The 57671-nt window shown below is 63.6% G+C and carries 47 protein-coding genes and 1 pseudogene (1 of these 48 running past the window's edge); 23 read left to right on the top strand and 25 right to left on the bottom strand.

The features are described 5' to 3' along the window. Window positions 1–2832, bottom strand: partial view of an aminotransferase gene (locus tag CQW31_RS06585; RefSeq protein WP_099814131.1) — the 5' portion only. It extends 99 nt beyond the left edge of the window; 2832 of the gene's 2931 nt are visible here — the first part of the coding sequence; the start codon lies at window positions 2830–2832; its stop codon lies off the left edge, out of view. 192 nt (window positions 2833–3024) lie between these two features. Between CQW31_RS06585 and CQW31_RS06580 the strand changes: the two are divergent. After that, a pseudogene (locus CQW31_RS06580) lies at window positions 3025–5201 on the top strand (TonB-dependent receptor). Window positions 5202–5407: 206 nt separating this feature from the next. Here CQW31_RS06580 and CQW31_RS06570 read toward each other — a convergent pair. From CQW31_RS06570 to gloB, 7 genes are all read right to left on the bottom strand, one after another. After that, complete coding sequence (locus CQW31_RS06570; RefSeq protein ID WP_099814130.1) at window positions 5408–7009, bottom strand: ABC transporter ATP-binding protein; 1602 nt, start codon at window positions 7007–7009, stop codon at window positions 5408–5410. Between the two features lies 1 nt (window position 7010). Beyond that, window positions 7011–8030 (bottom strand): ABC transporter permease, encoded by a 1020-nt coding sequence (locus CQW31_RS06565; RefSeq protein ID WP_054884024.1) that lies wholly within the window; start codon window positions 8028–8030, stop codon window positions 7011–7013. 1 nt (window position 8031) lies between these two features. Then, window positions 8032–9105, bottom strand: coding sequence for a microcin C ABC transporter permease YejB (locus CQW31_RS06560; RefSeq protein WP_099814129.1), 1074 nt, complete (start codon window positions 9103–9105; stop codon window positions 8032–8034). 1 nt (window position 9106) lies between these two features. Then, on the bottom strand, window positions 9107–10933 hold the full coding sequence (locus CQW31_RS06555) for an extracellular solute-binding protein (protein WP_054884023.1): 1827 nt from the start codon (window positions 10931–10933) through the stop codon (window positions 9107–9109). Beyond that, a complete protein-coding gene (locus CQW31_RS06550; protein ID WP_099814128.1) occupies window positions 10930–12702 on the bottom strand; it encodes an extracellular solute-binding protein in 1773 nt (590 codons plus the stop codon). The genes CQW31_RS06555 and CQW31_RS06550 overlap by 4 nt, the downstream gene beginning before the upstream one ends. Before the next feature lie 279 nt (window positions 12703–12981). Continuing rightward, a complete protein-coding gene (locus tag CQW31_RS06545; protein WP_054884021.1) occupies window positions 12982–14406 on the bottom strand; it encodes a lytic transglycosylase domain-containing protein in 1425 nt (474 codons plus the stop codon). A gap of 100 nt (window positions 14407–14506) precedes the next feature. Further along, complete coding sequence (gloB, locus tag CQW31_RS06540) at window positions 14507–15286, bottom strand: hydroxyacylglutathione hydrolase (protein WP_099814127.1); 780 nt, start codon at window positions 15284–15286, stop codon at window positions 14507–14509. A gap of 85 nt (window positions 15287–15371) precedes the next feature. Between gloB and CQW31_RS06535 the strand changes: the two genes are divergently transcribed. From CQW31_RS06535 to CQW31_RS06520, 4 genes are all read left to right on the top strand, one after another. Beyond that, window positions 15372–16145 carry a class I SAM-dependent methyltransferase gene (locus CQW31_RS06535; RefSeq protein WP_054884019.1) on the top strand — a complete coding sequence of 258 codons (774 nt, stop codon included), beginning with the start codon at window positions 15372–15374 and terminating at the stop codon, window positions 16143–16145. Between the two features lie 13 nt (window positions 16146–16158). Then, window positions 16159–16605 carry a ribonuclease HI gene (rnhA, locus tag CQW31_RS06530; RefSeq protein WP_054884018.1) on the top strand — a complete coding sequence of 149 codons (447 nt, stop codon included), beginning with the start codon at window positions 16159–16161 and terminating at the stop codon, window positions 16603–16605. A gap of 51 nt (window positions 16606–16656) precedes the next feature. Continuing rightward, window positions 16657–17415, top strand: coding sequence for a DNA polymerase III subunit epsilon (gene dnaQ / locus CQW31_RS06525; protein WP_054884017.1), 759 nt, complete (start codon window positions 16657–16659; stop codon window positions 17413–17415). A gap of 71 nt (window positions 17416–17486) precedes the next feature. After that, window positions 17487–19736, top strand: a complete 2250-nt coding sequence (locus CQW31_RS06520) for an Orn/Lys/Arg decarboxylase N-terminal domain-containing protein (protein ID WP_099814126.1) — start codon at window positions 17487–17489, stop codon at window positions 19734–19736. Here the strand turns inward: CQW31_RS06520 and CQW31_RS06515 are convergent. After that, the gene (locus CQW31_RS06515) at window positions 19720–19938 is read right to left on the bottom strand and encodes a hypothetical protein (protein ID WP_027919089.1); all 219 of its coding nucleotides are present in this window, start codon (window positions 19936–19938) and stop codon (window positions 19720–19722) included. The two genes, CQW31_RS06520 and CQW31_RS06515, sit on opposite strands and share 17 nt — an antisense overlap. Before the next feature lie 158 nt (window positions 19939–20096). Here CQW31_RS06515 and CQW31_RS06510 point away from each other — a divergent pair, with 158 nt between their 5' ends. Further along, window positions 20097–20657 (top strand): NADPH-dependent FMN reductase, encoded by a 561-nt coding sequence (locus tag CQW31_RS06510; protein ID WP_054884015.1) that lies wholly within the window; start codon window positions 20097–20099, stop codon window positions 20655–20657. 107 nt (window positions 20658–20764) lie between these two features. Here CQW31_RS06510 and phnX read toward each other — a convergent pair whose 3' ends face one another. Further along, window positions 20765–21592: a phosphonoacetaldehyde hydrolase gene (gene phnX, locus CQW31_RS06505; protein WP_099814125.1), complete on the bottom strand. Its 828-nt coding sequence runs from the start codon at window positions 21590–21592 to the stop codon at window positions 20765–20767. A gap of 34 nt (window positions 21593–21626) precedes the next feature. Continuing rightward, window positions 21627–22733, bottom strand: coding sequence for a 2-aminoethylphosphonate--pyruvate transaminase (locus tag CQW31_RS06500; RefSeq protein WP_054884013.1), 1107 nt, complete (start codon window positions 22731–22733; stop codon window positions 21627–21629). A gap of 112 nt (window positions 22734–22845) precedes the next feature. On the opposite strand from CQW31_RS06500, the gene CQW31_RS06495 reads away from it, so the two are divergent. The 11 genes from CQW31_RS06495 to CQW31_RS06445 all read left to right on the top strand — a co-directional run bounded on the left by CQW31_RS06495 (window position 22846) and on the right by CQW31_RS06445 (window position 40608). Beyond that, window positions 22846–23709 carry a LysR substrate-binding domain-containing protein gene (locus tag CQW31_RS06495; RefSeq protein WP_099814124.1) on the top strand — a complete coding sequence of 288 codons (864 nt, stop codon included), beginning with the start codon at window positions 22846–22848 and terminating at the stop codon, window positions 23707–23709. A gap of 63 nt (window positions 23710–23772) precedes the next feature. After that, window positions 23773–24822, top strand: coding sequence for an AraC family transcriptional regulator (locus tag CQW31_RS06490; protein WP_054884011.1), 1050 nt, complete (start codon window positions 23773–23775; stop codon window positions 24820–24822). Between the two features lie 47 nt (window positions 24823–24869). After that, a complete protein-coding gene (locus tag CQW31_RS06485) occupies window positions 24870–29369 on the top strand; it encodes an NEL-type E3 ubiquitin ligase domain-containing protein (RefSeq protein ID WP_099814123.1) in 4500 nt (1499 codons plus the stop codon). After that, window positions 29366–33853, top strand: coding sequence for an NEL-type E3 ubiquitin ligase domain-containing protein (locus tag CQW31_RS06480; protein ID WP_099814122.1), 4488 nt, complete (start codon window positions 29366–29368; stop codon window positions 33851–33853). The genes CQW31_RS06485 and CQW31_RS06480 overlap by 4 nt, the downstream gene beginning before the upstream one ends. Before the next feature lie 124 nt (window positions 33854–33977). Further along, a complete protein-coding gene (locus tag CQW31_RS06475; protein ID WP_099814121.1) occupies window positions 33978–35627 on the top strand; it encodes an acyl-CoA synthetase in 1650 nt (549 codons plus the stop codon). Window positions 35628–35638: 11 nt separating this feature from the next. Beyond that, complete coding sequence (locus CQW31_RS06470) at window positions 35639–36406, top strand: SDR family NAD(P)-dependent oxidoreductase (protein WP_099814120.1); 768 nt, start codon at window positions 35639–35641, stop codon at window positions 36404–36406. An 11-nt stretch (window positions 36407–36417) separates the two neighbouring features. Further along, window positions 36418–37611, top strand: coding sequence for an acetyl-CoA C-acyltransferase (locus CQW31_RS06465; protein ID WP_099814119.1), 1194 nt, complete (start codon window positions 36418–36420; stop codon window positions 37609–37611). 8 nt (window positions 37612–37619) lie between these two features. Then, window positions 37620–38747 (top strand): acyl-CoA dehydrogenase, encoded by a 1128-nt coding sequence (locus CQW31_RS06460; RefSeq protein WP_099814118.1) that lies wholly within the window; start codon window positions 37620–37622, stop codon window positions 38745–38747. Between the two features lie 13 nt (window positions 38748–38760). After that, window positions 38761–39534, top strand: coding sequence for an enoyl-CoA hydratase (locus tag CQW31_RS06455; RefSeq protein WP_099814117.1), 774 nt, complete (start codon window positions 38761–38763; stop codon window positions 39532–39534). Between the two features lie 288 nt (window positions 39535–39822). Then, the gene (locus CQW31_RS06450; protein ID WP_003259022.1) at window positions 39823–40227 is read left to right on the top strand and encodes a TraR/DksA C4-type zinc finger protein; all 405 of its coding nucleotides are present in this window, start codon (window positions 39823–39825) and stop codon (window positions 40225–40227) included. A gap of 186 nt (window positions 40228–40413) precedes the next feature. Beyond that, window positions 40414–40608, top strand: a complete 195-nt coding sequence (locus CQW31_RS06445; RefSeq protein ID WP_054884003.1) for a hypothetical protein — start codon at window positions 40414–40416, stop codon at window positions 40606–40608. 6 nt (window positions 40609–40614) lie between these two features. Here CQW31_RS06445 and CQW31_RS06440 read toward each other — a convergent pair whose 3' ends face one another. Then, entirely contained in the window at window positions 40615–40812 is a 198-nt protein-coding gene (locus CQW31_RS06440) for a hypothetical protein (protein WP_082433444.1), read from the bottom strand. 308 nt (window positions 40813–41120) lie between these two features. Here CQW31_RS06440 and CQW31_RS06435 point away from each other — a divergent pair, with 308 nt between their 5' ends. Both CQW31_RS06435 and CQW31_RS06430 read left to right on the top strand, forming a co-directional pair. Then, a complete protein-coding gene (locus tag CQW31_RS06435) occupies window positions 41121–41591 on the top strand; it encodes a hypothetical protein (protein WP_054884001.1) in 471 nt (156 codons plus the stop codon). Then, window positions 41588–41800, top strand: coding sequence for a hypothetical protein (locus tag CQW31_RS06430; protein ID WP_054884000.1), 213 nt, complete (start codon window positions 41588–41590; stop codon window positions 41798–41800). The genes CQW31_RS06435 and CQW31_RS06430 overlap by 4 nt, the downstream gene beginning before the upstream one ends. An 11-nt stretch (window positions 41801–41811) precedes the next feature. Here the strand turns inward: CQW31_RS06430 and CQW31_RS06425 are convergent, their stop codons facing one another. From CQW31_RS06425 to CQW31_RS06395, 7 genes are all read right to left on the bottom strand, one after another. Then, window positions 41812–42177: a Na+/H+ antiporter subunit G gene (locus tag CQW31_RS06425; protein ID WP_054883999.1), complete on the bottom strand. Its 366-nt coding sequence runs from the start codon at window positions 42175–42177 to the stop codon at window positions 41812–41814. Further along, window positions 42174–42452: a K+/H+ antiporter subunit F gene (locus CQW31_RS06420; RefSeq protein WP_054883998.1), complete on the bottom strand. Its 279-nt coding sequence runs from the start codon at window positions 42450–42452 to the stop codon at window positions 42174–42176. The genes CQW31_RS06425 and CQW31_RS06420 overlap by 4 nt, the downstream gene beginning before the upstream one ends. Further along, on the bottom strand, window positions 42449–42937 hold the full coding sequence (locus tag CQW31_RS06415) for a Na+/H+ antiporter subunit E (protein WP_099814116.1): 489 nt from the start codon (window positions 42935–42937) through the stop codon (window positions 42449–42451). The genes CQW31_RS06420 and CQW31_RS06415 overlap by 4 nt, the downstream gene beginning before the upstream one ends. Next, window positions 42934–44613 carry a monovalent cation/H+ antiporter subunit D gene (locus tag CQW31_RS06410; protein ID WP_099814115.1) on the bottom strand — a complete coding sequence of 560 codons (1680 nt, stop codon included), beginning with the start codon at window positions 44611–44613 and terminating at the stop codon, window positions 42934–42936. The genes CQW31_RS06415 and CQW31_RS06410 overlap by 4 nt, the downstream gene beginning before the upstream one ends. After that, entirely contained in the window at window positions 44610–44954 is a 345-nt protein-coding gene (locus CQW31_RS06405) for a Na+/H+ antiporter subunit C (RefSeq protein WP_012315281.1), read from the bottom strand. Before CQW31_RS06405 ends, CQW31_RS06410 begins: the two co-directional genes overlap by 4 nt. Continuing rightward, the gene (locus CQW31_RS06400) at window positions 44954–47869 is read right to left on the bottom strand and encodes a monovalent cation/H+ antiporter subunit A (protein WP_054883995.1); all 2916 of its coding nucleotides are present in this window, start codon (window positions 47867–47869) and stop codon (window positions 44954–44956) included. Before CQW31_RS06400 ends, CQW31_RS06405 begins: the two co-directional genes overlap by 1 nt. A gap of 149 nt (window positions 47870–48018) precedes the next feature. Then, entirely contained in the window at window positions 48019–48969 is a 951-nt protein-coding gene (locus tag CQW31_RS06395) for a DMT family transporter (protein WP_054883994.1), read from the bottom strand. An 84-nt stretch (window positions 48970–49053) separates the two neighbouring features. On the opposite strand from CQW31_RS06395, the gene CQW31_RS06390 reads away from it, so the two are divergent. Continuing rightward, window positions 49054–49617, top strand: coding sequence for a helix-turn-helix domain-containing protein (locus CQW31_RS06390; RefSeq protein ID WP_054883993.1), 564 nt, complete (start codon window positions 49054–49056; stop codon window positions 49615–49617). A gap of 12 nt (window positions 49618–49629) precedes the next feature. Here CQW31_RS06390 and CQW31_RS06385 read toward each other — a convergent pair whose 3' ends face one another. Beyond that, window positions 49630–50178 (bottom strand): cysteine hydrolase family protein, encoded by a 549-nt coding sequence (locus CQW31_RS06385; RefSeq protein WP_054883992.1) that lies wholly within the window; start codon window positions 50176–50178, stop codon window positions 49630–49632. A gap of 82 nt (window positions 50179–50260) precedes the next feature. Between CQW31_RS06385 and CQW31_RS06380 the strand changes: the two genes are divergently transcribed. Then, window positions 50261–51250, top strand: coding sequence for a GlxA family transcriptional regulator (locus CQW31_RS06380; protein WP_099814114.1), 990 nt, complete (start codon window positions 50261–50263; stop codon window positions 51248–51250). On the opposite strand, the gene soxR is transcribed toward CQW31_RS06380, so the two are convergent. Then, window positions 51242–51694 (bottom strand): redox-sensitive transcriptional activator SoxR, encoded by a 453-nt coding sequence (gene soxR, locus CQW31_RS06375; protein WP_054883990.1) that lies wholly within the window; start codon window positions 51692–51694, stop codon window positions 51242–51244. The two genes, CQW31_RS06380 and soxR, sit on opposite strands and share 9 nt — an antisense overlap. Before the next feature lie 86 nt (window positions 51695–51780). Between soxR and CQW31_RS06370 the strand changes: the two genes are divergently transcribed. Next, complete coding sequence (locus tag CQW31_RS06370; protein WP_099814113.1) at window positions 51781–52161, top strand: antibiotic biosynthesis monooxygenase; 381 nt, start codon at window positions 51781–51783, stop codon at window positions 52159–52161. Here CQW31_RS06370 and CQW31_RS06365 read toward each other — a convergent pair. Further along, entirely contained in the window at window positions 52140–52910 is a 771-nt protein-coding gene (locus CQW31_RS06365; RefSeq protein ID WP_054883988.1) for a S9 family peptidase, read from the bottom strand. The genes CQW31_RS06370 and CQW31_RS06365 overlap by 22 nt on opposite strands. Then, window positions 52894–54012: a DUF3182 family protein gene (locus CQW31_RS06360; RefSeq protein WP_099814112.1), complete on the bottom strand. Its 1119-nt coding sequence runs from the start codon at window positions 54010–54012 to the stop codon at window positions 52894–52896. Before CQW31_RS06360 ends, CQW31_RS06365 begins: the two co-directional genes overlap by 17 nt. A gap of 202 nt (window positions 54013–54214) precedes the next feature. On the opposite strand from CQW31_RS06360, the gene CQW31_RS06355 reads away from it, so the two are divergent. Next, window positions 54215–56023: an aminopeptidase P family protein gene (locus tag CQW31_RS06355; RefSeq protein ID WP_099814111.1), complete on the top strand. Its 1809-nt coding sequence runs from the start codon at window positions 54215–54217 to the stop codon at window positions 56021–56023. Between the two features lie 54 nt (window positions 56024–56077). Here CQW31_RS06355 and CQW31_RS06350 read toward each other — a convergent pair whose 3' ends face one another. Both CQW31_RS06350 and rhtA read right to left on the bottom strand, forming a co-directional pair. After that, window positions 56078–56359, bottom strand: coding sequence for a hypothetical protein (locus CQW31_RS06350; protein WP_054883985.1), 282 nt, complete (start codon window positions 56357–56359; stop codon window positions 56078–56080). Between the two features lie 191 nt (window positions 56360–56550). Continuing rightward, window positions 56551–57438, bottom strand: coding sequence for a threonine/homoserine exporter RhtA (gene rhtA / locus CQW31_RS06345; protein ID WP_099814110.1), 888 nt, complete (start codon window positions 57436–57438; stop codon window positions 56551–56553). Window positions 57439–57671 lie beyond the last annotated feature (233 nt).

Below are 57671 nucleotides of genomic sequence, written 5' to 3'. Positions count from 1 at the left end.
GTAGTCGCCGGTCGGCTGCATGAAAATTCCCAGTTCGCGCAGGCGGTCGCACAGCAGCATGGTTTCCTCGGTGGCCGGCTCCAGGGTCGCGCGGTCGCGCACCAGCTCCAGCCCCAGGTAGAAGCCCGAGCCATGTGCCGCGCCAGCCAGCGGGTGTTTGTCGACCAGTGCCTGCAGGCGCGCCTTGAAATAGCGCCCGGTGTCGCGAGCGTTGTCCCACAGGCCTTCCTCCTGCATCACGTCCAGCACCGCCATGCCGATGCGGCAGCTGACCGGGCTGCCACCGGCCGAGGAGAAGAAGTAACCCTCGGCCTCCAGGGCCTCGGCGATCTCGCGGCGGGTGATCACTACCCCCAGCGGCTGGCCGTTGCCCATGCCCTTGGCCATGGTGATGATGTCAGGCACCACGCCCTGTTCCTCGAAGCCCCAGAAGTACTCGCCCAGGCGGCCGTAACCGACCTGCACCTCGTCGGCGATGCACACGCCGCCGCGGGCACGGACCTTGGCATACGCCTCGCGCAGGTAACCGGCCGGCAGCGAAATCCCCCCGGCGTTGCCGTACACCGGCTCGCAGATGATGCCGGCCAGCTGGCGCCCGCGGGCATCGAGGTCGGCCAGCTTGGTGTCGACGTCGCGCAGGTAATCGGCGGCCGTGTCGGCACCGCGGAAGCGGCCGCGGAAGGTGTTCGGTGCCTCCACCGGGTGCACCCAGTCCGGGCGGGTTTCCAGGGCCTGCGGGTTGTCGGCGATGGAGGTGGAAATGGCATCGGTGGCCACCGACCAGCCGTGGTAGGCCTCCAGCACGCTGAGCAGGTCACGGCCACCGCTGTAGGCCCAGGCCAGGCGGATCGCCAGGTCGTTGGCCTCGGTGCCGCTGTTGACCATGAACACCCGGTCGAAGCCTTCGGGCGCGAGGGCGAGCAGGCGCTCGGAGAACTCGGTGATGGCGGCATAATGGAAGCGTGAGTTGGTGTTGAGCAGTGACCACTGGCGCGCCGATTCGGCGACCATGCGCGGGTGGCCGTGGCCCAGCACGGCGACGTTGTTGAGCATGTCCAGGTATGACCGGCCCTGCAGGTCGATCAGGTAGTTGCGCCAGCCGCGTTCGATCTGCGGCGGCTGTGTGTAGTAGTGCTTCTGCGAGCGGGCGAAGCTGGCGTCGCGACGGGCCAGCAGGGCCTGCGGGTCGGGCAACGGTTCGGCATCGCAGTCAAAGCCCAGCAGCGCGGCAGGCGACGGGCACAGGGCCAGCCAGGCGGCAGCCTGGGACGGTGTGGCGAAGAATGGCGGCTGGGTGCGGGTGTCCAGGCACAGCTGGACACTGAGGTAGCCGCAGCTGCTGCCCAGGGATTGCCCTTTTGCCAACGCCTGGCCATCGGCCGGGGCATCTTCCAGGCCTTGCAACCACAAGGCCCAGTGGGGCGTGCGCAGGCAGCCGCGACCGTCGCCGTCACCGTGCCAGATGCCCGCGTCGGGCGCCTGGACCGCACTGCCATTGGGCACATGCAGCTCTACGCCCAGCGCGCAGGTTGCCGGTTCTTCGGGGCGATCGATATGGGTCTGTGACAGCCGGTACTGGCCATGCAGGCTGCAGGCTGGCGCCGGTTGTGCGCTCAGCAGGTGCTGGTCGAAGCCCGGCTGTTCCCAGTTGCCGGCTTCGCAATGCGCGCTGAGCACACCCAGGTCGACGCGCTTGACCGCCAGCCCGGCCAACTCCGGTAGCAGTGGCGCACAGCCAGTCAGCGCGGCTGCGTCGACTGGCAGGCCGGCCGCCTGGAGAATGGCCGCCTCCATCAAGGCGAATGGCACGGCCGTAGCGGTATCGAAGATTTCCCATTCATGGGCGACGTTGTCACGGGTGTAGTGATTGTCCGGGTCCACCGCCAGTTGCTGCGCGCTACTCAGCACCAGCACCGCCGCACGGTTCAGCACCAGCGGCCACAGGGCGCGCAGTTCTGCTTCGGTCAGCGGGTTGAGGGCCTGGTAGGCGCTGACTGCCGGCAGGATGCGCAGCGGGTCGCCTTCGGCATGGTGCAGCAGTGCAGCGCAGGTCACCGAGAGGTCGGCGATGCGCCAGGTGCGCGACAGGTCGCCGAAGTCGATGACACCTTGCAGTTGCCATTGGCGCTGGTCGTCGCGGGCCCACACGGTGTTGTCGTCGGTGATGTCCAGGTGCACGGCCTGGGTTGGCAGCCGCTCTGCCAAGGGCGCGAGGCGCTCGCTGGCCAGGCGCGTGGCCTGTTCGATGCGGGCGCGTTGCGTGGGGTCGTGCAGTACCGGCAGCAGGTGCGTGATCAGCGCCTGGGCATGCTGCGGGTCCCATTGCAGGGTACGCTCCAGGCCCGGATGGTCGAAGTCGATCAAGGCCTTGTCGAGCCGTGCGCACAGCCTGCCCAGTTCAGCCATCAGGCGCGCCGGCATGTGCTTGAGGCGCGTCACTGGCTGGCCGTCAATGTAGTCGAGCAAGCGTACCCGCAGGGGTTGCCCGTCGATGGCCACTGCCAGCAAGGTGTCACCATTTTGTGCCGCTTGCACGGCGGGCACCGGCACGCCCTGCTCGCGCAGGTAGGCGAGGGCGGCGTGCTGCGCCTGCAGTTCGACCTCGGCGTAGCTGCCGTGACAGGCCTTGAGCACGAAGCGGCCTTGCGCGGCGTCCACGCGCAAGTTCAGGTCCTGCTGGCTGCCCAGCGCCGTCAAGTCGCCATCCAGGCCGTAATGCGTCCGCAGCAGCGCATGCGCCTGAGCTTCGCTAAGCGCAGGGCTGGGCAGGGCGGAGCGCTGGATCAGCGTGTCGAGGGCAGGGGAGGCGGGTTTTTTTTGTGGGCTGGACATGAGCTCTACCGTTGTTGCCGGGGTTGACGGAAGCGAATCTATTCCCGATATGGCTGATGATGAAAGATGATCGTGATCAGAATTTTTGATAGATGATGGCGCTTTGCCTTGTAGCTAGGGTTGATGTTTGAATTTGGGAAGCATTACCATTTGCTCTTGTCTTCTCAATCCAATGCCATCAGGACTTACACCATGTCGTCCCGTTTTCCGTCACGCCCAACATTGTTGGCGATTTGCTGTTCCTTAACCCTGATGGCGCAAGCTGCCGAGCCGATCCAGCTGGAAGCGACGGACGTCAATGCCGATGCCTTGAAAGCCCAACCCGGCGCGTTGCCCGAGGCGTTCGCTGGCGGCCAGGTCGCCCGCGGTGGCCAGATGGGTGTGTTGGGCAACCAGGACTACATGGATGTGCCGTTCACCATGACCAGCTATACCTCCAAGCTGATCGAAGACCAGCAGGCTGAGGACATCGGCGACGTATTGGCCAACGACCCTTCGGTGCGCGAGTCGTTCGGCTTCGGCAACCAGTCCAAGGTCTTCATCATCCGCGGCCTGCCGCTGGCGGGGGACGACATTTCCTTCAACGGCCTGTACGGCATCCTGCCGCGTCAGATCATGTCAACTGACGGTGTCGAGCGGGTCGAAGTGTTCAAGGGGCCCAATGCCTTTCTCAACGGCGTGAGCCCGACCGGCACCGGCCTTGGCGGCAACGTCAACCTGCAGCCCAAGCGTGCGGGCGATGAGCCGACCCGGCGCTACACCCAGGACATCAGTGCTGATGGCCGTATCGGCGAGCACCTGGATATTGGCCAGCGTTTTGGTGAAGACAACCGCTTCGGCGCCCGGCTGAACCTCAGCCAGCGCGAAGGTGAAACCGCCATCGACGACCAGGACCAGCGCACCAAACTGTTCACCGCAGGCCTGGACTACCGCGGTGACAACTTCCGCGTATCGACCGACATCGGATACCAGAAGCAGCGCATCAACCACTTGCGCAACTCGGTGCGCCTGGGCGGTACCACGACCAAGGCCCCGACCGCGCCAGATGCCGACCACAACTACGGGCAGAGCTGGAGCTACAGCGAATCGGAGGACACCTTCGGCATGGCCCGTGGCGAATGGGACCGAACGACAGCTGGACCGCCTACCTTGCCGGCGGTGCCCGCCACAGCCGCGAGCACGGCACCTATGGCACCCCGGTGCTGGTCGGCAACAGTGGCGCGGCCACCATGACCCCCTCCGATATCGTTCATGTTGAGGACAACACCAGCTTCAGTACTGGCCTGAATGGTCGCGTGCAGACCGGCCCGATCAGCCACCAGATCGCCGTGGGCGCCAACACGATGTGGACCCAGGCCGCAAACGCCTACACCTTCTACTTGCCGATCAGCACCAACATCTACGACACGGTGCAGCGGCCAAAACCTGGCAACGTCACCAGCTGGGGCGGTGACATGGGCGACCCGGGTGTGACCGGCAAGACGCGTGCGCGCAGCATTGCGATTTCCGACACGGTCGGCCTGTTCGACGACCGCCTGCTGCTGACCTACGGCTTGCGTCGCCAGCAATTGCGCGTGGAAAACTACTTCTATGACGGCACCTCCAGGCTCCCGAGCGCGGATGGCAGCCGTAACGGCGACCCTTACGACAAGTCGATCACCACACCGGTGTACGGCATCGTGTTCAAAGCCACTGACAGTATCTCGTTGTACGCCAACCGCATCGAAGGCCTGGCCCAGGGCGCGACAGCGCCGAGCAATGTATCGAACGCCAACGAGATGTTCCCGCCTGGCCGCACCAAGCAGCTCGAGGCCGGCATCAAGTTCGACCGCCTGACCTATGGCGCGAACCTGGCCGTGTTCCGTATCGAGAAACCGTCAGACGGCTACACCTTGAACGACGTCTTCATCCGCGATGGCGAACAGGTGAACAAGGGCCTGGAACTGAGCCTGTTCGGCGAGCCCGTCGAAGGCCTGCGCCTGATGGCCGGTGGCACGCGTATGACTTCGGAGCAGAAGAACACCGCCAATGGCACCAACGATGGCAACCACGCCATCGGCGTGCCGACCTTCCAGCTCAATGCCAGCGTCGACTGGGATGTGCCGGGCGTGCCGGGGTTGGCGCTCAATGCGCGGATGCTGCGCACCGGTGGCCAGTTCGTCGATGCGGCGAACAACGTCAGCCTGCCGACCTGGAACCGCTTCGATGCCGGCGCACGCTACAAGCTGAAAGTGGCGGAGAAGGACCTGACCCTGCGGGTCAACGTCGAGAACCTGACCGACAAGAACTACTGGGCTTCGGCCAACGGTGGCTACCTGACCCAGGGTGATCCGCGTCTGGTCAAGTTCTCTGGCACCATCGATTTCTGATAATCCGGGCCTACGCGGTTCCGTGTGGGAGCGGGCAAGCCCGCGAAGAAGGCGATGCGGTGGATGGCACCGGCTTTGCCGGTGTTCGCGGGTTAACCCGCTCCCACAGGTACTGCGCAAGCCTTCAGGCTAATGGATATCCCTGCGGGAGCGGGCATGCCCGCGAAGAGGCCCGTCCGCAGCAATGCCATCCCGGATCTACGCCTTCAGACATCCCCTAAAAACGCTGCCTCCAACAATTGTTTCGTATAAACATGTTGCGGCGCGTGGAAGATCTCCCGCGCTTCCCCTTGCTCCACCACATGCCCATGCTTGATCACCATCAACTGGTGGCTCAGCGCTTTCACCACTGCAAGGTCATGGCTGATGAACAGGTACGTCAGGTTGTACTTTGCCTGCAGATTGCGCAGCAACTCCACCACCTGCCGCTGCACCGTGCGGTCGAGCGCCGAGGTCGGTTCATCCAGCAGAATCAGTGCCGGCTTCAGCACCAACGCCCGGGCAATGGCGATGCGCTGGCGCTGGCCACCGGAAAACTCATGCGGGTAGCGATGGCGGGTGCGCGGGTCCAGCCCCACTTCCTCCAGCGCCGCAATGATCGCTGCCTCCTGTTCCGCCGGCGTGCCGATCTTGTGTATCCGCAAGCCCTCGCCAACGATATCCGCCACGCACATGCGCGGGCTCAGGCTGCCGAAGGGGTCCTGAAACACCACCTGCATTTCCCGCCGCAGCGGCCGCACTTGCTTCTGGTTCATCCCTTCGAGCTGTTGCCCATGAAAGCGGATCCCACCCTGGCTGGAGATCAACCGCAGAATCGCCAGGCCCAGTGTCGATTTGCCCGACCCGGACTCGCCGACTATGCCCAGCGTCTGCCCCTGGGGCAAGCTGAAGTTGATGCCGTCCACCGCCTTCACATGGTCCACCGTCTTGCGCAGCAACCCCTTCTTGATCGGGAACCACACCTTCAGGTCATTCACCTCCAGCAGCGGCGCCCCTACCGGGTTATGCGCCGGCAACCCGCTGGGCTCGGCGTTGATCAGCATCTGCGTGTAGTGATGCTGCGGTGCGCTGAACAGCGTGGTGCACTCGGCCTGTTCGACGATCTGCCCGCGCTGCATCACGCACACACGGTGGGCGATGCGGCGCACCAGGTTGAGGTCGTGACTGATCAGCAGCAGGGCCATGCCTAACTTCGCCTGCAGCTTTTTCAGCAGGTCGAGGATCTTCAACTGCACGGTCACATCCAGCGCCGTGGTCGGCTCATCGGCGATCAACAGCTCGGGCTCGTTGGCCAGGGCCATGGCGATCATTACCCGCTGGCGCTGGCCGCCGGACAGCTCATGGGGCAGGGCCTTCAGGCGCTTGCGCGGTTCGGGGATGCCGACCATTTCCAGCAGCTCCAGGGTTCGCGCAGTGGCTTGCTTGCCAGTCAGGCCCTTGTGCAGCAGGAGGATTTCATTGATCTGTTTCTCGATGCAGTGCAACGGGTTCAGCGAGGTCATCGGCTCCTGGAAGATCATCGCGATGCGGTTGCCGCGAATGCGCTGCAGGGCCTTTTCGTTCTGCTGCAGCAGGTCTTTGCCCTCATAGTGGATGCTGCCACTGGGGTGGCGCGCCAGTGGGTAGGGCAGCAGCCGCAGAATCGAGTGTGCGGTGACGGATTTGCCCGAGCCGCTTTCGCCGACCAAGGCCAAGGTCTCGCCCTTGCGGATGTCGAAGCTGATGCCGTCGACCACTCGGTTGACGTGTTCGCCGGTGACGAATTCCACGGCCAGGTCACGCACTTCGATCAGGTTCTGTTCGCTCATTTCACTTCCTCGGGTCGAAGGCATCGCGGGCGGATTCGCCGATGAACACCAGCAGGCTGAGCATGATCGCCAGCACGGCAAAGGCGCTGATGCCAAGCCACGGGGCTTGCAGGTTGGACTTGCCTTGCGCCACCAATTCACCCAGCGACGGCGCGCCAGGGGGCAGGCCGAAGCCGAGGAAGTCCAGCGCGGTCAGGGTGCCGATGGCACCAGTGAGGATGAACGGCATGAAGGTCATGGTCGAGATCATCGCGTTGGGCAGGATGTGCCGATACATGATCGCGCCGTTGCGCATCCCCAGGGCGCGGGCCGCGCGCACGTATTCCAGGTTGCGCCCACGCAGGAACTCGGCACGTACCACGTCCACCAGGCTCATCCACGAGAACAACAGCATGATGCCCAGCAACCACCAGAAGTTGGGCTGCACGAAGCTGGCGAGGATGATCAACAGGTACAGCACTGGCAGGCCGGACCAGATTTCCAGGAAGCGCTGCCCGGCCAGGTCGACCCAGCCGCCGTAGAAGCCCTGCAGGGCACCGGCAATGACGCCGACGATGGAACTCAACACCGTCAGCGTGATGGCGAACAGCACCGACACGCGGAAGCCGTAGATCACCCGCGCCAGCACGTCGCGGCCCTGGTCGTCGGTGCCCAGCCAGTTGTCGGCCGAGGGTGGCGCCGGGGCCGGTACGCGCAGGTCGTAGTTGATGCTCTGGTAACTGAACGGGATCGGCGCCCAGACCACCAGGCTGTCCTTCTTCTGCAGCAGGTCGCGGATGTACGGGCTCTTGTAGTTGGCCTCCAGCGGGAATTCACCGCCAAAGGTGGTTTCCGGGTAGCGCTTGAACGCCGGGAAGTACCACGAGCCTTCATAGCGCACGGCAATCGGTTTGTCGTTGGCGATCAGCTCGGCACCCAGGCTCAGGCCGAACAGGATCAGGAAAAGCCACAGCGACCACCAGCCTCGGCGGTTGGCCTTGAAGCGCTCGAAGCGCCGGCGGTTGAGGGGGGACAGGGCCATGTCAGTGCTCCCGGCTGGCAAAGTCGATGCGTGGATCGACCAGGGTATAGGTCAGGTCGCCGATCAGTTTCACCACCAACCCGAGCAGGGTGAAGATGAACAGGGTGCCGAAGACCACCGGGTAGTCGCGGTTGATCGCCGCTTCGAAACTCATCAGGCCCAGGCCATCGAGGCTGAAGATCACCTCGATCAGCAGAGAGCCAGTGAAGAAGATGCCAATGAATGCCGATGGGAAGCCGGCGATCACCAGCAGCATGGCGTTGCGGAACACATGCCCGTACAGCACGCGTGGCCGGCTCAGGCCCTTGGCCTTGGCGGTGACCACGTACTGCTTGTTGATCTCGTCGAGGAAGCTGTTCTTGGTCAGCAAGGTCATGGTGGCGAAGTTGCCAATCACCAGGGCGGTGATCGGCAACACCAGGTGCCAGAAGTAGTCGAGCACCTTGCCGGTGGTGGACAGCTCGTCGAAATTGTTTGAGGTCAGGCCGCGCAGCGGGAACCAGTCGAAATAGCTGCCGCCGGCGAACAGCACGATCAGCAGGATGGCGAACAGGAACGCAGGGATGGCGTAGCCGACGATGATCGCCGAGCTGGTCCAGACGTCGAAGTGGCTGCCGTGGCGTACCGCCTTGGCGATGCCCAGCGGAATCGACACCAGGTACATGATCAGCGTGCTCCACAGCCCCAGCGAGATCGACACCGGCATCTTCTCGGCGATCAGGTCGATGACCTTGGCGTCGCGGAAGAAGCTGTCACCGAAGTCCAGCGTGGCGTAGTTCTTGATCATGATCCACAAGCGTTCGGGCGCCGATTTGTCGAAGCCATACATGTGCTCGATTTCGGCGATCAGCGTCGGGTCCAGGCCCTGGGCGCCGCGGTAGTTGGAACCGGCCACCGAGACCTCGGCGCCGCCGCCGGCAATGCGGCTGGTGGCGCCCTCGAAGCCTTCGAGCTTGGCGATCATCTGTTCCACCGGGCCGCCGGGGGCAGCCTGGACGATGATGAAGTTGATGATGAGGATGCCGAACAGGGTCGGAATGATCAGCAGCAGGCGACGCAGGATATAGGCCAGCATGTCAGTTGGCCTCGTCTGCAGGGGTTTCGCCCACGGCAGGGGTGACGTTGGGCTTGATCCACCAGGTGTCGATGCCGACGTCGTACTTGGGCGAAACCTTGGGATGGCCGATGTGGTTCCAGTAGGCCACGCGCCAGGTCTTGATGTGCCAGTTGGGGATCACGTAGTAACCCCACAGCAACACGCGGTCCAGCGCCCGGCAATGGTCGATCAGGCTCTGGCGCGAATCGGCGTTGATCAGCTGTTCCACCAGTTGGTCGATGGCCGGGTCGCGCAGGCCGATGAAGTTGCGGCTGCCCGGGTTGTCGGCGGCGCTGCTGCTCCAGTATTCGCGCTGCTCGTTGCCCGGCGAGTTGGACTGCGCGAAGCCGCTGACGATCATGTCGTAGTCACGCGAGCGCAGGCGGGTGATGTACTGCGAGACATCGACGCGGCGAATGTTGAGGTCGATGCCCAGGTCGGCAAGGTTACGCTTGAATGGCAGCAGGATGCGCTCGAACTCGGTCTGCGCGAGCAGGAACTCGATCACCACCGGCTTGCCCTGGGCGTCGACCATCTTGTCGTCGACGATCTTCCAGCCGGCTTCCTGCAACAGCTTGTAGGCCTTGCGCTGTTGCTCGCGGATCATGCCGCTGCCATCGCTGACCGGGTTGTGGAAGGCCTCGCTGAAGACCTGATCAGGAACCTTGCCGCGCAGCGGCTCGAGGATCTTCAGCTCATTGGCGCTGGGCAGGCCGCGGGCAGCCATTTCCGAGTTCTCGAAGAAGCTGCCGGTGCGGGTGTAGGCGCCGTTGAACAACTGCTTGTTGGTCCATTCGTAGTCCAGCAACTGGCTCAGCGCCTCGCGCACGCGCACGTCCTGGAACAGCGGGCGACGGATGTTGAAGACGAAGCCCTGCATCCCGGTGGGGTTACCGTTGGGCAGCTCTTCCTTGATCAGGCGGCCTTCACGAACGGCCGGCACGTTGTAGGCGCTGGCCCAGTTTTTTGCGCTGACTTCCAGGGCATAGTCGAAGGCACCGGCTTTCAATGCTTCCAGGGCGACGGCGGTGTCGCGGTAGGCGTCGAAAGTCATGGCGTCGAAGTTATAGAAACCGCGGTTGATCGGCAGGTCCTTGGCCCAGTAGTCCTTTACCCGCTCGTAACGGATGCTGCGCCCGGCCTTGACCTCGGCAACCTTGTACGGCCCGCTGCCCAGCGGGATTTCCAGGTTGCCGCGGTTGAATTCGCGGTTTTCGTACCAGTGCTTGGGCAGCACTGGCAGCTGGCCGAGGATCAACGGCAGCTCGCGGTTGTTGTTGTGCTTGAACCTGAACAGCACCCGCAGCGGGTCTTCGGCAACCACTTCGGCGACGTCGCCGTAGTATTGGCGGTAGAGAGGGGCGCCATCCTTGATCAGGGCATTGAAGGTGAACACCACATCCTCGGCGCGCATCGGGTGGCCATCGTGGAAGCGCGCTTCGGGGCGCAGGTAGAAACGCACCCAGCTATTGTCCGGGGCTTTCTCGATCTTGCCGGCGACCAGGCCGTACTCGGTGAACGGCTCGTCCTGGCTCTGACGCATCAGGGTGTCGTAGATGATGCTGATGTTTTCGGCTGACACGCCTTTGTTGATGAACGGGTTGAGGCTGTCGAAGCCACCGAAGCTGGACTGGCGGAAGGTGCCGCCTTTGGGCGCGTCGGGGTTGACGTAGTCGAAGTGCTTGAAGTCGGCCGGGTATTTCGGCGGCTCGTCGTAGAGGGTCAGCGCGTGTTGCGGCGCCGCCAGCGCGGGCAGGCTCAGGCAGGCGAACAGCAGGCTGCAGGCCAGGCGATGCGTCGGCTTCATTGGGCTTTCTCCGAAGACTTTAGCCACCAGGTATTCAGCCCGAGGGTATAGGGCGGCGTGGTGACGAAGGCGAACCGGTTACGGTAGGCCAGGCGGTGATTGTCGAGGTACCAGTTGGGAATCATGTAGTACTGCCATGACAGCACGCGGTCCAAGGCGCGGGCGGCGGCGACCTGGTCATCCCGGGTGGGCGCTGCCAGCAGGGTGTCGAGCAGGTGGTCGACCACCGGGTCCTTGACCCCCGCATAGTTCTTGCTGCCCTTGGTCGAGGCCTGGCTGGAATGGAAGTACAGCCACTGTTCAAGGCCCGGGCTCAAGGTCTGGTTCAGGGTCATCAGGATCATGTCGAAGTCGAACTGGTCCAGGCGTTGTTTGTACTGGGCACGGTCCACGGTGCGCAAGCGCGCCTCGATGCCGATGCTGGCCAGGTTTTCGACATAGGGTTGCAGGATGCGTTCGAGGCTCGGGTTCACCAGCAGCAGTTCCATGCGCAATGGCTGGCCCTTGGCGTTGACCAGGCGCTGGCCGTCGAGCTTCCAGCCGGCCTGGTTCAGCAGGCCCAAGGCCTGGCGCAATGTCTGGCGACCGATGCCGCGCCCATCGGTGTGGCTGACCTGAAAGGGCTGGGTGAACAGCTTGTCGGGCAACTGGTCGCGGAACGGCGCCAGCAGCAGCCATTCCTTACCGGTGGGTACGCCGCTGGCCGCGAACTCGCTATTGGGGTAGTAGCTGGTGGCGCGGCGGTAGGCGCTGCTGAACAGCGCACGGTTGGTCCACTCGAAGTCGAGCATCAGGCCCAGAGCCTGGCGCACCCTGGGGTCGCTGAAGGCAGCCCGGCGGCTGTTCATGAACAGGCCTTGGGTCTGGGTGGGGATGCGGTGCGGGATCTGCGCCTTGATCACTTCGCCACGGCGCACAGCCGGGAAGTTGTAACCGTTGGCCCAGTTCTTGGCCTGGTGCTCGATATAGATGTCGAACTCACCGGCCTTGAATGCTTCGAAGGCCACGGTGGCATCGCGGTAGAACTCGAATTCGACGTGGTTGAAGTTGTACTTGCCGCGGTTTACCGCCAAGTCCTTGCCCCAGTAGTTCTTCACCCGCTCGAACACCAGGCGGCGGCCAGGCTCGACCTGGGTGATGCGATAGGGCCCGCTGCCCAGCGGCGGCTCAAAGGTCGTGGCCTCGAAGTCACGCTTTTGCCAGTAGTGCCTGGGCAATACCGGCATCTCACCCAGGCGCAGAATCAACAGCGGGTTGCCGGCACGCTTGAAGACGAAGCGGATGCGCAGCGGGCCGAGGATATCGACCCGCTGCACTTCCTGCAGGTTGGTGCGGTAGATCGGGTGGCCTTGCTTGAGCAGGGTGCGGTACGAGAAGGCCACGTCGGCTGCGGTGATCGGCGCGCCGTCATGCCAGCGTGCTTCCGGGCGCAGGTTGAACACCACCCAGCTGCGGTCCTCGCTGTACTCCACCGAGCGGGCGATCAGGCCATAGCTGGAGGTGGGCTCGTCACCGGACGGGTCGTACTGGCCGGTGCCGACCATCAGCGTTTCGTTCAGCTCGCTGACGCCGTATTGCAGGAAGTTCGGCGTGGTGACCGGGCTGGTGCCCTTGAAGGTATAGGGGTTGAGCGTATCGAAGGTGCCGAATGCCATGGCCCGCAAGGTGCCGCCCTTGGGCGCTTGCGGGTTAACCCAGTCGAAGTGGGTGAATGTGGCTGGGTACTTGAGCGTGCCGAACTGCGCGTATCCGTGGCTTTCGCTCACCATCGCGACGGCGGGGAAGCTCAAGGCCAGGCTGAGTGACAGCAGGAGGGGACGTATCAAGTCGGCATCCGATCCAGAGGCGTTGGGCTTTGGTCGGGGTACAGTAACAGCTTGCCGGGTATGGAAAAAGAGAAGGAGTAGGGGAATTACCGTGGGCTTTTTTTCAGGTACATTCGCGAGTAGACCCGCTCCTCCAGATATTGCACTGGCTTCGAATCCTGCGCTGCACCTGTGGGAGCGGGTTTACCCGCGAATGGGCTGCACGGCAGCCCCAGCCTCGCCTTAATGGGACAGGTAGACGGTCAGCGTCTGGCCTGGCTTGAGTGCATGCCCGCTGCGTGGGTTCCAGCGCTTGAGGTGCTGCATCTCGACATTGAAACGTTTGGCTACAAGATACAGCGAATCACCCTTGCGCACCTTGTACTGGGTGGAGCGCTGCCCCGAGGCTGCCACGCGGTTGCCCGCAGCGCTCGGGGCGCTGCCGCCGCGCAGGGCCAGGACCTGGCCGGCTTTCACACGGTTGCCCGGCAATTTGTTCCAGCGCTGGATGTCCTTGACCGCAACGCGATTGGCCTTGGCGATGCTGCTCAGGCTGTCGCCACGCTTGACCCGGTAGCTGCGCGCGGCAGGTGCGTTGGCTTCGGCCACGGCGGCGGCGAACACGGCCTTGTTCGGTTGCAGGCTGACCAGCTGCTCGGGCTTGAGGTTGGACAGGCTGTCGCTGAGCAGTTGCGCCTTGGCGGTCGGAACCAGCAGCTGCTTGGGGCCATCGACGGTCATGCGTTTCTTGAAGGCCGGGTTGAGCTGGATCAGTTCGTCTTCGTCGATGTTGGCGAAGGCGGCGACCCGCGACAGGTCGAGGCGGTCGTTGATCGCCACGGCTTCGAAGTAGGGCTCGTTGGCGATCGGCGTAAGGTTCACGCCATAGGCTTCAGGTGTGGAGACCACCTGCGACAGTGCCAGCAGCTTGGGCACGTAGTCACGGGTTTCCTGCGGTAATGGCAGGTTCCAGTAATCGGTGGGCAGGCCAAGCTTCTCGTTGCGCTCGATGGCGCGGCTGACGGTGCCTTCGCCGGCGTTGTAGGCCGCCAGTGCCAGCAGCCAGTCGCCATTGAACATGTCGTGCAGACGGGTCAGGTAGTCCAGCGCGGCGTTGGTCGACGCGGTGATGTCGCGACGGCCGTCATAGAAGTTGGTCTGGCGCAGGTTGAAATGGCGACCGGTGGCAGGCATGAACTGCCACATGCCCGCTGCACTGGCGCGCGAGTAGGCCATTGGGTTGTAGGCGCTCTCGATGGCCGGCAGCAGCGCAAGCTCCAGCGGCATGTCGCGTTCTTCGAGGCGTTCGACGATGTAGTGCAGGTACAGGCTGCCACGCTCGCCGGCGCTCTCGAGGAACGTGGGGTTGCTGGCGAACCACAGGCGTTGCTGCTCGATGCGCGGGTTGACGTCGATGTTGTCCTGCAGGGCGAAACCCTGACGCATGCGCTCCCACACATCCTGCGGCGGTTCGGCAGGCTTGACCGCCAGCGGCGAGGGCTTGTGCTTGATCCGGGCCTGGTAGTTGTGCGCGCGAACGCTGTCGGCTTCATCGAGCTGACGGGTACTCTGGCAACCCACCAGTGTGGCGGCCAGCGCCAGCGCACTGATTTGGGCCAGGCGCGTCAGGGCGACTGAATGAGCGGTTCTGCGGCTACGTGAAGACATCGGCTGACACAGGTTTCCGAGCGAAAAATTTCGGCGATTCTAGAAACCGCTCCCGCCTGGGTCAACCGTTGCGAACCCTCTGCGATATATCTTGAGGTTATCAGAAGCGGTCCTTCCAAGACCTCAAGGCAGCAAAAACAGTGACCTGCGAGTCGTTTGAATGTCCCTTCCATTCGTCTGCTTTTTGTTTAACTAATGTTTCAGCAGTACGCAGGAATGGGTTGGTCAGGCGCTCGAGGCCGATCGTTGAAGGCAGGCTGATGCGATTTTCGGCGCGCAACCGGGTAACGTCTTCGAAACGCTGCAGAACGTGGGGATTGGCAGGTTCCACCGCCTTGGCGAAGCGCAGGTTGCTGAGGGTGTATTCATGGGCACAGTAGACTTCGGTCTGCTCCGGCAGCGCTGCCAGGCGGGCGAGGGCAGGCTGCATCTGCTCCGGAGTGCCTTCGAACATGCGCCCGCAACCGGCGGCGAACAAGGTGTCGCCACAGAACAGAAGGGGTGTCGCTGGCTGGTCACTGAAGTAGGCGATATGCCCCAGGGTGTGGCCGGGCACGGCCAGAACCCGGAAGGCCACGCCCAGGACGCTGACCTGGTCGCCCTCGTCCAGCGCCAGGTCGCGGCCGGGGATCTGCTCGTGGGCCGGGCCGCAGACGCGGGCACCGGTCTGTTGCTTGAGGCGTTCGACACCCCCGACATGGTCGTGGTGGTGGTGGGTCACCATGATGGTGTCCAGCGTCCAGCCGGGGTTGGTTGCCAGCCAGGCTTCCACCGGGCCGGCATCACCCGGGTCGACCACCGCGCAGCGGCGTTTGGCAGTATCCTGTAACAACCAGATGTAGTTGTCGGAGAAAGCGGGGAGAGCGTCGATCTGTATCATGGTGCGGATCCGTATCGCCATGGGTGGCACATGAGGGCATCTTAGCCACGATGGCGCGGTGCGGGAACCTTCGAGGGAGAGCGCAATGACCGACCAAGCCTTTGCTCAGGCCGACCCGGAATGGGTCGAACTGATCAGCCTGGCCCGTGAGTGGTTCAACGGCCCACTCGGCCAGCTGATGCTGAAGGAAGAGGAAAAACTGCTGGAAGAAGAGCTCGGGCGCTTCTTCGGTGGCTACCTCGTGCACTATGGCCCTTGTGCCGAGGCGCCGCCCAGCGCGCCGCAGGTGCAGCGCAACGTGCGCCTTGGCGCGCCGTTGCCGGGGGTAGAGATCGTCTGCGAGGAGCAGGCCTGGCCATTGGGCGAGCACGCCGCCGACGTGGTGGTGCTGCAACATGGGCTGGATTTCAGCCTTTCGCCCCACGGCCTGCTGCGCGAGGCGGCCAGTGCGGTGCGTCCCGGTGGGCACCTGCTCATTGTCGGCATCAACCCCTGGAGCGGTTGGGGCCTGCGCCATTTCTTCAGCCAGGGTGCCCTGCGCAAGGCCCGCTGCATCTCGCCGTCACGGGTCGGCGACTGGCTCAACCTGCTGGGCTTCGCGCTGGAGAAACGCCGCTTCGGGTGCTATCGTCCGCCGCTCACTTCGCCGGCCTGGCAGCAACGCCTGGCAGGCTGGGAACGGATGGCGGGAGGCTGGCAGAGTGTCGGCGGCGGGGTCTACCTGCTGGTGGCGCGCAAGATGGTGGTTGGCCTGAGGCCGTTGCGCCAGGTGCGCCGCGAACCGATGGGCAAGCTGCTGCCGCTGCCACTGGCCAAGGTCAACCGCACCGCCGCCAGGCCGGATACCGAAAAGCACTGAACATGAGTGGTACATGAGCGATAGCGTCGAGATGTATACCGATGGCGCCTGCAAGGGCAACCCTGGCCCAGGTGGCTGGGGCGTCCTGCTGGTCTTCAAGGGCGTCGAAAAGGAACTGTGGGGCGGCGAACGCGAAACCACCAACAATCGCATGGAACTGATGGCCGCGATCCAGGGGCTGATGGCGCTCAAGCGTGAGTGCGAAGTGGTGCTGACCACCGACTCGCAGTATGTGATGAAGGGCATCAACGAGTGGATGGCCAACTGGAAGAAGCGCGGCTGGAAGACGGCGGCCAAGGAACCGGTGAAGAACGCCGACCTGTGGCAACTGCTCGACGAGCAGGTCAACCGCCACAAGGTCACCTGGAAGTGGGTGCGCGGGCATATCGGCCACCCCGGCAACGAACGCGCCGACCAGCTGGCCAACCGTGGCGTCGAGGAAGTGCGCGCCAAGCGTTGAGCTGCGGTACAATCGCCGCCTTTGTAACTGATGCAAGTTGGAGCGCCCCGCGTGGAGCAGCAGCAAGATAACCGCCTGGTCATTCTCGATACCGAAACCACCGGTATGCCGGTCACTGAAGGCCACCGCATCATCGAGATCGGCTGTGTCGAGGTCATTGGCCGGCGCCTGACCGGGCGTCACTTCCACGTCTACCTGCAGCCCGACCGCGAAAGTGACGAGGGCGCGATCAACGTCCACGGCATCACCGATGCGTTCCTGGTGGGCAAACCGCGCTTCGCCGATGTGGCCGAAGAGTTCTTCGAATTCATCCAGGGCGCCACGCTGGTCATCCACAACGCCGCGTTCGACGTCGGTTTCATCAACAACGAGTTCGCGCTGCTGGGGCAGAGCGACCGCGCCGACATCGCCAACCATTGCACCGTCCTCGACACCCTGCTGTTGGCCCGTGCCCGCCACCCAGGGCAGCGCAACAGCCTCGATGCGTTGTGCAAACGCTACGACATCGACAACTCCGGCCGTGAATTGCACGGCGCATTGCTCGACGCCGAATTGCTGGCCGACGTCTATCTGGCGATGACCGGCGGCCAGACCAGCCTGTCGCTGGCCGGGCACGGCGCCGACAGTGACGGTGATGGGCAGGGCGCTGGCGGCAGCGAGATTCGCCGCATCGTCGGGCGGGCACCGGGGCGGGTGATCATGGCCAATGCCGCAGAACTGGAAGCCCACGCCGAACGGCTGGCGGCGGTGGCCAAGTCGGCGGGCGGGCCTTCGCTGTGGCAGACGCTGACCGAGGCACCTGCCAGCTAACAGGCCGGCACAGACAGCACAAGGCCTACTACCCTCAATAGGACACCAAGTCCTGCGGAGGTAGTTGCCGGATGTACAAGGACCTCAAGTTCCCGATCCTCATCGTCCACCGTGCGGTCAAAGCCGACAGCGTTGCCGGCGAGCGCATCCGCGGCATCGCCGAGGAACTGAGCCAGGACGGTTTCGCCATCATCAAGGCTGCCGATCACACCGAAGCGCGGCTGGTCGCCACCACCCACCATGGTCTGGCCTGCATGCTGATCGCCGCCGAGGGCGTCGGCGACAATACCCACTTGCTGCAGAACATGGCCGAGCTGATACGCCTGGCCCGGTTGCGTGCGCCTGACTTGCCGATCTTCGCCCTGGGTGAACAGGTCACCCTGGAAAACGCGCCGGCCGAGGCCATGAGCGAACTCAACCAGCTGCGCGGCATTCTCTACCTGTTCGAAGACACTGTGCCGTTTCTCGCCCGTCAGGTGGCGCGTGCCGCACACAACTATCTTGATGGCCTGCTGCCGCCGTTCTTCAAGGCCCTGGTGCAGCACACCGCACAATCCAACTATTCTTGGCACACCCCCGGCCACGGCGGCGGCGTGGCCTACCGCAAGAGCCCGGTAGGCCAGGCATTCCACCAATTCTTCGGCGAAAATACCCTGCGCTCGGACTTGTCCGTGTCGGTGCCGGAGCTGGGCTCGCTGCTCGACCACACTGGCCCCTTGGCCGAGGCCGAGGCGCGTGCCGCGCGCAACTTTGGTGCCGACCACACGTTCTTCGTCATCAATGGCACTTCCACCGCCAACAAGATTGTCTGGCACGCGATGGTCGGCCGCGATGACCTCGTGCTGGTGGACCGCAACTGCCACAAGTCGGTGGTCCACGCCATCATCATGACCGGCGCCATCCCCCTCTACCTGTGCCCCGAACGCAACGAGCTGGGCATCATTGGCCCGATACCGCTCAGCGAGTTCAGCCCCGAGTCGATCAAGGCCAAGGTGCTGGCCAATCCCCTGGCCAAGGGGCGTGAGCCGCGGATCAAGCTGGCGGTGGTGACCAACTCCACCTACGACGGGCTGTGTTACAACGCCGGGTTGATCAAGCTGGCACTGGGCGCCAGCGTCGAGGTGCTGCATTTCGACGAGGCCTGGTTCGCCTATGCGGCGTTTCACACATTCTTCGAGGGCCGCTACGCCATGGGTACTGTGTGCGGCGAGGGCAGCCCGCTGGTGTTCAGTACCCATTCCACTCACAAGCTGCTGGCCGCCTTCAGCCAGGCCTCGATGATTCACGTGCAAGATGGTGCCCAGCGTCAGCTGGATCGCGACCGCTTCAACGAAGCGTTCATGATGCATATCTCCACCTCGCCGCAATACAGCATGCTCGCCTCGCTGGATGTGGCTTCGGCCATGATGGAGGGTCCGGCCGGCCACTCGCTGCTGCAGGAGATGTTCGACGAAGCCTTGAGTTTCCGCCGTGCGCTGGCCAATCTGCGTGAGCACATCGCCGCCGAAGACTGGTGGTTCAGCATCTGGCAGCCGCCAGCGGCAGAGGGCATCCAGCGCCTGTCGGCGCAGGACTGGCTGCTGCAACCGGGCGCCGAGTGGCATGGTTTTGGCGACGTGGCGGACGACTATGTGCTGCTCGACCCGCTGAAGGTGACCTTGGTGATGCCCGGGCTGAGCGCGGACGGCGTATTGGGCGAGCACGGTATTCCGGCGGCGGTGGTCAGCAAGTTTCTTTGGGAGCGCGGGCTGGTGGTGGAGAAGACCGGTCTGTACAGCTTCCTGGTGCTGTTCTCGATGGGAATCACCAAGGGCAAGTGGAGCACGTTGCTCACCGAGCTGCTGGAGTTCAAACGCCATTACGACGGCAACACAGCGCTGAGTAGCTGCCTGCCGAGCATCGTTGCGGTCGATGCCGCTCGTTACCAGGGGCTGGGCCTGCGCGACCTGTGCGACCAGCTGCATGACTGCTACCGCGCCAATGCCACGGCCAAGCAGCTCAAGCGGTTGTTCACGCGGTTGCCGGAGGTGGCCGTAAGCCCGGCGCGGGCTTATGACCAGATGGTGCGCGCAGAGGTAGAGGCAGTGCCGATAGAGGCCTTGCTGGGTCGTGTGGCAGCAGTGATGCTGGTGCCGTACCCACCGGGGATCGCGCTGATCATGCCAGGCGAGCGGTTTACCGAAGCAACCCGCTCGATCCTCGACTACCTGGCGTTTGCCCGGGCGTTCAACAGCGATTTCCCGGGGTTCGTCGCTGATGTGCATGGCCTGCAGAATGAGAGCGGCCGATACACGGTCGACTGCATCAAGGAATGCGAATGATCTCGACGCCGGTCTGTGCCAGTTCGAAGCGGTTTTCACCCAAGTGGTTGACGCGATCGCCGATCGCCAGGCGGTAGGTGGTGATCGGGGCACCCAGTGCGCTGCCGTCTGCCTGGAGGGTGGACTCCTGGAACTCGTGCACGGGGTAGATACGGCCTTCGGCGTCACGGGCGTGGAACTGGCCGACCATTACTGCTGCCATTTGGGTGAAAACCTCTGAATTACGTAGGAAATGTCTGCAGGGATAGACCCTAAAAGGTACCTGGAAGTTTTCGAAGCCAGGAAAAAAATCCGGGCCGCCGAGGAACGGTCATCTATAACTACAGACGTCCCTTTCTCCAGCAACGGATGGATAACGCCATGAGCCAGGTGTATTCGGTAGCGGTTGTCGTCGGCAGCTTGCGCAAGGACTCCTACAACCGCAAGGTTGCCCGCGCACTTTCGGAGCTGGCACCGTCCAGCCTTGCCCTGAAGATTGTCGAGATCGGCGACCTGCCGCTGTACAACGAGGACGTCGAGGCCGAGGGCGTGCCCGAGGCGTGGAAGCGGTTTCGCGATGAGATTCGCCGCAGCGATGCGGTGCTGTTCGTCACTCCGGAATACAACCGTTCGGTGCCGGGCTGTTTGAAGAATGCCATCGACGTTGGTTCGCGGCCGTATGGGCAAAGCGCGTGGAGCGGCAAGCCGACGGCGGTGGCCAGTGTGTCGCCCGGGGCCATTGGCGGGTTTGGTGCCAATCATGCGGTGCGCCAGTCGCTGGTGTTCCTCGACATGCCGTGCATGCAGATGCCCGAGGCGTATATCGGCGGGGCGGCGAGCCTGTTCGATGAGGCGGGCAAGCTCAGTGACAAGACCAGGCCATTCCTGCAGGGCTTCATCGACAAGTTCGCTTCCTGGGTGAAGTTGAACCGGGTGGTCTGATCCATCATTGTTGCCTGAACTGACGCATTCGCGGGCACGCCCGCTCCCACAGAGGAATGCATAACCCTGGGAGCGGGCCTGCCCGCGAATGGCTAAACACCGATTTGTCAGAAGGCCTGCGGCATCTCGCCCTTGGCCAGGCGGCGGTTGATGTCGGCTACCACCTCCGGCAGTTCGTTGATGGTGTCGATCAGGTAGTGGGGCCGCGAGCCGGCAAACAGTTGGTGAATGCGCTTGCGCTCGCTCTCCAGTCTTGCTGTGCTCAACGCCTGATAACCCTCCCAGGTCAGCCCCAGAGCGTTGCCCGAGCACACCAGGGCAACGGTCCACATGCCGGCACGGCGGCCTTCGAGAATGCCCGGCACGGTGTCGTCGACCTTCACACACGCCGCCACATCATCAATCCCCAGGGCAATCACGTTGGCCAGGGCCTGGGCTGGCCATGGGCGGCCATTCGGGGTTTCGTCGGTGGCCACCACGTGGTCGGCGACGTAGCCGTTCTGCGCCGCCAGTTCCACCACTTTGTCCATCACCACCTTCGGGTAGCCCGAGCACGAACCGATCTTCAGGCCGCCCTGGCGCAGGCTGTTGAGGGTGTCCAGGGCGCCGGGGATCAATGCCGAGTGCACGGCGATTTTCTCGATCTGCAGCGGCATGAAGCGGTTGTAGATGGCGGTAACGTCATCGTCGGTCGGGGGGCGGCCGAACACCTTGCGGTAGCGCTCGGCGATCTCTGGCACATCGCACAGGGTGCGGATGTGGTCCCACTTGCCCATCCCCATCGGGCCACGGGCTTCCTCGATGGAGACCTGCACATCGAACTCGGCGAAGGCTTCGACGAAGATCTGGGTCGGGGCGAAGGAGCCGAAGTCGACCACGGTGCCAGCCCAGTCGAGGATGGCGGCTTGCAGCTGGGTAGGATTGCTGTAGTTCATGTGAGCGGGTTCCTGAAATTGGGTGGGCAAAGGGTTAGATGTCCAGCACTTCCATTTCCCGCAGCACTTCGGCCACGGCATTGACGGCAGCTTGCATGCCGTCGGCACCGACCACGCCGATGCAGCCGACGCGGAACGTTTCGACCTGGGTCAGTTTGCCCGGGTAAAGGATGAAGCCCTTGGCCTTGACCCGCTCGTAGAAGTCCTTGAACTGGTAGCGGGCATCGTTCGGCGCATGGAAAGTGACGATGATCGGCGCCTGGATTTCGGCCGGCAGGAAGCTGCGCAGGCCGATGGCGGCCATGCCGGCGAGCAGGGTCTTGCAGTTGTCGGCGTAGCGCTGGTGGCGGGCGGGCAGGCCGCCTTCCTCACCGTACTGTTGCAGCGCTTCGTGCAGGGCGGCGACCACGTGGGTCGGCGGGGTGAAGCGCCACTGGCCGGTCTTGGCCATGTAGGCGTGCTGGTCGTGCAGGTCCATGGCCAGCGAGTGGGCGTTGCCTTCGGCGGCGGCCAGAGCGCGTTTCTCGGCAAACACGAAGCCCATGCCGGGCACGCCTTCGAGACATTTGCCGGACGCAGCGATCAGCGCTTCGAAAGGAATCTCACGGGCATCGATGGGCAGTGCGCCGAACGAACTCATGGCATCGATGATCAGGCGCTTGCCGTGGCCTTTGACCACCTGGGCGATTTCCGCCAGGGGGTTGAGGATACCGGTGCTGGTTTCACAGTGGATCAGCGCCACGTGGGTGACAGCCGGGTCGGCGGCGAGCAGGCGGTCTACATCGGCGGCGGTGGTCGGTTGGTCCTCGGCGGTCTCGAAGGTACTGCAGGCGCGGCCCAGCACTTTGCAGATCTTCGCCAGGCGTTGACCATAAGCGCCGTTGATCAATACCAGGACCTTGCCGTCACGCGGCACGAGGGTGCCGATGGCCGCCTCCACGGCGAAGGTGCCGCTGCCTTGCAGGGGCACGCAGTGGTGGCTGGCGCTGCCGTCGATGATCGCCAGCAGTTGCTCGCAGACACTGGCGGTCAGCTGGTTGAAGTCGCGGTCCCACGAGCCCCAGTCCACCAGCATGGCTTGGCGGGTGCGGATTGAAGTGGTCAGTGGGCCAGGGGTCAGCAAGATTGGGGCGTTGCTCATTCCGTTATTCCTCGCAAGCGGTGGGCTGAAACTACGAGGCCTAGGTTGCAATTCGCACTGCCATCAATCAAATTGTTTGTCGTTATCCGAGCTATAAGTCAGGCCGATAGATATGAACCTCTTCCAGCTGCGTGCCTTCGATGCCGTCGCCCGTGAAGGCAGCTTCACCCGCGCCGCCGCGCGCCTGTTCATCAGCCAGCCGGCGGTGACCGGGCACGTCAAGGCGCTGGAGGAGCATTACCAGATCACCTTGCTGCGGCGCACTGCGCGGCGCGTGGAGTTAACCGAGGAAGGCACCCGCCTGGCGGCGATCACCCGCGCCATGTTCGGGTTGGCTGAAGAGGCACAAGCCATGCTCGAGGCCAACCGCCAATTGCTCACCGGGCGCCTGGAAGTGGCCGCCGATGGTCCGCATCGGGTCATGCCGATGCTGGCACTGCTGCGCGAGCGCTATCCGGGCATCACCGTCAACCTGCGTCTGGGCAATGCCCAGGAAACCCTGGCGGCCTTGCTCAGCGAGCACGCCGACGTCGCCGTGCTGACCGAGATAGAACCACGCAAGGGCCTGCACCTGCAGAACCTCTGTGAGTCACGCCTGTGTGCCTTGCTGCCTGCGGGCCACGCCTGGGCGCAGGCCCGGCAGGAACTGCCACTGGCCGAGTTGCACCAGCAGATCATGGTGCTGCGCGAGCCCAGTTCCACCACCCGGCGCACGTTCGACAAGGCCTGCGGCTCGGCGGGTGTGCAGCCCCGGGTGCTGCTGGAGCTGGACAGCCGTGAGGCGGTGACCGAGGCGGTGGCGTCTGAACTGGGCATCGGCGTGGTGTCATCGACCGAGGTGGCAAACGACCCGCGGGTGGTGGCACGTCCGCTGGCTGGCCAGGGTCTGCTCAACCAGCACATGCTCGGCTGCCTGGAGCGGCGCCGCGAGTTGCGCCTGATCCAGGCTTTTCTCGGGCTGGCGGCCAGCCTGTGAGCAGGGCTGGTGTTTTCCACCTGTGGGCCTAAGATGGCCAGCACAGTGCAACCGGGACAATCGATGAGCGAGAAAGACACGATCTCCATGCAACTGGTGCGCGAAGCCCTGTTGCAGACTTGCCCGGCAGGGCAGCCCGATAGCGGCCTGCTGGCCCGGGCAGGCATCGACTGCGGCCAGCTGGAGTTGCCCGAGGCACGGGTCTCTGCCGAAGCCTACGCACGGCTCTGGCGCCTGCTGGCGCGGCGCTGCAATGACGAGTTCTTCGCCATGGACCCGCGTGGCCTGCGCAGCGGTAGCCTGGCTTTCATGTGCCGTGCGAGCATGGCCCACGCCACCCTCGGCGCTGGCCTGGAGACGGCCCTGGAGTTTCTCTCGCTGATGCTCGAAGACCTGCAACCCAGCCTGGTACGTCAGCAGAGCTTGGCCGAAATTGTCATCAATGAGCCGCGTGACGAACCGCGCCGCGCCTTCACCTACTTTACCTTCTGGATGATCGTGCACGGCGTGGCCTGCTGGCTGGCCGGCCGGCGCATCCCGATCCTGGCCATCGACCTGCGCTGCAGCGAACCACCGTTCTGCGACGACTACCGGGTGATGTTCTCGGGAAATCTGCAATTCGGCCGCCCGCGTTCGCGCATGATCATCGCCGCCGACTGCCTGGACATCCCGCTGCGGCGCACGCCCGAGGAGTTGCAACGCTTTCTCGCAGAAGCGCCGGGCAACATTTTGGTCAAGTACCGCGATCCCGCCAGCCTGGCTCGGCGCATCCGCCATGACCTGCTGCGCCTGGACCCGGCCTTGTGGCCGGATGCCGAGGGCCTGGCCCGGCAGTTGTGCCTGTCTCCGTCGACCCTACGTCGGCGCCTGGCGGAAGAGGGCCAGAGCTACCAAGGGCTCAAGGACAGCGTGCGACGCGAACTGGCCATCGCCTGGCTGGCCGAAGAGCGCCTGGGCATGCTGGAAATTGCCGCGCGCCTGGGCTTCGCCGACGGCAGTTCGTTCTACAAGGCTTTTCGTAAATGGTTCGGTTGCAACCCAGGGCATTACCGCAGCCTGGTGTTGGGAGTAGAGCTGACCGGTGAGGTGGGTTTTCCTGCTGCGGGTGATTGACGGCGAGCCCTAGAGTCGGGGGGACATTCACGACTTCGGAATCTCCCATGGTTGTTCAACCTGTCTCCCACGATGCCAAGCTGGCCAGCGCGCTTGACGATTTCATTGCTGAGCAATTGCCTGACTGGCTGAAAACCGCTTCGCCCCAGGCCATCAACCGCTTGCGCGAGCGCTTCGCGCCACTGCATGCCGTGCAGCAGTCGCTGCGCGTTGTCCTTGACCAGCTTGAGCCTCTTGAAGCGTTTGCTACGCGCTGGCTCGAGCGCAGGGTCACCGGGCTGTTGCCCCAGGCCCGGCCCCTGCACATGCTGACCTGGCGGGAAACCCGGATGCGCTTTGCGCCGCCGCCGTTCAGTGACCCGTCACTGGCGCTGCCCGAAAGCGAACCGTTTCAGGTACGCCAACCGGCGCTGCAACGCCTGTTGCAGAATTTCGAGGCGGGCGCGTCATTTTACGAGGGCACGGCCCTGGTCGATAGCGACTCTGACACCCCTGTCAAAGCGCAGGTATCAGACATTGTGACGCAATGCCGCAACCTGGACGTTGGCCGCCTGTATCAGGAGCACCTGGAGCAGGTGTTCACGCCTCTGGTGATCGAGCAACAGGCACGTGAACAGCAGTTGTCTTTGCAGGTGGCACTGGAGATTGCCGTGCTGCGCCGCCAGTTGCCCGAAGCCGACGTGCGCTTCCTGCGCGCATGGGCGCAGGGCTTGCCGGTGCAGCATGATCGAGGGCGGCACCGGGCCATGGGCCTGACGCTGATGGGCTGTCGTATCGGCGGCGCGCTGGCGATCGAGATCCGCGATGACTGGTCGCCGGGCGGCGGGCCGATCACATTGCCAGGGGTGGCCGCGGTGTTGCTCTACCTACCTGGCGAGCCGCAGCCACTGCAACGCTTCGATGACTGGCAAGAGCTTGCCGCGCACCTGGGCACCTGCGTGCGTCAGCTGGCGTTTCGCAAGCGTCTGTTGCAGCGGGTTGCCTTGGCCGAGCAGGCGGCCTTCATCGCTACCCTGAGCAAGCGCCTGGGGGATAGCCAGGTCGATGTCGACGCAGGCGGTGAGCGCCTTGATGGCGATGTCTGTCTCGGCCTGGCCCGGCATCATTGCCAACGCATCAAGGATGACGCCCGCTGGTTGGCCGTGCCCACCGCCGATGTCGACCATGCGCGCAGCCAGTCGCGCATCGAGGCGTTGGAGCAGGTCGGGGTGGTCATGCTCAATGTGCTCGGCCTGTTTGTACCGACGGTGGGGGCGTTGCTGTTCACGCAATTGATTGGCCAGACCCTGGCCGAGGTCTTCGAAGGCGCGGCAGATTGGGCCCGGGGACGCGACCATGAGGCCCTTGAGCACATGCTGGGGGTTGCCGAAACGGTTGCCGTCACTGCTGCCTTGGTCCTGGGCATGCACGCCGTGGCGCGGGGCTTCCCGCGCAGCGCGCTGGTCGACGGCATGGAACCGGTCATCGGCGGGGCAGGCAAGCCACGGCTGCAGTCGGTCGAGCTGGGGGCCTACCGGGTAAGCACGCCACCGGCCAACGGGGTGTGGCAGGACAATGGTCTGTTGATCGCTGATGGGCGTTGGTGGTGGCAGGATGAGCATGTCACCTATGAGGTCCATCAGGTTGGCCATCATTGGCAGCTCAAGCATCCGCAGCGCCAGGGCGGTGTGCACCCCGTGTTGCGTCACAACGGCGAGCGGGGCTGGCGACTGTGGCGCCAGCGACCGCTGGAGTGGCAAGGGGCGCAGCGCATGCTGGGTTACCTGTGGCCCGAGGCTGCGCAGCTGGACAGCGAACGTGTGCAGCAGATCTTGCGGGTGGCGGATGTCGACGAGGCGCAGTTGCGTGGGCTGCTGGTGGAAAACCGCCGTTTGCCGGTGCAGCTGCGCGATACCCTCGAACGCTTCGCCAGGGCCGAGCGCATCGAGCGGTTTCTTGGCCGAGTCGCCCTGGGCCAGATACTCGATGAAGATCGTGTCTGGTTCGTTTGGTGTGTAGACAAACTGGCCGTGGGCGAACTGCCGCTCGATGCGCAGTTTACCGCCATCGACCAGGCGCAGGCCCGGATGCGTGAAGGACTGCTGGCTGACCTTGATCACGATGTGGGCGCTGACCAGGCGCTGCTTGGCGTGATCATGCGCGACTTCCCAGGGCTGCCCAAGGCTTATGCCTTGCGCGTGCTCGACGAGGCCAGTGATGCGCAGCGCGCAATCATGAGTGAGCATGCCAGGCTGCCGCTGGCCGTGGCCGAACAGGCCCGGGCGCTGTTACAGGTGGCGCGGCTGACACGGGTACGCGAAGCCTTCTACCTGCCCGGCAGCCATCGTGAAGACGCACTGGAACTGGTCTTCGACCTGCTGCGCCGGTATGCCGCCTGGCCGCAATCGGCCAACCTCGAGCTGCGTCGGGGTAGCGATGCCGGGCCCCTGTTGGCACGCCTGTATCCCGGAGATGAAGCATTGGTACTGGTGCACCGGGAAGGCCAGTTCGAGATCCATCGCAACGATGGATACCCGACGTCAGTGCAACCCGAAGCGCCTGCTGGCCTGGCCGAAGTGCTGCTGGCCTGTTTGCCCCAGGCGCACCGACAACGCCTGGGCTGGGATGGCGCCGATGCCAGTGGGCGGCTTGTCGCTGACTTGCAAGGCTGGTTGCCGGCCACGCGCGAAGCCCTGATGCGGCAGTTGGGCATGAGTGAGATCAAACCCTGGCTGAACCCGGCCAGGCGGCGTGCAGACGGGCGCATTGGCTATGCCCTCAGCGGGCGCAGCAGCGGCAGGATGCCTGCTCACTCATTGCTGCGTTGGCGCTTGCGTGGCCTCTACCCAAGTTTCGATGACGCTCAGCTGGAGCAGCATCTGCAACGGTTGCTGAGCCTGCCCGGCTCGCCATACAGCCATCTACTGGCCGAGGAGCAAGCCTATCGCCGCCTGCATGACTGCCTGCAGACCTGGATCGAGCAAAGCCCTGTGCCAGGCCAGGCTCGGCAGGCCCGCCAGCGTATTGCGAGCCAATTGCGCCGTTGTTGGCGGCGGGAGGGCGAGCAACTACCGGATGACGACGGAGTGCCCTCGAGTGCTCGCCTGAGCTTGATTGGCCTGGTGCCGGGAGGCTTGCCGACCTTGCCCCCCGGCGTCAGCTTCGGGCATGTGAGCGAACTGCTGCTGGTCGGCATGAGCCTGGAGGCGTTGCCTGCAGGCTTCCTGACGGCATTCCGCGAAGTTCGCTCGCTGACCCTGTCGAACAACCGCTTGACCGGCCTGCCTGCAGAGCTGCAAAGCCTGTCGCGCTTGCAGTCCCTTGACCTGCGGAACAACCGTATACGCATGAATGCCGGTGGACTCGAAGTTTTGCGCGGCTTGTCGCAACTCGATGTGCTGGACCTGAGCGATAACCCGTTGCGAGTAATCGATCTGCAGATCAGTAGCTTGGCACGCCTGCGTCGGTTGTATCTCAGACGGGCCGAGCTTCGCGCGACACCGGGCGGCATTCAGTGGTGCAGCCTGCTCGAACTGGCAGACCTGCGCGACAACCAGATCGCCACCCTGCCAAGGTTCATGCTGCAGGAAACGCAGGCGTTCCGCCGTCGTCTGCGGCTCGAGGGTAATCCGCTGTCGGCAGATGACTTCACCCGGCTGGCGCAGTCTGAGCCCAGGCATCCGGCGGCAGCGTCGGCGGCGCGCGGTTGGCGTGCCTGGAGCGATGGTTTGTCGATGGACGCTGAGGAGCAATTGGCCACGCAATGGCGCGCATTGGCCGGTGAGCCAGGCAGCACGGACTTCTTCATGCTGCTCGATGCGTTGGTCGATAGCAGCGACTATAGCCGAGCCTGGGAAGATCTGCGTCGACGCGTGGTGCAGATGCTGCAAGCCATGGCTGCGGACAGCCGCTTGCGCCACGAGCTGTTCGAACTGGCCAGCCACCCGCGAACCTGCGTTGACAGCATTGCGCACTGCTTCAGTACCCTGGAGGTGCGCTCGATGGTTGTCCGGGCCCTGCAAGCGGCGCCACCTGGCAGCGAAACCCACGCGCGCCTGCAACTGGGGCGGCAGTTGTTTCGCCTCGACCGGGTCGAGGCTCTGGCCCGTGACCACGTCCTGCGCGAGTCGCAGGCCGGACGGGTGGTTGACGAGATAGAAGTCAGCCTGGCCTATCGCATTGGCCTGGCGGGGCCGCTGGGTCTGCCAGGGCAACCACGCAGTATGCGTTTCCCGACCATCGCCAGGGTCACCCAGGCCGACCTGAATGCCGCTGAACTGGCCGTGTACCGGGCCGAAGCGGGTGGGCTGGCAGCTTATGTGAGCGAGCGCGACTTTTGGCGCGAGTGCTTGCGCCAACGCGAGGCGCAGCGCTTCGACGCGCTGGAGCAACCATTCTGGCAACGCCTGGAGGCACTGGACCTTCGCCGAGCTGAATTGGGCGATGGCGCCTACTTGCGGCAAATGCAGCAACTGGCCAGCGAGCGTGAGGCAGCGACCCAGGCATTGATCCTGCAACTTACCGAACAGGCGCTTGCCGCCAGCCCTCTGACGGAGTCGGGCCGATGACTTACAACCGCAATGGCGCACTTCTCGGCAGCGCTGCTGAGACCAAAATGGCACAGGCCACCCACGACTTTATCGCCGCGCGCGTTCCCGATTGGTTGAAGCGGGCGTCGGTTGCCCAGATCAACCACTTGCGCGACCGGTTCAAGGCCCACCAGCAGAGCCAGGAGCGGGTGCGCAGTGCGACCAGGCGCCTGGTGCCTCTGCAGCGCTTCGCCGAGTTGCATTTTCAGCAGTTGGTCGATCAGTTGCCCGGTGCGCCGGTGCTGGACAATCTGCAGTGGTTGGAGATACGCCGCGACTTCCGTGTACCGCCGGGCGGTGGTTTGCCTAGCGACCAAGTGATTGAACAGCGTGAACCGGCCGTGTTGCGGTTCATGCAGAACTTTGATGAGGGCGCAACCTTCTACGTAGGCACCGGCCTGGTGGTGTCGGGCAGCAGCGTACCGCTGACCGCAGACCTCGAAGCGTTGGTGGAAGCCTGCCGCCGCCGGGATGCAGGTGGCATTTACCAGCGTCTGCTGGAAGAGGTATTTACCGATACGACCTGCGAAATCCTGAAGCAGGACAAACGTGCCGGCCTCGTTCTGGCCACGGAGATTGCTGCGCTGCGGGGCGACATTTCGGTACATCAGCAGATTGCCCTGCTGGCGGTAGCGATGCCTGGAACTGAAGCGAGTCTCGGATTGCAGGGTTATCCGGGGATGCTGAATGTCCTGGGCCACGCGTTGTCCGACGCGTTGTTGATTCAGTTGCGCGATGCTTCAGGCAACGATCAGGGGGTTATTCTGTATCTGCCTAGCGAACCCGCCAGGGCGTTGCGCTATTTTGCCTCGACTGCACAGATGAATGCGGACCTGGTGAGCGCCTTGCAAAAGGCGGACTACCGTAACTACTTCAGCCAATTGGTGGGCGTGAACGAGCGCGCAGCATTTCTCGACACGCTCGGCAAACGGCTTAGTGATCCGCAACCGGATCTGCAACTGGAAGGGGTAACCCATTCCGGTGACCTGTACGCGCAGTGGGTTGCCCTGCAGGTACAGCGGGTCAAGGAAGACGCACGCGTATTGTTGGTGCCAACCGCGCGGGTCGATCAGCAGGCTTCGGAGCAGCGACGCCAGCGCTGGCGCAGTGTCGGGCTTGGCCTGGCAAACCTGGCCGGGCTGTTCATTCCTGGGGTCGGGGCGATACTGCTGGGGGCACTTGTGGTGCAAACGCTGGCGGAAGTATTCGAGGGTGCTGCGGACTGGTTTCATGGTCATCAGCACGAAGCGCTGGAGCACATGCTGGGGGTTGCCGAAAATCTCGCAGTCACGATTGCCGTTGGCGCGGGTGTCAGCGTTGTGGCCCGGGGGGTTGTAGCCAGTGATTTTGTCGAAGCCCTCGAACCGGTGGCAGTGGGTGAGCGGGGGGCGCGGCTGTGGTTCAATGACCTTGCAGCCTACGCGGCAGTGCCCGAGAACCCGCAATTGGCAGCGGACGGGCTTTATCACGGGGAAGGACAGCGCTGGTTGCGTGCAGGGCAGCGCTACTTCCCGGTTCAACGGCCAAAAGCCGATGGTCCTTGGCGGTTGCGCCATTCGCAGCGCCCGGAAGGTTACGCGCCAAGGCTTGAGTTCAATGGCGAGCGTGGTTGGCGGCTGTATGATGCCCGGCCGCTGGAAATTGACGACCTGCAGACCCTGATTGCTGATTTGTGGCCGCACGACCCTCCCTTGGATGCGGCACGCACCACGCAGGTGTTGTTGGCGGCGGATGTCGATGGCGAGGCATTGCGCGGTTTGGACGTAGAAAACCGTGCCGTCCCGGTCAGTCTGCGTGATGCTCTCGAACGTTTTCAGGCCGATGCGCGTATCGAAAGGTTCTTCGCCAGGTTGGACGCCGGCGCGATACCGTCCGACGACATACCAGTGCTGCAATGGTGCCTGGCACAACCGGGGGTGCCGCCAATGGGCGAGCCCATGCGCGAGTATCTGCTTGATCACGCCCCTCGTCTGCGGGAGCGCCTGTTCGACCACCTGAACCATACCGAGCCTGGTGACGACCCGTTGCTGAGGGTGATCAGACACGACTTTCCGGAGCTTCCCGAGCGTTACGCACGGGTGCTGTCGGCCGATACCGGCGCTATCGAGCGTAGCCTGGCCTTGAGCGAGGGCAAATTGCCCTTGCGCTGCCTGCAGCAGGGGGCCTCTCTATTGCGTCTGGCACGGCTGAACCGAGCGGTTTGTGGATTGTACCTGCAGAGTGCTTACTGCAATGAAACCGGTGAGCTGGTCCTGGCGTTGTTGTCTCGTCTGCATGCCTGGCCAGCGATCAATCTGCAACTCTGGAGTGAGCCGTATGGCGGGCGTTGTTTGGCGTCTCTCGACCTCCCGCATGACGCAGCGCCTGTGTGGAAATTGGTGCGCAATGATGGCTATTTCCAGCTCCGTAAAGAGACGGCCGATGGCGTCAGCACCATGATTGCCGAGTCGGCCGATCTGTTCGAGGCGCTGCTGACGTTGGTCAACCCCGCAGAATACCGAGAGCTGGGCATCGACGACGGTGAGCCGGCTGCCTTACTGCGCAAGCGGGTGGTCGAGCAGTTGCCGGCAACGCATGGCGAGATCGGGCGCTTGCTCGGCTGGCCGCAGCAGGCACGCTGGTTCAACCCTGGGCGACGCATGGCCGATGGCCGTGTGGGCTACCCCCTAAGTGGTCGGCTGCCGCGGCGGCGTAGCCAGCAGAGCGTCTTGCGTGATCGCTTGCGAAACCTGTACCCCGGGCTAGACGACGCAGCCATCAACACGCAACTGGCACGCCTGTTGGCAGCACCCGGTTCGGCCTATGACGCATTGCTGGAACTCGAGGACGATTTCGCCCAGCTGGAACAGCATCTCAACCGCTGGACCAGCTTCGAGTTCGACCCCGCGCGCCTGGCCGTGCGCCAGCAGGTGGCCGAACGCTTGCGTCGGGCCTGGCGCCTGCAGGGTGAACCGCTGGGTGGTGAGGGGGAGGGGCAGCGTCTGAGCCTGATCAACCTGAACGTGAGCAGCCTGCCGGAGCTGCCGGCGCATATCGACTTTCCCCAGATCCGGGAGCTGATACTGCGTGACTTGCCTATCTCAGGCGTGCCTACTGACTTCCTGCGCTGTTTCAGTAACCTCCAAGAGCTGAGCCTGAGCAACAACCGCCTGCTTAAGGTGCCTGTAGGTATTGCTCATCTGGTGAAACTTCGCAGTATACGTCTGGCGCACAACCGCATCCGCCTGGACGAGGGTGCGCTCAATGCCATGAACGGCCTGCCCCGGCTCAGGCACCTGGACCTCAGCTACAACCCGTTGGGCGCTTACTATTTGCGCTACAACCAGTTGCCGCACCTGGTCGAGTTGAACCTGCGCCATTGCCAACTGGGTGAATGGCCGTCGGGCCTGGAGTTGTGCGAGGGTCTGGAGCGTATCGACCTGCGTGACAACCAGCTGGGGCCGGTCCCTGATGAGATTCTTGCGATGCCGCATGTCTATCGGCGTGGGTTTCTGGTCGAACGCAACCGTATGGGCATCGTGGAGATCCAGCGGCTTTATGCGCTGGACACCATTGAGGAGCATTTTCATCTGCCGGAACCACGCCGCCTGGCCGACCCTACAGCGACCCGTCAGCACTGGCTCGCAACAGTCGACGAGGTGGCGCGTGAAGGCCGGCAAGCGCTGTGGGACAGGCTGGCGGCAATGCCTGAAAGCCAGGGGTTGTTCAACTTGCTTGGGCGCTTGGAGGACACTGGCGATTTCGACGAGCCCAGTGCCAACCTGGCCGACCGGGTATGGTCGCTGCTCGACGCGCTCAGTGGCAACGTCGGGCTGCGGCAACGTGTCTACAGCCTGGCGCAATTGCCCCTGAGCTGTGCCAACAGTGTCGCGGATCGTTTCAGTGAATTGCAGTTACGGGTAGCGATGGATGCCGCTGAACGCAATGCCACGCCGGAACGGGGCAATGACTTGTTGCAGCTGGGCCAGGGGCTTTTCCGCCTGGACCGTGTCGAACTGTTCGCACGGCAAGACATCATGCGGCGCCTGGCTGCCCGCGATCGGGTCGACCAGATCGCCGTGGGGCTGTACTACCGCGTGCACCTTCGGCAGCGCCTGGGCTTGCCCTGCCAGGCCTGGACGATGCGCTACGCCGATGCGGCGAATGTAACCGATGCTCAGCTGGAAGCAGCCGTTGGCGCCGTACGCGCCGCAGAGACCCCCGAGGCGATGGCCCGCAGCCTTTGCCAGCGGGTGTTCTGGGAGCGATTTATCGAGGCACGTCACCCGCAGGCATTTGCGGCGCTCGAAATGCTCATCAGCGAACGCCGGGCGGTGCTCGCGGCCCAACAGGGGCAACTGCCGGCCATCGAGTATCAGCATCTCCTTGACAACCTCGACATCGAACGGGCTGCGGAGCGCCAGATGCTGGCGCTGGAGCTGACGCGGCAGTTGCTGCTCGGGCGCGAACGGGGTCAAGGGTAAACCGGCCTGCGGCCAAACCGGTCATCGCGATTGACAGCTTTGGCCATTGCCGGAGCCCTTGAGCAGCGCGAACATCTTCGGACCGATGGTTCAACTCCAAAAACAACAATCCAGGAGTCCGACGATGCGCGATTACGCTGAGGCCGCTCGTGCCTTCGACCATGCCCAGGCCTCTGCTGCTGCGCTGCATGGCGATCTCGCTGCCCTCAATGCCTGTGTCGAATGCTGTGACCGCCATACCGGTGGCGGTAAACTGGCGCTGGTCTACGAAGACCGTGATGGCAACGGAGCCCGTTACAGCTTTGACCAGCTCAAGAGCCAGGCTGCCCGCTTCGCCAATGTGCTCAAGGCGCAGGGCGTGGGCTCTGGAGATCGGGTCGCCGGCCTGATGCCGCGCACCGCCGAACTGCTGGTGACGATCCTCGCCACTTGGCGCCTGGGTGCGGTATACCAGCCGTTGTTCACCGCCTTTGGCCCCAAGGCCATCGAGCATCGTCTGGAACAGTCTCATGCTCGTGTGGTGGTCACCGACGCCCAAAACCGCCCCAAGCTCGATGAAGTGCACGGTTGCCCGACGATCATCACGGTCGAGGCCCGCAGTGGCGAACTGGATTTTCGGCAGTGTCTGGAGGCAGCAGACGAAGTGTGCGAACCGGTGATGCGCTGTGGGGACGACCCGTTCCTGCTGATGTTCACCTCCGGCACCACCGGCCCGGCCAAACCGTTGGAAGTGCCGCTGCGTGCCATCGTCGCCTTCCAGGGCTACATGCGCGATGCCGTTGACTTGCGCCCTGGCGATCACTTCTGGAACCTGGCCGATCCGGGCTGGGCTTACGGTCTGTACTACGCGGTCACCGGGCCCTTGGCCCTGGGCCACGCCACCACCTTCTATGATGGCCCGTTCAGCGTCGACAGTTGCGCGCGGGTAATCGACAAGCTGGGTATCACCAATCTGGCCGGTTCACCCACGGCGTACCGTTTGCTGATCGCCGCTGGCAAAGACTTCTCGACACCGGTCAAAGGCCGTCTGCGCGTTGTCAGCAGCGCTGGCGAGCCGCTCAACCCGGAAGTGATCCGCTGGTTCGCCGACGAACTGGGGGTCACCATCCACGACCATTACGGCCAGACCGAACTGGGTATGGTGCTGTGCAACCATCATGGCCTGCAGCACCCTGTGCACCCGGGGTCGGCCGGCTTCGCCATCCCCGGTCACCGTATTGTCGTACTGGACGAGCAGGGCAACGAATTGCCGGCTGGCCAGCCGGGCATCCTGGCGGTGGACCGCGAGCAATCGCCGCTGTGCTGGTTTGGCGGCTACCACGGCGTGCCGACCAAGGCCTTCGTCGGCAAGTACTACCTCAGTGGTGACACCGTCGAACTCAATCCGGACGGCAGTATCAGCTTTGTCGGCCGTAGTGATGATGTGATCACCACGTCCGGTTACCGCGTGGGGCCTTTCGACGTCGAAAGCGCCCTGATCGAACACCCGGCGGTGATCGAAGCTGCGGTGATCGGCAAGCCGGACCCCGAGCGCACCGAGCTGATCAAGGCCTTCGTCGTGTTGGCCAGCGGTTACCAGGGCTGCGCCGAGCTGGAAGAAACCCTGCGTCAGCACGTGCGTCAGCGCCTCTACGCACATGCCTACCCCCGAGAAATCGAATTCGTCAGCGAGCTGCCCAAGACCCCGAGCGGCAAGCTGCAACGCTTCATCCTGCGCAATCAGGAAGTGGCCAGACAACATGCGCAACAGGCCACCCCTGTCAGCGCCTGCTAAGGAACGAGATCATGCAGATAGCCAACAAACACTTCATCGTCAGCGGCGGTGCCTCCGGGCTGGGCGCTGCCACCGCGCAGATGCTGATCGAGGCCGGTGCCAAGGTCATGCTGGTTGACCTCAATGCCCAGGCTGTCGAGGCCAAGGCCCGTGAACTGGGTGACAACGCCCGCTTCGCGGTGGCTGACATCAGCGACGAACAGGCCGCGCAGACGGCGGTCGAGGCGGCTGTCAGTGCCTTTGGCAGCCTCCAGGGCCTGGTCAACTGTGCCGGCATCGTCGGTGCCGAGAAGGTGTTGGGCAAGCAGGGGCCGCACGGGCTTGCCAGCTTCACCAAGGTCATCAATGTCAACCTGATCGGCAGCTTCAACCTGCTGCGGCTGGCGGCAGCGGCCATGGCCGAAGGCCAGGCGGACGACAGCGGTGAGCGCGGGGTGATCATCAACACCGCGTCCATCGCCGCCTATGATGGCCAGATTGGCCAGGCTGCCTATGCCGCCTCCAAGGGTGCCATCGCCAGCCTGACCTTGCCGGCGGCCCGCGAACTGGCGCGCTTCGGTATCCGTGTGATGACCATCGCCCCCGGCATTTTCGAAACGCCGATGATGGCTGGCATGACCGAAGAAGTACGTGCCTCGCTGGCGGCTGGCGTGCCGTTTCCGCCGCGCCTGGGTCGTCCGCAGGAATATGCCGCTCTGGCCCGCCACATTATCGAGAACAGCATGCTCAACGGCGAGGTGATCCGCCTCGACGGCGCACTGCGCATGGCTGCCAAGTAAGGAGACCGATCATGACCCTCGCCAATGACCCGATCGTTATCGTCAGCGCCGTGCGCACGCCCATGGGCGGCCTGCAGGGCGACCTCAAGAGCCTGACCGCGCCACAGCTGGGCAGCGCCGCTATCCGTGCTGCCGTCGAGCGTGCCGGGATCGATGCCGCCAGTGTCGAGCAGGTGCTGTTCGGCTGCGTGTTGCCCGCAGGCCTCGGCCAGGCCCCGGCCCGCCAGGCGGCACTTGGTGCCGGGCTGGACAAGCACACCACCTGCACCACCCTGAACAAGATGTGCGGCTCGGGCATGCAGGCGGCGATCATGGCCCATGACCTGCTACTGGCAGGTTCTGCCGACGTGGTAGTGGCCGGCGGCATGGAAAGCATGACCAACGCGCCTTACCTGCTGGACAAGGCCCGTGGCGGCTACCGCATGGGCCACGGCAAGATCATCGACCATATGTTCATGGATGGCCTGGAGGACGCCTACGACAAGGGGCGTCTAATGGGCACCTTCGCCGAGGATTGCGCCCAGGCCAACGCCTTCAGCCGCGAAGCGCAGGACCAGTTCGCCATCGCCTCGCTGACCCGCGCCCAGGATGCGATCGAGAACGGCCGTTTCGCCGCCGAGATCGTGCCGGTGGAGGTCACCGAGGGCAAAGAGAAACGCGTCATCAAGGACGACGAGCAGCCGCCCAAGGCGCGCCTGGACAAGATTGCGCAGCTCAAGCCGGCCTTCCGCGAGGGTGGCACGGTGACTGCCGCCAACTCCAGTTCCATCTCCGACGGTGCCGCAGCCCTGGTGCTGATGCGCCGCTGCGAAGCTGAAAAGCGGGGCCTCAAGCCGCTGGCGGTGATCCCCGGCCATGCTGCCTTCGCCGATACTCCCGCGCTGTTCCCGACAGCGCCGATCGGTGCCATCGACAAGCTGATGAAGCGCACGGGCTGGAACCTTGCTGATGTCGACCTGTTCGAGATCAACGAAGCATTCGCCGTGGTTACCCTGGCGGCCATGAAGCACCTCGACCTGGCGCACGACAAGGTCAATATCCACGGCGGCGCCTGCGCCCTTGGCCACCCGATCGGTGCTTCGGGCGCGCGCATCCTGGTGACCCTGCTGTCGGCCTTGCGCCAGAACAACCTGCGTCGCGGCGTGGCGGCCATCTGCATCGGCGGTGGCGAGGCCACGGCCATGGCCGTCGAATGCCTGTACTGAGGTGAATCATGCTGGTAACTGACGAGCAACAACAGATCGCCGATGCGGTACGCGCCTTTGCCCAGGAGCGCCTCAAGCCGTTCGCCGAGCAATGGGACAAGGAACACCGTTTCCCGAACGAGGCCATCGAGGAAATGGCCGGGCTCGGTCTGTTCGGCATGCTGGTGCCGGAGCAGTGGGGAGGCAGTGACACCGGTTACGTAGCGTATGCCATGGCGCTGGAAGAGATCGCTGCGGGTGATGGCGCTTGCTCGACCATCATGAGCGTGCACAACTCGGTGGGTTGCGTGCCGATCCTGCGCTTTGGCAACGAACAGCAGAAGGAGCAGTTCCTCAGGCCCCTGGCCATGGGTTCGATGCTCGGCGCTTTCGCCCTGACCGAACCGCAAGCCGGTTCCGACGCCAGCAGCCTGAAGGCCCGGGCAAGGCTTGAGGGGGAGCACTATGTGCTCAACGGCAGCAAGCAGTTCATTACCTCGGGGCAGAATGCCGGTGTCGTGATCGTCTTCGCCGTGACCGATCCGGATGCCGGCAAGCGCGGCATCAGTGCCTTCATCGTGCCTACCGATTCGCCGGGCTACCAGGTGGCGAGGGTCGAAGACAAGCTCGGCCAGCACGCCTCCGACACCTGCCAGATCGTCTTCGACAATGTGCGCGTGCCGGTGGCCAACCGCCTGGGCGCCGAAGGCGAGGGCTACAGGATCGCGCTGGCCAACCTCGAAGGTGGCCGTATCGGTATCGCTTCGCAGGCAGTGGGCATGGCCCGTGCGGCCTTCGAAGTGGCACGCGACTACGCCAATGAGCGACAGAGCTTCGGCAAACCGCTGATCGAACACCAGGCGGTGGCCTTCCGCCTGGCCGACATGGCGACCAGGATTGCCGTGGCCCGGCAGATGGTGCTGCATGCCGCCGCACTGCGCGATGCCGGGCGCCCGGCGCTGGTGGAAGCGTCGATGGCCAAGCTTTTCGCCTCGGAAATGGCCGAAAAGGTCTGTTCGGATGCCTTGCAGACCCTGGGCGGATATGGCTATCTGAGTGACTTCCCGCTGGAGCGGATTTACCGCGACGTTCGGGTCTGCCAGATCTACGAAGGCACCAGCGACATTCAGCGCATGGTCATTGCGCGTAATCTTTGAAGGAGCAGACTGCATGGCATTCGAAACCATCCTGTTGGACATCCACGGCAAAGTCGGCCTGATCACCCTCAACCGCCCGCAGGCGCTGAACGCACTCAACGCGCAGATCGTCAGCGAGATCAACCAGGCCCTGGACCAGCTCGAGCGCGACCCGAACATCGGCTGCGTGGTGCTGACAGGTTCCGCCAAGGCCTTTGCCGCTGGCGCCGACATCAAGGAAATGGCCGAGCTGCAGTATCCGCAGATTTACATCGAGGACCTGTTCAGCGATTCGGACCGCATCGCCAACCGTCGCAAGCCGATCATCGCTGCCGTGTCGGGGTTTGCCTTGGGCGGTGGCTGTGAGCTGGCGATGATGTGTGACTTCATCCTGGCAGCCGACAACGCCAAGTTCGGCCAGCCGGAAATCAACCTCGGCGTGCTGCCAGGCATGGGTGGCACCCAGCGCCTGACCCGGGCCGTGGGCAAGGCCAAGGCCATGGAACTGTGCCTGACCGGCCGCCTGATGGGGGCTGAGGAAGCCGAGCGTGCCGGCTTGGTGGCGCGTATCGTGCCGCAGGCCGATTTGGTGGACGAGGCATTGAAGGTGGCAGCGACCATCGCCAGCAAATCGGTGCCGGTCAGCATGATGGTCAAGGAAAGCGTCAACCGAGCTTTCGAGGTCACCCTCAGTGAAGGCGTGCGCTTCGAACGTCGAGTGTTCCATGCTGCGTTTGCCACCGAAGACCAGAAAGAAGGGATGGCGGCTTTCATCGCCAAACGCGAGGCACAGTTCAAAGACCGTTGACTGAGGCGGGGCATCGTCCTGCTGCAAGGTTGAGCTTCATGTCGCCACGGCGTCCCTCGGGATACCGTGGCGCGTTCGTATTTATGTCGGGCAAGGGTGCCAGCGGGCGGATTCCAAGCCATTTCGGGCGTTTCTCCCCTGATTGCTGTTGCTCATGACGGCTTGGCGCCTTAGACTGCCGCCCCCTGTAAAAGAGTGCCGGTTGGCGCTTGAAGAATTCCGCTGCCGATGTGAAGGCGTCGGCGGCACCCGAATCGCCCAAATGCACATTTTTTCATAGAGAATTCGATGACCAAGGAACAGTTGCTGGCCATGTCGGCCGATGACTACATGAACGCTGACCAGCTGGCTTTCTTTGCTGGCCTGCTGCAGGCGATGAAAGTCGAAACCCATGAGCGCATCGAGCTGAGCCGTGCCACCATCGAAGGCCTGGACACCCCGTCGGACCCTGCCGACGTGGCATCGGTCGAGGAAGAGCGCAGCTGGCTGGTGAACGCCATCGACCGCGATCAGCGCTTGCTGCCGCAGCTGGAAATGGCGCTGGACCGCATCGCCGACGAAAGCTTCGGCTGGTGTGATGATAGCGGTGAGCCGATTGGCCTGAAGCGCCTGCTCATCAGCCCGACCACCAAGTATTGCATCGAAGCCCAGGAGCGCCACGAGCAGCTCGACCGCCACCAGCGTCAGGTCTGACCGGCCGCCTTGCGCCAGCCCCATGGAGTAATCCCTGGGGCTTTTTGCGTTTTTTGCGTCGAAGGCGCTTGCGGGTTTTGTTGCTCGGAACGTAACACTGCTGTACCGGGATGTGCTGTTTCAGGGCAGTCGGCGGGCGTATCATGACCTCATCGTTAGGGTGCTATCAAAGTGCCGGAGGAAATGATGAACAGCCGAGTCGATGTCGCCGTGATGATCGGTTCAGGTGTGCCAGCAGGTTTGCAGGCACGGGGCAAGCGGGTGTGTTGGGTGGTCCTGGTCAATGGCGAGCGCCGTGGTACCGCGTTCGCCACCCGTCGCGAGGCCATGGAATGCCAAGCCGCCTGGTTGCAGATCATGCAGGATGGCCACGCCGCCTGAGGTCATTCAGGCTTCCAGGCTGCGGGCCAGTGCGCAGGCATCGCGGTGCAGGCGGCGAAAACCCTTGACCCTGCCAGTGGCACTTTCGGTCACGTGGAAGAATTCGATACCTGCGGGTATGACGACGTAGCGTGGCCTGTTGCTGACGTATGCGTGGTAAGAAATGCTCTTTACCTCTCGACGGATTTCGGTGTTTTCGTGCATATTCATTCCCCGGTAATGCGTTGATTGGATAGCTGAGCCCGTTGTGCCAAGGGGCTTGCAGTTATCTATTGCATCTTTTCTGGCGGGTTTGTTGTCAGACATTACGCTTCCCTGACAGGGAATATGCCGAAAGCCCGTTTTGAGGCCACGTCTGGCAAGCCGGAGTAAAGTTTCCTGCGAGCTACATCGCCAGCAGGCACAGACGTTTCGCGCATCACTTTATTATTCTTTTCGCCTATCGAATTGAAATGGCCGCGCCTCACCGACTCCGAGTGAGGGCGGATGCCACCGGTTTGAGGATTACTTCATTGGCAGTCAGTACACTGGATACCCACGCCTTGTTTGCCCTGGGCGATTTGCGCGGCAAATTGGCCAAGCTGTTTCAGGGCCGTTTCATCTATGTCACCGAACAGAACCCCGAAGGCCTTTACATGGCCGAGATCGATACCGAGAGCGCCTTGGTAGTCGATGACAAGCAACGCCTGGAATTGAAGGTCGGCGATCACTTTCGTGCCGCAGTGTTGCCTAGCCGCGAAGGCGGCAAGCTGGAAATGCGCTTTCGCGACATCAAGCTGAATGTCTACGGTGTAGGCGACTACGCATTTGTTTCGGTGCCGGAAGGTGAGGGCATCGTATTCCGCGAGGGCCACGGTGTGATGCTGGTGTTCGCCGCGCAACAACAGGTTCAGGAAGGGCTGGGCAAGCTGCTCAAGGCGGTGACCGGCAAGGTCGCGAAGTGGCGCAAAGGCGAGCTGACCACCTTCAAAGCCAGTGAATGAACGAAGGTGACGAAGCGCCAGGAACGCGTGCCGAGTTTCATCGGCAATACCAGGCGCAAGCCATGGCCGAGGCCCGGCGCCTGCTGGCGCAACGAGAGGCGATGGGCTTGGGCTGGCTGACCTGGGTGGCGGCCCAGTTGTATCAGCTGAGCCCTGCGCCTTATGCCGCCATGGTACGGCGCGAGTTGCAGCGCCTGACCCAAGGCTGAGCACAGCCGCTTCAGTTGCCGCGATCCCGGCCGCTGCTGACTTCTTCCGGTACGGCTTCGTTCGCCATGCGTTTGCGGAACAGCGCCGCCCTGGCCAGCAACAGGGTAGTGACCGGCACGGTGATCGACAGCAGGATCGGAATCAGCCAGGCGTGGAGCACCGGGCTATCCTTGAGCCAGGAAAAGTAGATGATCGATGCCAGGGCCACGCACCAGGCGCCGATGGTCGATGCCAGGGCCGGTGGGTGCATGCGCTGGAAGTAGTCTTTCAGGCGCAGCAGGCCAATGGCGCCGATCAGCGCGAAGAGGCTGCCGATCAGCAGCAGGGCGGCAGTCACCAGCTCAAGCCAGAACGGCAGTTCAAGGGTTTCAGTCATTCGATCACCTCACCACGCAACAGGAACTTGGCCAAGGCGAACGACCCGACAAAGCCGAACAGGGCAATCAGCAGTGCACCTTCGAAATAGGTGTCACTGGCATAGCGGATCCCCAGCACCAGCATCGTCAGCATGCCCAGGATGTACAGGTAGTCCAGTGCCAGCACCCGGTCCTGTGCGGAGGGGCCGCGGAACAGCCGGACCAACGCCAGGCCCATGGCCAGGGCGAAGATGAACAGGCTGGCGAGGACTGCGTTGGCGAGCAGGCCTGTCATTCGAAAATCTCCATCAGCGGGCGTTCGTAGGTGAGCTTGAAGTGCTCGATGAAGGCGGCTTCGTCGTCGAGGTCGAACACATGCAGCAGCAGTACGCTGCGGTCCAGGGCCAGCTCCGACCATACGGTGCCGGGTACCACCGTGGTGATCATCGACAGTGCTGCGAGGCCGTGGGCGTCGCGCAGGTCCAGTGGGATGTGCACGAATGCCGAGCGAGGTGGGCGTTGCCCGGCGCGCAGCACGCCGATGGCCACCAGCAGGTTAGAGTGGATGACATCGATGCCGACCCGGCCAATCAGCTTTGCCACCACCCAGGGTTTGCGCACATGCGCGTACTGCGGGCGCAACGGTGCCATCAGCAGCGGGGCCAGCACGCCAAGCGTTGCGCCCAGCAACAGGTTGCCGGGACTGACCGACAGGTTCAACAGCAGCCACAGCACGAACAAGGCCATGGACAGCAGAGGTGCGGGGAACAGTCGGCTCATGGCTGCACCTGTACGTCGAGTGTGGTCGGGCCGGGAATGGGCCGGGCCGCCATCACCGCTTCGATGTAGGCTTGCGGTGCCTGCAGGCTGGCCGCCGTGTCCTGGGTATAGCGCAGCAGCGGTTCGGCCCTGAAACTGAGGATGATGCACAGGCCGAGCAGGATCACGATCGGCAGGCACTCGTAGCGGCGCAGTACGGGCGATGGGCGCTCTTCGGGCTTCCAGAAACGCTGGATGCCGACCCGGCCAAAGGCGATCAGCGAGGCCATGCCCGAGAGAATGAGCAAGGCCACCAGCCCCCAGCCTGCCACCGATAGCGGTTGTTCGGCGGGCATGCCCAGGCCTTGTGGATTGAACAGCGCGCTGATCAGGTTGAGCTTGGCAACGAACCCGGATAGCGGCGGCATGCCGATGATCAGCAGGGCGCAGGCGATGAAGCTCAGGCCAAGGAAGGCCATGGTCCATGGGATGATCTGGCCGATGACCACTTTCTGCTCGTCGTCGAGGTTGATGCCCTTGGGTGGGTGCAGCGACTCGAGCGGTGAAGGCATGGCATCTTCTTCTTCATCCAGTGGCGCTTCGTTGGCCGAGCGCGAGCGCTCGACCAGTTCGGCCAGCAGGAACAGCGCGCACAACGCCAGGGACGAGTTGACCAGATAGAACAGCGCGGCGCCGGTAAGCGCCGGCTGGGCGAAACCGACCGCGCCGAGCAAGGTGCCGGCGGAAACCAGGATGCTCAGTGCGGCCATGCGCTCCAGGCGCTGTGCGGCCAGTATCGACACCGCTGCCACGGCGAGGGTCGCCAGGCCGCCGTAGATCAGCCATTGCCCGCCAAAGTGCGCCGAGGCCCCTGCCTGCCCGGAGAACAGCAGGGTCCACAGGCGCAGTACGGCGTACAGGCCGACCTTGGTCATGATCGCAAACAGCGCTGCGACTGGTGCACTGGCCGAGGCGTAGGCGGGCACCAGCCAGAAATTCAGCGGCCAGATGCCGGCCTTGGCCAGGAAGGCCATGGCCAGGATCGCTGCACCTGCATGCAGCAGGCCACGGTCGGCTTCCGGCACCAGAGGGATCTTCAGGGCGAGGTCGGCCATGTTGAGGGTGCCGGTCACGCCATACAGCATCGCCGCCCCGACGAGGAACAGCGATGAGGCGAACAGGTTTATGGCTATGTAATGCAGCCCGGCACGCACCCGAGCACGGCCCGAGCCATGCAGTAGCAGGCCGTAGGAGGCGGCCAGCAAGACTTCGAAGAACACGAACAGATTGAACAGGTCGGCGGTGAGGAAGGCGCCATACAGGCCCATCAGCTGAATCTGGAACAACGCGTGGAAGCTGGCGCCGGCACCATCCCAGCGGGCGCGGGCGAACAGCAGGGCGCTGATGCCGATGACACCCGTCAGGGTCAGCAGCAGTGCGCAAAGATGATCCACCACCAGCACGATGCCAAAGGGCGCGGGCCAGTTGCCTGGGAGGTAGACGCCGATCGATTCGGCCTGCCCCTGGGTGCGTACCCATAGCAGCAGGCTCACGGCGATGGCCAGGCCGGTGAAAGTGGACAGCAGGTTCAGGCGCGCCTTGATCCGCCGATGCTTTTCGCCAAGCAGCAGCATCACTGCGGCAGTCAGCAGCGGTAGCAGGATAGGGGCGACGATCAGTTGACTCATGCCACTCATTCGTCACGCTCCCGGCCATCCACATGGTCGGTGCCGGTCAGGCCACGCGATGCCAGCAGCACTACCAGGAACAGCGCGGTCATGGCAAAGCTGATGACAATGGCCGTGAGCACCAGCGCCTGTGGCAGCGGATCGGTGTAGTGCAGCAGGTCCTGAGTCACGCCTTCCTTGATGATCGGCTCCTTGCCGATGAACAGGCTGCCCATGCTGAAGATGAACAGGTTGACCCCATACGACAGCAGGCACAGGCCCATGATCACCTGGTAGGTCCGAGGGCGCAGGATCAACCACACCCCCGAGGCGGCCAGTACACCGATGGCGACTGCGATGACTTCTTCCATCAGGCGGCTCCTGCTTGGCTGGGCTTCGATGGGCTGCCCGGGCGGTAGGCGCGCACCGACTGGTGCGCGAGGGCGGTGAGGATCAGCAGCGTCGAGCCGACCACCACGGTGAACACGCCGATGTCGAAGAACAGCGCGCTGGCCACGTGCACATCGCCGAGCAGGGGCAGGTGCAGGTGGGCGGTATGGGTGGTGAGGAACGGATAGCCGAGCAGCATGGCGCCAGCCCCGGTCAGGGTTGCACAGAGTAGCCCGGTGCCCATCCAGCGCAGCGGCCGCAGGCTCATTTGCGCCTCGACCCACTGGGTGCCGGCCACCATGTACTGAAGGATGAACGCCACCGACATCACCAGGCCAGCGACGAAACCGCCGCCCGGCTGGTTATGGCCACGCATGAACAGGTACATCGATACCAGCAGGGCGATCGGCAGCAGCAGGCGCACAAGCACCGCCGGCACCATCATGAACCCCAGAGCGGTGTCGGTGGCATGCCGCGGGTTGATCAGGTCGGTGACCACGTCCGGCGCCAGCTGACGCTGCTGCGCGGGTAACTGCATGCTCTCTTTCGGCGGGCGGAAGCGCCGCAGCAGGGCGAACACAGTCAGCGCCACGGCCACCAGTACGGTGATCTCGCCGAGGGTGTCGAAGCCGCGGAAATCCACCAGCATCACGTTGACCACATTGGTGCCACCGCCTTGTGGCAGGGCGCGGCTGAGGTAGAACGAAGAGATGTCGTTGGGTGTCGGCCGGGTCAGCATGGAGTAGGACAACACGGCCATGCCGCCGCCGACCAGTATCGCCAGCAGCAGGTCGCGCAGGCGGCGGGCACGGGCACGGTCGAGGCTGCCAGGGAGCGGGGACACACCTTCGATCCGCCGTGGCAACCAGCGCAGGCCAAGCAGGATCAGTACCGTGGTGACCACTTCGACCACGAGTTGGGTCAGGGCCAGGTCAGGGGCGGAGAACCAGACGAAGGTGATGCACGTCATCAGGCCGCAGACACCGACCATGATCAGCGCGGCCAAGCGATGGTACTTGGCCTGATAGGCAGCCCCGATGGCACAGGCGATAGCGATCAGCCACAATGCGACGAACACCCCGGAGCCCGGGATCTTCGGCCGGTCACCCCAGCTCAGGCCGCTGTACAGCATCGGCGAGAGGCCGGCGATGAAGGCGGCCAGTACCAGCATGAACAGTTGCGACTGCAGGCGGCGGCTGGTCAGCAACCGCTCGATGCGCCGTGCCAGCAGCATCAGCCGGACCTGACCGTGCTCGAACAGGCGCTTGCCGTTGAGGCGCTCGATCAGCGGTGGATACGGGAAGCGCCCGAGACGCAGCTGGTTGCGCAACAGCAGGTAGAGCACGATACCGCCGCACATGGCCATCAGGCTCATGATCAGCGGGGCATTCCAGCCGTGCCAGATGGCCAGGCTGTATTCTGGCAGTGTGCCACCCACCACCGGCAGTGCAGCGGCGGCCAGCAGCGGGCCGACCGACTGGGCCGGGAATATGCCCACTACCAGGCAGGTGAGTACCAGCAGTTCGACCGGTGCGCGCATCCAGCGAGGTGGTTCGTGCGGCGTGTGTGGCAGGTCTTCTGCCGTAGGCCCGAAAAATACATCGACAGTGAAGCGCAGGGCATAGGCGACGCTGAAGGTCCCGGCGAGGGTGGCGATCACCGGCAGCATTGCTTCGACCCAGGCGGTGGAGCTGATGAACACGGTTTCGGCGAAGAACATTTCCTTGGACAGGAAGCCGTTCATCAGCGGCACGCCGGCCATCGAGGCGCTGGCCACCATGGCCAGGGTCGCGGTATAGGGCACCAGGCGGACCAGGCCGCTCAGGCGGCGGATGTCACGGGTGCCGCTTTCATGGTCGATGATGCCGGCGGCCATGAACAACGAGGCCTTGAAGGTAGCGTGATTGAGAATGTGGAACACGGCGGCGACCGCTGCCAGCGGACTGTTGAGGCCCAGCAGCAGGGTGATCAGGCCCAGGTGGCTGATGGTCGAATAGGCCAGCAGGCCCTTGAGGTCGTTCTGGAACATTGCGGCGAAGGCGCCCAGCAGCAGGGTAATGGCACCCGCGCCGCCCACTATCCAGAACCATTCTTCGGTGCCCGACAGCACTGGCCAGAGGCGTGCCAGCAGGAACACGCCGGCCTTGACCATGGTCGCCGAGTGCAGGTAGGCGGAAACCGGAGTGGGTGCTGCCATGGCATGGGGCAGCCAGAACTGGAAGGGGAATTGCGCACTCTTGCTCAATGCGCCGATCAGGACAAGGGGCAGCAACACCGGGTACAGGGCGTGCTGGCGGATGGTTTCGCCGGCAGCCAGGACCTTGTCCAGGTCGTAGCTGCCGACCACATGGCCGAGCAGCAGGGCCCCGACCAGCAGGCATAGGCCACCGGCCCCGGTGACCATCAAGGCCATGTAGGCGCCGCGGCGGGCGTCGGCGCGGTGATGCCAGTAACCGATCAGCAGGAACGAGAACAGGCTGGTCAGTTCCCAGAAGAACACCAGCTGGATCAGGTTGCCGGAGATTACCAGGCCGAGCATGGCACCCATGAATGCCAGGAAAAAGGCGAAGAAGCGTGGCACCGGGTCTTGCGGCGACATGTAGTACCGGGCATACAGCGACACCAGCGCGCCGATACCCAGTACCAGCAATGAGAACAGCCAGGCGAAACCGTCCATGCGCAGGACCAGGTTCAGCCCCAGGCTGGGCAGCCACAGCAGTTCTTCGCGAATAACCCCGCCATCGACAACCTGAGGGTACAGCAGTGCTACCTGGACGGTGCCGACCAGGGCCACGAGCCCAGCCAGGATGGACTCTGCGTTACGTGCGTTGTGCGGCAGCGCAGCTGCCAGGCAACTGCCCAGGAACGGCAGAAGCAGTAGCACTATCAATGACATAGCGTTCTATTCTGGAAAGGTTTGCAAGGATCATACGTGCCGGGCCGTTGATCACCAACACGCAAGCTGTCGCAGAATCCTACAAAAGCGCTGTGACAAGCTGTTTTTTTATAACAGTTTTTTACAAAGCATAGACGCTGCCGGGCGCTTCACAGGCCGGCTTCAGTTTCGCGCGCGGCTGGTGCCTCGAGGGCATCGCTGCCTTCACGGCTGCGCCGGATCTTCAGTTCGCTCACCACCACGGCAATGACTATCAGCAACCCGCCGATCAGTGCGATGCCTGGCAAGCGCTCGCCAGCGATGCGCCCAACGATGCCGGCCCACACCGGCTCGCCCGCGTAGATCAGCGTGGCGCGGGTGGGTGAAACCGACTTCTGTGCCCAGTTCATCGCCACCTGGATCACCGCGCTCATGGCGCCAAGGCCCAACGCGCTGAGCAACAGCAACCAGGAAAAGTCGGGCAGACGCTCCTGGGTCGGCACGATCATCAGGAACGCCAGCAGCGAAGCGGTTGCCAACTGCACCACGGTGACCCGGCGCACATCGACCTGGCCGGCGAAGCGGCTGATCAGGATGATCTCGGCGGCGATGGCCACGGCGCTCACCAGGGTCACCACTTCACCTTCGCTGAAGTGCAGCGCGCCGCCTTCGGGGCCGGCCAGCAGCATCAGGCCGACGAACGCCAGGCAGATGCCGATGCTCGGCATCAGCCCTGGACGGCGGCCCAGCACCAGCCACTGGAGCAATGGCACGAACGGCACATAAAGCGCGGTGATGAAGGCCGACTGGCTGCTGCTGATGGTTTGCAAGCCCATGGTCTGCAGGCCGTAGCCCAGCATGATGGAGACGCCGATCAGCACGCCGGCTTTCAATTCGGTGAAGGTCAGGCCGGGCAATGCACGCGCCGATGCCAGGCCGACAAACAGCGCCGCTGCGGCGAAGCGCAGGCCGACGAAGAACATCGGGCCGCTCACGGTCATGACGTTGTGCACCAGCAGGAAGGTACCGCCCCACAGCATGGTGATGAACACCAGCACCATTTCGGCCTTGCTCAGGCGAAAAGAGACTGCGGTTTGTGGGCTGCTGGTCGGTCGGCTCATGGTCTTGCGCACTCGGAGGGAGCGGCGCACAATCGCCGCAAAGTGGGCAGTATACTGCGCAAATCCCTACCAGTGAGCAATATAGTGCACAAAGATTCGACGCACCGTGCCTCGGTGCTGCAGCATGTCAGCCTTAATGTCCGCAGCCTGCGCAATGCGACCGGGCTGAGCCAGAGCGCCCTGGCCGAACGTTCCGGGGTCAGCCGGCGAATGCTCGTGGCGATCGAGGCGGGCGAGAAGAATGTCAGCCTGACGACCCTCGACCTGATTGCCGAAGCCCTGGGTGTCGCCTTCAGCACCCTGATCCAGGCCCCCGGTCAGCGCGACCCCAGCCGCATCGACGAACTGGCCTGGACGGGCAAGCACCCGCAGAGCAAGGCCGTGCTGCTGGCCAGCAGCAGTGCCCGGCGCGAAGTGGAAATCTGGGAATGGACCCTCGCGTCTGGCGAGTACTACACCAGCGAAGCTGATGCCGAGGGCTGGAGTGAGCAGATCTATGTGGCCGAAGGCCAGTTGACGCTTATTATCGAGGGCGCCGAGCACTGCCTGCAGGTCGGGCAGTTCCATGTATTTCCCAGCAACTGCCGCTATGCCTATCGCAATGATGGGACAGTGCCCGTGCGCTTTGTGCGTAACGTGGTGATCTGATGCCTTTGAAGGTCAATCGTTGAGCAATTCGTCGGTCTTCACCACCTTGGCATAGGCGAACGCCAACGCCGCCATGGCCGAGTCGTGCACATGGGTGGCCGGTACCTGCTTGCCCTCGAACTCCAGCGGCAAGGTGGCGCAGGCATCGTGGGCCACGGTGACGTCGAAGCCGAAGTCGGCGGCGGCGCGGGAGGCGGCATCGATGCACATGTGGCTCATGCTGCCGACGATGGTCACAGCCTTGACCTGATGCCGGTCCAGCGTCTGCTTGAGATCGGTCCCGAGGAACGCGTTGACCTTGTGCTTGAGCACGACCGGCTCGCCCGCTGCAGGGGCCACCTTGTCGTGGATGGCTGCGCCCTCGGAGCCTGGCGCGAAGAAGGGCGCATCGGCGCTTTCGAACTCATGCTTCACATGCACCACCAGATCGCCCTTGGCGCGCGCTGCAGCGAGCAGGCGTGCGGCGTTGTCAGCTGCCTGGTCGGCCCCCTCGAGGGTCCATTTGCCGCCGGGGAAATAGTCGTTCTGGATGTCGATGATGATCAGGGCCTGCTTGCTCATGCTGCCTCCTGTGGCAGTAGTAGTTGGATGACGATAGTTATAGGCTGTGGGCATCGACTTGAGGATTGGCGCGATCGACACAATGGCGGCAAAAACTGACAGCCCCGGCAACCTGGAGATCGGCCTGCTGCACTACCCGGGCGCGCAGCGCGCGGCGTTGCACGGCCTGAGCGACGTGTTCAGCGTGGCCAATCGCATGGTCGCCGAGCTGGGCGCCGTCGGGCTGCCGCAGATCCGGGTCAGCCACTGGCAGCTCGATGAGGCAGGGCTGTTGCAGCGCATTGAGGACGGCCTTGGCGCGGCGAGCCAGCCGCTGCGTGTGTTGATCATCCCGCCGAGCCTGGAGGCGACCCCGCCCCCGGATCTGCTCGAACGTCACCGGCAGCCGTTGTGCCAATGGCATGGCCAAGGCACGGTGATGGCGTCAGTGTGTATCGGCGTGTTCTTCATTGCCGCCAGTGGCCTGCTCGATGGGCGGGCAGCCAGTTCTCACTGGAATTACGCGCAAACCCTTGCCGAGCGTTACCCCAAGGTCCATGTGGAGGCCAATCTGCCGCTGCTGGATGACGGCGACATCATCACTTCTGCTGGCCTGATGGCATGGACCGAACTGGGGTTGCGCCTGCTGGAGCGCTATCTCGGCGCGTCGGTGGCCTGGGAGACGGCGCGCTACCTGTCCGTCGAGCCGGTCAGCAGGCCATTGCCGGGGGCGCTGTTCAGCCCGCGCCTGGACCATGGCGACGAGGCGGTGCTGAAAGTTCAGCACTGGTTGCAGGCAGCGGGTGCGCAAGACGCCGACCTCGCCGGCATGGCCACTTGTGCCGGGCTAGAGGTGCGCACATTCCTCCGGCGCTTTCGTGCGGCCACCGGCCTCAAGCCTACCGAGTACTGCCAGCAAGTAAAGGTGGGGCGTGCCTGCCGAATGCTGGAGTTCACCCGGCGCACGGTCGAGCAGATTGCCTGGGGGGTCGGTTATCAGGACCCGGGGGCGTTTCGCAAGGTGTTCCAACGCATTACCGGGCTGACTCCCAGCGAGTATCGGCAGCGCTTTGCCTTGCCTGGCTCAGGGTAGATGCGGCCCCGGCCCCTCATCCGCCAGATGATCCTGGCGATTGCGCAGCGGGCATTCCTTCAGCGACATGCAACCGCAGCCGATGCAGCCGTCGAGCTGGTCGCGCAGCCTGACCATTTCGTCGATCCTGTGGTTCAGATCCTCACGCCAGCGTGCCGATAGGCGCCGCCAGTCTTCGGCGGTCGGAGTTTGGTCGTTGGGCAGAGTGGCCAGCGCCGAGGCAATCTCGGCCAGCGCGATGCCCAGGCGCTGGGCCATCTTGATCACCGCGACCCGGCGCAGCATTGCCCTTGGGTAGCGCCTTTGGTTGCCCGCATTACGGGTGCTCTGGATCAGGCCCTTGGTTTCGTAGAAATGCAATGCAGTCACTGCCACGCCGCTACGCGCGGCCAACTGGCCGACGCTGAGCAGCTTTTCCGGGGCAGTGGGGGATGGCTTGGGCATGGGAAAAAACGCTTGACCTTGAGTTAACTGGAGGTTTTACCCTTCTGGCGATTCCGAATCAAGCGCTCGCAGCAAGGAGACACGCGATGACGGCCACCACGCATTCCCTGTGGTTCACCCAGATGATCGAATATGAAGTGCCCGCTTCCCGCCAGGTGGCACTGGCTGAGGCATTGGTTGCGCGCAGCGAGGAGTTGGCTGCGCGATGCCAAGGTTTGCAAAGCGTCAGCATCCAGACCAGTGACGATGGCAGCCGGGTCTTGCAAAACCTGCAATGGCAATCACGCCAGGCTTGGGTGGTAGCGGCGGAGTTGTTTGCCGAGGAGCCCTTTTTCGAACTGCTTAGGCGCCATCAGGCGCGTGGTGTCAACCTTTCCGCGTATCAGGCGATGCGCAGCCTGATACGCGGGGCCGATGGCGGGCTGCATTGCCAGGTTGCCGACCTTCAGGCGTACCAGGGTGCGTAGTGCGGGTAGCGGTCCAGGCGTGCGCCGATCACCATCTCGCTGACCCATGCGGCCAGGATCGAGCTATAAGCCTTCTGGCTTTGCTCACTCGATAGGGCGTGATCGGCACCGTCGACGATGCGATGGGTCAGCGAATGAGCGCTGACGAATGCCGAGCGGTAGCTCATCAGTGTGGCGTGGGGCACGTAGTCATCCTGCTCCGATTCGACCAGCAGCACATCACCGGAAAACTCGGCACAGGCCGCCAGCGCACGGTTGTCGGAGGGGCCGAGCAGGCGCAAGCGGTAATCGTTCAGGCGCTGGCGGTCGAGCGCCTGTTTGGGCATGTTCCATTCGTCATCCCAGTACATCGCTGGCACGCGCAACGCCAGCCATTTCACTGGCCGCTGCAAGGTCAGCAAGGTGGCCAGATAGCCACCGTAGCTGCTGCCAATGATGGCGATCGCGCTGCTGTCCACCGCCGGATGACTGACCAGCCGATCGTAGGCAGCCAGCAGGTCCTGGAGATTCTGCTCGCGCGTGACGGTCAGGCGCTGGCTTTCGGTTTTCGCGTGGCCGCGCAGGTCGAAGGTCATGCACACGCAGCCCAGGCCCGTAATGTGCCGTGCGCGTGCCAGGTCGCGCTGCTGGCTGCCGCCCCAGCCGTGGACGAAGAGAATGCCGGGCATCTTGCTGCCGGGGCTGACCAGCGTGCCGACGATGCTGTCATCCTCGACCTGCAGTTCCACGGTTTCACTCTGAATGCTCATGCCGGCGAATCCGTGCGTATTTGCTGAGTTGTCCGAGTTCACTGTCGTTTCCTTGATAGAAGAGGGTGGCGTCAGCGGGCAAGTCTGGCGTGCCGAACACTTCATGGGTTGAGGCGCATACCTGCTGTAGTGCCGGGTCGTCGGCAAATGCCTGCAGTGCCGGGAGCTCTGCGCTGCTGGCTCCCCCTAGACGCCACGATTGTTCGAGCACGCCGCTGCGCACATGGCCGTCGGCCGTAATGCCGCGAGCGATATCGTAGTTGCGCCGCGATGCGATGAAGCCCGGGAAGTGCTGCTCGGCGGCTTGCTCGTAGGCCATGGCCTGGGTAATTGCCAGGCGCAGGTGGTCTTCCAGAGGCCGTTGCAGCAGGGCCAGGTAGTCACCGCGCACCACGACCAGTTCGGAGCCGCCGTAGACTTCGGTACCTTGGTGGTCCCGGGTCAGCTGCTGGGTGCCGTGATAACTGCAGGTCAAGCCGCCGACGCGGACCTGACCGACACTGAAGGTCTCGACACGGCTCAGGTCTTCTTCCAGCACCAGGCCCCACAGGGCGAGGTCCCGTTCATCGATGTTGCTCAACAGCGGTTCCAGCTGATCCGCCTCGAAGATGACATGCTGGCCCCGCCCCGCACTCGCCAGCACCGGCTTGACCCGGACTGGACCATCAAGCAGCAGCAATTGGGTGGCGCGCCGGGCATCGGCCTTGCTGAAAACGGTGTAGCCGCGAAGTAATGCATCGCTTGCCTGGCGGGCGAAGGCATCGGTCCAGCCCGGTGGGAATTGGGCATCGGCCGGTATCGGGTGGGAAATGGCCTTGGTAGCCATGTAAGGGTGGCTGACCAGTCCGCCGAACAGGTCGTGCTCGCTGCGAATGCCCATGGCGGCATAACGCTCAGGGCCGACCAGGGTTTCGGTAGGCAGGTAATAATAGTGCGGGTCGTCCTTTGCGGGCACGCCCGGCAGTACGGCATGACAACCCAGCAGCCGGGCCAGGCGGTCCGCCAGTTTCATGTGCACGGCATGTTCATGTTCCGGGGTGTGCTCGCGAGTGTCGAGCAATACCACGGCGGTCTTCGGCTGGCGGGCACTGGGCATGGGCATCTGCCTGTTTGCAGTGAATGTACAGGTTGTGAAGCCACTGCCATCGGTAAGTTCAGCTGGATGTGACTGACGGTCCCGGCCCGGCTGCAGGTGGCGGGATGGGCATAGCGTGCCGTGAGTCGGCCGCCGCGATTGCGGGACTGTGGCAGCTGTTCCATTATTCTCCCCCTGGAACAACCACGATGTGACCGCAGGAGTGCGCATGAACGTTCAGACCACGATTGAGCAAAGTGTGCCGGAGCGCTTGGCGCGCGTGCGCGCAGTCATGGCCCGGGAGGGGGTCGATGCCCTGTTGGTGCCGTCGGCCGACCCACACCTCTCCGAGTATCTGCCGGGCTATTGGCAAGGGCGTCGGTGGCTGTCGGGCTTTGACGGTTCGGTAGGTACATTGGTGGTGACCGCAGACTTCGCGGGGGTGTGGGTCGACAGCCGTTACTGGGAGCAAGCCGAGAAGGAGCTGGCCGGTAGCGGCATCGTCTTGATGAAGCTTCTGCCGGGCAAGCCGGGTGCGCTGGAATGGCTGGGTGACAATGTTCGGCTCAAAGGTACTGTAGCCGTAGATGGTGCAGTCATGGCGCTGGCTTCGGCCCGCCAGCTCGAGGAGCGACTCAAGGCCCGCGAGGCGCACTTGGCAACCGATCGGGACTTGCTCGCCGAGGTGTGGGAGGGCCGCCCGGCGCTGCCTGCCAACCCGATCTATCAGCACCTGCCGCCCTATGCCACGGTCAGCCGGGCCGAGAAGCTTCGCCAACTGCGGGCAACGCTGCAGGAGAGGGGCGCTGATTGGCACTTCATCGCGACGCTGGACGACATCGCCTGGCTGTTCAACCTGCGCGGCAGTGATGTGTCCTACAACCCGGTCTTCGTGTCCTTTGCACTGGTTGGCAAGGGCCAGGCGATCCTGTTCGTCGGCACCGGAAAGCTTGATGAGCACTTGCGCCATGTACTTGAGGTCGACGGCATCGAGGTGCGCGATTACAGCAAGGTTGCGCAGGCGCTGGCTGAACTGGCCCCGCATAGCCGACTGCTGGTCGACCCGGCTCGCGTGACTTGCGGCTTGCTGAAGCATCTGGATGCCCAGGTTCAGCTGATCGAAGGGCTGAACCCGACCACCCTGAGCAAATCACGCAAAGGTGAAGAAGAGCTGGTGCACATCCGCCAGGTCATGGAGCAGGATGGCGCGGCCTTGTGCGAATTCTTCGCCTGGTTTGAGGCGCATCAGGGCCAGGAGGCCATCACCGAACTGACGGTCGATGAGCAGTTGAGCGCTGCGCGCGCTCGCCGACCAGGTTTCGTCTCGCTGAGCTTTTCGACCATTGCCGCGTTCAACGGCAATGGCGCGATGCCGCATTACCGCGCTACCGAGGAATCCCACGCGACCATCGAAGGTGATGGCCTGCTGCTGATCGATTCCGGTGGGCAGTATCTGGGGGGCACCACCGACATCACGCGGATGGTTCCGGTAGGCACGCCAAGCGTCATGCAAAAGCAGGACTGCACGCGCGTGCTCAAGGGCATGATTGCCTTGTCGCGAGCCAGCTTCCCGCGCGGCATCCTGTCACCGTTGCTCGATGCCATTGCACGGGCGCCGATCTGGGCAGACCAGGTGGACTATGGGCACGGTACCGGGCATGGTGTTGGCTACTTCATGAACGTGCACGAAGGTCCCCAGGTGATTGCCTACCAGGCGGCAATCTCGCCTCAGACGGCAATGCAGGTGGGCATGATCAGCTCGATCGAGCCGGGGACCTACCGGCCGGGCGCCTGGGGTGTGCGCATCGAGAACCTGGTGGCGAACCGCGAGGCGGGCAATAGCGCGTTCGGCGAGTTCCTCTGCTTCGAGACGTTGACGCTGTGCCCTATCGATACGCGCTGCTTGCTTCCCGAAATGCTGACCACGCAAGAGCGGGATTGGCTGAACCAGTATCACGCCACGGTACACGAGCGCTTGGCTCCTTTGCTGCAAGGCGCTGCGCTGGATTGGCTGAAGGCGCGCACGGCGCCGCTTTGACGGATGCTGGCAATCGGTACATATAAAGAAGGGCAGCTCGCAGGCTGCCCTTTTCTATTTACAGATGACGATCATGCTGCGGCTGGTGTAGCCGGCGGGGTTGATGCCGAACAGGTAGTCCCCGGGCTCCTCGTCGGTGTCTCCGGAGCGGGCGATCACCTTGTAACCGCGAGCGCTGCAGGAAGTGGCCGCTTTGCTGTAGCACTTGTCCCATGACGAAGACAGGCCAGAGCAATTGATATGCAGGCCTTTCTTCCCCTTTTTGACCTCAGTTTTGGCCGTTGCGGCGCATCCGGCCATGGCCAAGACGGCCAGGATGAGCAAAATACGTTTCATTCCTGTCCTTAAATGCACGGGCCGATCAGCTGTCTGGCCCAGTCGTTATCGCTTCGGTCTTCCTGAACCTTCCTCGGCTTCCGTGTCCGCTCAAGTAGATAGCGTAAAGATTATGATTTTGTGACAGCTTAATCAGCGAGGCGAGCGGGGACAATCATTAATCTTGTCTCAAAATGAAAATACTTCTCAAATCAGTCTGCTGCAACTGCAGGACTTGTCTCACGGCGCATGGACAATGTCGCGCCTACGGAGGCTGCGATGATCGCAAGAATGGCCAGCCACTGGGTGGTGCTGAGTACCTCGCCGAGGAACAGCAGGCCTGACAGCGCGCCAATCGCCGGTTCGATACTCATCAGCGTGCCGAAGGTGCGGGCTGGCATGCGGGTCAGGGCGACCATTTCCAGGCTGTAGGGCAGGGCGGTCGAAAGCACGGCGACACCCAGTGCCAGAGGGATCACGGCAGGGGTGAGCAGCGCACTACCGGCATGTACGATGCCGACAGGCGCGACAAACAGCGCTGCGACCACCACGCCGAGGGCCGCACTCTGGATACCATGCTCGGCGCCGGCACGTTGGCCAAACAGAATATACAGTGCCCAGCACACACCCGCGCCCAGTGCATAGGCCGCACCCTGCAGGTCCAACGGCTGACCACCGTGCCCGACCGGCAGCAGCAATAACAGACCCGCGACGGCCAGGGCAATCCACACGAAGTCCAGCGCACGCCGCGAGGCAAACAGCGCTACTGCCAGGGGGCCGGTGAACTCCAGGGCGACAGCGATGCCCAGCGGTGTGGTCTGCAGGGACATATAGAAGAGGAAGTTCATGCCGCCCAGTGACATGCCGTAGATGACCACGTTGCGCAGGGTGTTGGCGGTCAGGCTGACCCGCCATGGCCGCAGGATCAGCAGCATGATGATGCTGGCGAAGATCAGGCGCAGGGTGGTGGTGCCTTGAGCGCCAATGATAGGGAACATGCTTTTGGCCAATGAGGCGCCGGACTGGATCGAGGCCATGGCAATCAGCAGCAGGCCGATCGGGAAGAGAGTGGCGGCCAGGCTGCGGGGCTGGGTGTTCATTTCTGCGCGGCTATCCTTGGGAGGTGTACGGGGGTGTGCAATATAGTGCGCAATTGCTTGGGTGGGGTGCAAGGGTATAGGGGATCGGCTTTTCTTGAAATTTAGCTTGACGGGGTTTCGAATCCCCTTATAATGCGCCCCACTTCCAGCGACATCGGAACGACAAACTCCTTGAAATTCAACGAGTTAGGTAGTTAAGGTGAGGTTGGAGGCGCTTCGGTCGAATGATCGAT

It is taken from the genome of Pseudomonas sp. 382 (genome assembly GCF_002759075.1).
GTDB lineage: Bacteria > Pseudomonadota > Gammaproteobacteria > Pseudomonadales > Pseudomonadaceae > Aquipseudomonas > Aquipseudomonas vlassakiae.
This window is presented reverse-complemented; position numbering and strand designations above follow the sequence as displayed.

Bases quoted from the DNA above. Each gene is read 5' to 3' on its own strand.
- CQW31_RS06395 (WP_054883994.1), bottom strand. From the start codon at position 48,969: ATGAGCCGACCGACCAGCAGCCCACAAACCGCAGTCTCTTTTCGCCTG.
- CQW31_RS06405 (WP_012315281.1), bottom strand. From the start codon at position 44,954: ATGGAAGAAGTCATCGCAGTCGCCATCGGTGTACTGGCCGCCTCGGGG.
- CQW31_RS06470 (WP_099814120.1), top strand. From the start codon at position 35,639: ATGCAGATAGCCAACAAACACTTCATCGTCAGCGGCGGTGCCTCCGGG.
- CQW31_RS06460 (WP_099814118.1), top strand. From the start codon at position 37,620: ATGCTGGTAACTGACGAGCAACAACAGATCGCCGATGCGGTACGCGCC.
- CQW31_RS06370 (WP_099814113.1), top strand. From the start codon at position 51,781: ATGACGGCCACCACGCATTCCCTGTGGTTCACCCAGATGATCGAATAT.
- CQW31_RS06560 (WP_099814129.1), bottom strand. From the start codon at position 9,105: ATGCTGGCCTATATCCTGCGTCGCCTGCTGCTGATCATTCCGACCCTG.
- CQW31_RS06440 (WP_082433444.1), bottom strand. From the start codon at position 40,812: ATGCACGAAAACACCGAAATCCGTCGAGAGGTAAAGAGCATTTCTTAC.
- CQW31_RS06450 (WP_003259022.1), top strand. From the start codon at position 39,823: ATGACCAAGGAACAGTTGCTGGCCATGTCGGCCGATGACTACATGAAC.
- CQW31_RS06510 (WP_054884015.1), top strand. From the start codon at position 20,097: ATGAGCCAGGTGTATTCGGTAGCGGTTGTCGTCGGCAGCTTGCGCAAG.
- CQW31_RS06420 (WP_054883998.1), bottom strand. From the start codon at position 42,452: ATGACAGGCCTGCTCGCCAACGCAGTCCTCGCCAGCCTGTTCATCTTC.
- rhtA (WP_099814110.1), bottom strand. From the start codon at position 57,438: ATGAACACCCAGCCCCGCAGCCTGGCCGCCACTCTCTTCCCGATCGGC.
- rnhA (WP_054884018.1), top strand. From the start codon at position 16,159: ATGAGCGATAGCGTCGAGATGTATACCGATGGCGCCTGCAAGGGCAAC.
- CQW31_RS06495 (WP_099814124.1), top strand. From the start codon at position 22,846: ATGAACCTCTTCCAGCTGCGTGCCTTCGATGCCGTCGCCCGTGAAGGC.
- CQW31_RS06355 (WP_099814111.1), top strand. From the start codon at position 54,215: ATGAACGTTCAGACCACGATTGAGCAAAGTGTGCCGGAGCGCTTGGCG.
- CQW31_RS06555 (WP_054884023.1), bottom strand. From the start codon at position 10,933: ATGAAGCCGACGCATCGCCTGGCCTGCAGCCTGCTGTTCGCCTGCCTG.
- CQW31_RS06550 (WP_099814128.1), bottom strand. From the start codon at position 12,702: ATGGTGAGCGAAAGCCACGGATACGCGCAGTTCGGCACGCTCAAGTAC.
- CQW31_RS06445 (WP_054884003.1), top strand. From the start codon at position 40,414: ATGAACAGCCGAGTCGATGTCGCCGTGATGATCGGTTCAGGTGTGCCA.
- phnX (WP_099814125.1), bottom strand. From the start codon at position 21,592: ATGAACTACAGCAATCCTACCCAGCTGCAAGCCGCCATCCTCGACTGG.
- CQW31_RS06410 (WP_099814115.1), bottom strand. From the start codon at position 44,613: ATGAGTGGCATGAGTCAACTGATCGTCGCCCCTATCCTGCTACCGCTG.
- CQW31_RS06415 (WP_099814116.1), bottom strand. From the start codon at position 42,937: ATGAGCCGACTGTTCCCCGCACCTCTGCTGTCCATGGCCTTGTTCGTG.
- CQW31_RS06380 (WP_099814114.1), top strand. From the start codon at position 50,261: ATGGCGGCAAAAACTGACAGCCCCGGCAACCTGGAGATCGGCCTGCTG.
- CQW31_RS06535 (WP_054884019.1), top strand. From the start codon at position 15,372: ATGACCGACCAAGCCTTTGCTCAGGCCGACCCGGAATGGGTCGAACTG.
- CQW31_RS06565 (WP_054884024.1), bottom strand. From the start codon at position 8,030: ATGGCCCTGTCCCCCCTCAACCGCCGGCGCTTCGAGCGCTTCAAGGCC.
- CQW31_RS06515 (WP_027919089.1), bottom strand. From the start codon at position 19,938: ATGGCAGCAGTAATGGTCGGCCAGTTCCACGCCCGTGACGCCGAAGGC.
- CQW31_RS06425 (WP_054883999.1), bottom strand. From the start codon at position 42,177: ATGACTGAAACCCTTGAACTGCCGTTCTGGCTTGAGCTGGTGACTGCC.
- CQW31_RS06455 (WP_099814117.1), top strand. From the start codon at position 38,761: ATGGCATTCGAAACCATCCTGTTGGACATCCACGGCAAAGTCGGCCTG.
- CQW31_RS06520 (WP_099814126.1), top strand. From the start codon at position 17,487: ATGTACAAGGACCTCAAGTTCCCGATCCTCATCGTCCACCGTGCGGTC.
- CQW31_RS06545 (WP_054884021.1), bottom strand. From the start codon at position 14,406: ATGTCTTCACGTAGCCGCAGAACCGCTCATTCAGTCGCCCTGACGCGC.
- CQW31_RS06465 (WP_099814119.1), top strand. From the start codon at position 36,418: ATGACCCTCGCCAATGACCCGATCGTTATCGTCAGCGCCGTGCGCACG.
- CQW31_RS06485 (WP_099814123.1), top strand. From the start codon at position 24,870: ATGGTTGTTCAACCTGTCTCCCACGATGCCAAGCTGGCCAGCGCGCTT.
- soxR (WP_054883990.1), bottom strand. From the start codon at position 51,694: ATGCCCAAGCCATCCCCCACTGCCCCGGAAAAGCTGCTCAGCGTCGGC.
- CQW31_RS06385 (WP_054883992.1), bottom strand. From the start codon at position 50,178: ATGAGCAAGCAGGCCCTGATCATCATCGACATCCAGAACGACTATTTC.
- CQW31_RS06400 (WP_054883995.1), bottom strand. From the start codon at position 47,869: ATGTCATTGATAGTGCTACTGCTTCTGCCGTTCCTGGGCAGTTGCCTG.
- CQW31_RS06570 (WP_099814130.1), bottom strand. From the start codon at position 7,009: ATGAGCGAACAGAACCTGATCGAAGTGCGTGACCTGGCCGTGGAATTC.
- CQW31_RS06480 (WP_099814122.1), top strand. From the start codon at position 29,366: ATGACTTACAACCGCAATGGCGCACTTCTCGGCAGCGCTGCTGAGACC.
- CQW31_RS06430 (WP_054884000.1), top strand. From the start codon at position 41,588: ATGAACGAAGGTGACGAAGCGCCAGGAACGCGTGCCGAGTTTCATCGG.
- CQW31_RS06350 (WP_054883985.1), bottom strand. From the start codon at position 56,359: ATGAAACGTATTTTGCTCATCCTGGCCGTCTTGGCCATGGCCGGATGC.
- gloB (WP_099814127.1), bottom strand. From the start codon at position 15,286: ATGATACAGATCGACGCTCTCCCCGCTTTCTCCGACAACTACATCTGG.
- CQW31_RS06500 (WP_054884013.1), bottom strand. From the start codon at position 22,733: ATGAGCAACGCCCCAATCTTGCTGACCCCTGGCCCACTGACCACTTCA.
- CQW31_RS06360 (WP_099814112.1), bottom strand. From the start codon at position 54,012: ATGCCCATGCCCAGTGCCCGCCAGCCGAAGACCGCCGTGGTATTGCTC.
- CQW31_RS06475 (WP_099814121.1), top strand. From the start codon at position 33,978: ATGCGCGATTACGCTGAGGCCGCTCGTGCCTTCGACCATGCCCAGGCC.
- CQW31_RS06365 (WP_054883988.1), bottom strand. From the start codon at position 52,910: ATGAGCATTCAGAGTGAAACCGTGGAACTGCAGGTCGAGGATGACAGC.
- CQW31_RS06490 (WP_054884011.1), top strand. From the start codon at position 23,773: ATGAGCGAGAAAGACACGATCTCCATGCAACTGGTGCGCGAAGCCCTG.